Consider the following 57,311-nt stretch of genomic DNA (forward strand, 5'->3'; position numbering starts at 1 on the left):
GTATATGATCATGGCTATTTATATGGCGATGGAGTGTTTGAAGGAATTAGAGTTTATAGCGGTAATGTTTTCCGTTTGAGAGAGCATCTTGTCCGGCTGTATGAATCAGCAAAATCAATCCTTTTAGAAATTCCATATTCATTAGATGAAGTAACAAATATTGTTGTTGAGACGATTCGACAAAATAAATTATCTAATGGATACATTCGCCTTGTTGTATCAAGAGGAGCAGGAAATCTTGGATTGGATCCCGATTCATGTAAGAAGCCGAATGTAGTAGTAATTGCAGAACAATTATCTTTATTCCCACAAGAATATTATGAGAAAGGGATTCCAGTTGTAACAGTTGCAACGCGCCGAAATCGTCCCGATGTTTTATCCCCTCAAGTAAAATCTTTAAATTACTTAAACAATATTTTAGTTCGTATTGAAGCGAAATTAGCTGGAGTACAAGAAGCACTTATGTTAAATGATCAAGGATATGTAGCTGAAGGATCAGGAGATAACGTGTTTATTGTTAAAGGAAATAAATTAATTACACCACCAAGTTCTGCTGGAGCGTTAGAAGGTATTACACGAAACGCCATTTTAGAAATCGGCGAAAAACTTGGGTATGACGTAAGAGAAGAGTTATTTACAAGACATGATGTATATGTAGCTGATGAAGTGTTTTTAACAGGAACAGCTGCTGAAGTGATTGCTGTTACGACAGTAGATGGTAGAACGATTGGCTTAGGGCAAACAGGTCCACATACGAACCGTTTATTAAAAGAGTTTCGTAAGTTAGTTGTAGAAGATGGAGAGAAAATTTACGAAGAAAATAAAGTTGGATAACAACTTTTTTAACATAAGAAAGCGTTGATAGGGAGGAGTAGTTGATTGTGAAGCCTCACAGAGAGTCGGTGGTTGCTGAAAACCGATGGTTCACGTCGACGAACATCGCCCTTGAGTGCTAAGCTAAAGCATTTGTCTAGGCTTAGACGGTAGCTCCGTTATTAGCTAGATCCATTTATGGATCACTGAGGCAAGAGTATTCTTGCGAAGAAGGGTGGTACCGCGAAATCTTTCGTCCCTTCAGCACATAGCTGGAGTGTGGACGTAGGATTTTTTTATTGTATAAAAGTTTGAAAAAGGGGGCTTATAAGAACAATGTCTTCAAAAACGGAAGAGAAACTGGCAACTGGTGCACAGCTATTGTTAGAAGCGCTAGAAAAGGAAGGCGTAGAAGTGATTTTCGGTTATCCGGGTGGTGCCGTTTTACCTCTCTATGATGCATTGTATGATTGTGAAATTCCGCATATTTTAACAAGGCATGAGCAAGGGGCAATTCACGCTGCTGAAGGGTATGCCAGAATTACAGGGCATCCAGGGGTTGTAATTGCAACGAGTGGGCCAGGTGCTACAAATGTAATTACGGGTCTAGCTGATGCGATGATTGATTCATTGCCACTTGTAGTATTTACAGGCCAAGTAGCAACAACGTTAATTGGGAGCGATGCTTTTCAAGAGGCAGATATTATGGGACTTACGATGCCAGTGACAAAACATAACTATCAAGTACGAAAGGCCTCAGATTTACCTCGAATTATTAAAGAAGCATTTCATATTGCTAAAACTGGAAGACCAGGACCAGTCGTTATTGACCTTCCGAAAGATATGGTAGTCGAGAAAGGTGAGCAATGTAGCAATGTACAAATGGATTTACCGGGATATAACCCTAATTATGAACCGAATCTACTTCAAATAAACAAATTACTCAAAGTAATTGAAACTGCAAAAAAACCGTTAATTTTAGCTGGAGCGGGTATATTGCATGCGAAAGCTTCGAAAGAATTGACAAATTTTGCTCGTAAATATGAAATCCCTGTTGTGCATACATTACTTGGTCTTGGTGGTTTTCCACCAGATGATGAACTATTTCTAGGGATGGGAGGAATGCATGGTTCTTATACAGCCAATATGGCGTTATATGAATGTGACTTACTCATTAATATAGGCGCGAGATTTGATGATCGGCTTACAGGGAATTTAGCTTATTTTGCTAAAGGGGCTACTGTTGCGCATATCGATATCGATCCAGCAGAAATCGGGAAAAATGTGCCAACTGAAATTCCTATTGTTGCAAGTGCTAAGCGGGCATTGGAAGTATTACTTGAACCAGAAGGGGGAAAAGAAAATCATCATGAATGGATCACTTTATTAAAGGGGAGAAAAGAACAATATCCATTCTCTTATAAAAGAAATTCTGAAAGTATTAAGCCCCAATACGCAATTGATATGTTATATGAAATTACGAAGGGAGAAGCGATTGTAACAACAGACGTTGGGCAACACCAAATGTGGGCAGCCCAATATTATCCGCTGAAAAATCCAGATAAATGGGTAACTTCTGGTGGATTAGGAACGATGGGGTTTGGATTTCCAGCAGCAATCGGTGCGCAAATTGCAAAGCCTGAAGAATTAGTTATTGCAATTGTTGGTGATGCTGGGTTTCAAATGACTCTACAAGAATTAAGTGTATTAAAAGAACACGCTTTACCCGTTAAAGTATTTATTTTAAATAATGAAGCTTTAGGAATGGTAAGACAATGGCAAGATGAATTTTACAATCAAAGATATTCACATTCTTTATTACCATGCCAACCAGATTTCGTCGCTCTTGCGAATGCATATGGCATAAAAGGTGTTCGTATTGACGATCCACTTCTTGCAAAGAAGCAAATCCAGCATGCTATTGAATTACAAGAGCCAGTCGTAATTGATTGTCGTGTACTTCAATCAGAGAAGGTTATGCCGATGGTTGCGCCAGGAAAAGGTGTTCACCAAATGGAGGGAGTGGAAAAAGGGTGAAGAGAATTGTTACAGCGACAGTTCGAAATCAAAGTGGTGTTTTAAACAGAATTACAGGGGTTATGACACGAAGACATTTTAATATTGAAAGTATTTCAGTAGGTCATACAGAATCATCAGATATATCGCGAATGACGATTGTTGTACACGTTGAAAGTGAACAGCAAGTGGAGCAGTTAATTAAACAACTGCATAAGCAAATTGATGTACTGAAAGTATCAGATATTACAGAAGAAGCGATGATTGCTAGAGAGCTTGCTCTTATTAAAGTAGCAACTTCTGTAGCGAGGGCAGAATTATATAGTTTAATTGAACCGTTTCGAGCCGCTGTAATAGATGTTGGGAAGGATTCCATAGTTGTGCAAGTAACAGGTACGCAAGATAAAGTAGAAGCGTTAATTGAATTACTTCGTCCATACGGTTTGAAAGAAATTGCTAGAACAGGTGTAACAGCATTTACACGTAGTATGAAAAAACAAGATAAGCAAGTTATGTTAATTCAATAATCATTTAAATATAGGGGGAAATGAAAATGGCAAAAGTTTATTATGAGAAAGATGTAACAGTAAATGTATTAAAGGAAAAGAAAGTAGCAATCATCGGATATGGCTCGCAAGGTCATGCACATGCGCAAAATTTACGTGATAACGGATTTGATGTAGTAGTAGGTTTAAGAAAAGGTAAGTCTTGGAATAAAGCGAATGAAGATGGATTTTCTGTATATACAGTAGCAGAAGCAGCGAAAAAAGCTGATGTAGTAATGATTCTACTGCCTGATGAATTACAACCAGAAGTATATGAAGCTGAAATTGCACCAAATTTACAGGCTGGAAACTCTCTCGTGTTCGCACATGGATTTAATGTTCACTTTGATCAAGTAAAACCACCAGCTAATGTAGATGTATTTCTAGTAGCGCCAAAAGGACCGGGGCATCTCGTACGCCGTACGTTCGCCGAGGGCGGGGCTGTTCCTGCATTATTTGCAGTATATCAAGATGCAACAGGAGTTGCGACTGAAAAAGCACTTTCTTATGCTGACGGAATTGGAGCAACGAGAGCTGGTGTACTAGAAACGACGTTTAAAGAAGAAACAGAAACAGATTTATTTGGAGAGCAAGCTGTACTCTGCGGCGGAGTGACTGCACTTGTAAAAGCAGGGTTTGAAACGTTAGTTGATGCAGGATATCAGCCTGAACTTGCATATTTTGAATGTTTACATGAACTGAAGCTAATCGTTGACCTTATGTACGAAGGTGGACTTGAAAATATGAGATATTCAGTTTCAGATACAGCGCAGTGGGGAGACTTCGTATCAGGACCACGCGTTGTTACTGAAGATACGAAGAAAGCGATGGGGGCAGTATTAGCAGAAATTCAAGATGGTACATTTGCAAGAGACTGGATTGCAGAGCATAAAGCAGGAAGACCAAATTTCCATGCGACAAATGAGAAAGAGAATAAACATGAAATCGAAGTAGTTGGACGTAAATTACGTGAAATGATGCCTTTCGTACAGCCGCGAGTAAAGGTAGGGGTTAAATAATATGAAGCAGGTTTTGTTCATGGATACAACGCTTCGTGATGGCGAACAATCACCAGGAGTAAATTTAAATGAACAAGAGAAATTACAAATTGCTAGGCAATTAGAGAGACTAGGGGTTAATGTCATGGAAGCTGGCTTTGCAGCAGCTTCCGAAGGTGACTTTCAATCGGTAAAACGTATTGCGAATACAATTCAAAATGCTACGGTTATGAGTTTAGCTAGAGCGAAAGAAAGTGACATTCGAAGAGCATATGAAGCTGTGAAAGGTGCTGTATCTCCTCGTCTACACGTATTTTTAGCTACGAGTGATATTCATATGAAATATAAACTTTGTATGTCAAAAGAAGATGTGTTAAATAGTATTCATCGCTCGGTTACGCTTGGAAAATCATTATTTCCGACAGTACAATTTTCTGCAGAAGATGCGACAAGAACATCGAGAGCATTTTTAGCTGAAGCAGTAGAAATTGCAATTCGAGCAGGAGCGAATGTAATTAATATTCCGGATACAGTTGGATATACGAATCCAGAAGAGTATTATTCTCTTTTTAAATACTTACAAGAATCCGTTCCATCATATGAAAAAGCGATTTTTTCTTGTCATTGTCACGATGATCTTGGTATGGCAGTAGCAAATTCGTTAGCTGCGGTTGAAGGAGGAGCATTGCAAGTAGAAGGAACGATTAATGGCATTGGAGAAAGAGCAGGGAATGCAGCGTTAGAAGAAGTTGCGGTAGCTCTTCATATTAGAAAAGATTTTTATAAAGCAGAGCCTTCAATGACTTTAAAAGAAATTAAGGCGACGAGTATATTAGTAAGCAGGTTAACGGGTATGGTTGTACCGAAAAATAAAGCAATCGTTGGAGCGAATGCATTTGCTCATGAATCGGGCATTCACCAAGACGGGGTTTTAAAAGAAGTAACAACTTATGAAATTATCGAACCAGCGCTTATAGGAGAATCTCAAAATCTCTTTGTACTTGGGAAACATTCTGGCCGTCATGCGTTTACGGAAAAAATGAAAGAGCTTGGTTATGAATTTACAAATGAAGAGCGAGATGCGGCATTCGAAGCATTTAAAAAATTGGCTGATCGTAAAAAGGAAATTACTGAAGAAGATTTACGCGCACTTATGCTTGGTGAAGCAGCATTTGCAGCTCAGCAATATAACATTACGCAATTACAAGTGCATTTCGTATCAAATAGTACACAATGCGCAACAGTTGTGCTGAAGGATGAGGAAGGAAATGTATATGAAGATGCAGCCACTGGTTCTGGTAGTATTGAAGCGATATACAATGCGATTCAAAGAATTTTAGGATTAGAATGTGAATTGGCAGATTATCGCATACAATCTATTACACAAGGTCAAGATGCACTTGCTCACGTTCATGTTGAATTAAAAGAAGGTAGTCACCAAATATCAGGTTTCGGAGTTGCGCAAGACGTATTGGAAGCGTCGGCGAGAGCTTATGTCCATGCAGCAGGGAAATTAAAATCTCTTATAGCGCTTGTGAAATAAATATTTGATAGGTGAGAGAAGCTTTCCTCACCTATTAAATTAAAGTTCTGAAAATTCAGTTAAAAGGAGTGTTAAAAATGGAAAAACGTATCGTTTGTTTAGCTGGTGATGGTGTTGGTCCAGAAGTAATGGAAAGTGCGAAGGAAGTATTGCATATGGTAGAAAGGCTATATGGACATCATTTTCATTTGCAAGATGAGTACTTTGGTGGTGTTGCTATCGATTTAACTGGGCAACCATTACCACAGCGAACACTTGCCGCCTGTTTAGCGAGTGATGCGGTTTTACTTGGAGCAGTAGGTGGACCAAGGTGGGATAGTGCGAAAGAAAGGCCTGAGAAAGGATTATTAGCATTAAGAAAAGGACTTGGTGTATTTGCGAATGTTCGCCCTGTAACGGTAGAAAGTGCAACTGCACATTTATCACCATTAAAAAACGCTGATGAAATTGATTTCGTTGTCGTTCGTGAATTAACAGGCGGAATTTATTTTTCTTATCCGAAAGAGCGAACGGAAGAAGTGGCGACAGATACACTTACGTATCATCGCCATGAAATTGAACGTATCGTTTCGTATGCTTTTCAATTAGCGAATAAGCGGAAGAAAAAAGTAACATCTATTGATAAAGCGAATGTTTTAGAGTCTAGTAAATTATGGAGAACTGTGACAGAAGAAGTAGCACTTCGCTACCCAAATGTGGAAGTAGAACACATTTTAGTAGATGCAGCAGCTATGGAATTAATTCGGAATCCAGGAAGATTTGACGTTATTGTAACGGAAAATTTATTTGGTGATATTTTAAGTGATGAGGCCTCAGTATTAGCTGGATCATTAGGAATGCTTCCATCAGCAAGTCACGCTGAAAAGGGGCCTTCATTATACGAGCCTATTCACGGATCAGCACCGGATATTGCGGGGAAAAATAAGGCGAATCCAATTGCGATGATGCGTTCTGTTGCAATGATGCTTGGGCAATCGTTCGGATTAACGAGAGAAGGATATTCAATTGAAGAAGCAGTTTCTGCAGTCCTTAAATCAGGAAAATGTACAGCAGATATCGGGGGGACTGAAACGACAACTTCATTTACAAAGGCAGTTATTCAAGAAATGGAAGAGCAAGCGTTAGTAGGGAGAGGAAGATAATGGGGAAAAGGTTACTAGATAAGCTTTGGGAAAGACATGTAGTTGCGACTAATGAAAATGGATTGGATTTATTATATATCGATCTACATCTTGTTCATGAAGTAACGTCACCGCAAGCCTTTGAAGGCTTGCGGCTTACAAATCGAACAGTCCGCAGACCAGATTTAACATTTGCAACGATGGATCATAATATTCCAACGAAAGATGTTTGGAATATTACCGACCGCATTGCGAAGCAGCAACTAGATACACTTCGGGAAAACTGTAAACAATTTCAGGTGCCATTAGCGGATATCGGGGATGAAGAGCAAGGGATCGTTCATGTAATAGGACCAGAACTTGGACTCACACAGCCAGGAAAAATGATTGTTTGTGGTGATAGTCATACAGCAACACACGGTGCTTTTGGCGCACTAGCGTTTGGTATTGGTACGAGTGAAGTGGAACATGTATTGGCGACGCAAACGTTATGGCAACGAAAGCCGAAAGCAATGGGCATTGAGTTAAAAGGAAAGTTACCGCAAGGTGTTTATGCGAAAGATATTATTTTACACCTTCTTTCAAAGTACGGAGTAGCAGTTGGAACAGGTTACGTAATGGAATTTTACGGAGAGGCCATTCATGCTATGGATATGGAAGAGAGGATGACGCTTTGCAATATGGCAATTGAAGGGGGAGCAAAGGCTGGCATTATTGCACCAGATGAAAAAACGGTTGCTTACGTAAAAGGGCGTAAATATGCACCGAAAGACTATGAATCTATTAAGAAAAAATGGTCAGAACTTTATACAGATTTAGATGCAGTTTATGATTTACATATTCTAGTAGATGTTACGGATTTAGCGCCGTACGTTACGTGGGGAACAAATCCTAGTATGGGCGTTCGGATCGATGAGAAATTGCCAGAAAAGCATGATGCAAATGACGAAAGAGCGTTTTCTTATATGGGATTGAGTCCCGGACAAAGTACGTATGACATTCCAGTTCAACATGTTTTCATTGGATCTTGTACAAATTCCAGGCTTTCTGACTTAGAAATTGCTGCATCTGTCGTGAAAGGTAAAAAAGTAAAAGAAGGTGTGCGAGCACTTGTTGTACCTGGATCTCAAAGGGTAAGAGAAGCAGCGATGCATAAAGGATTACATCGCATATTTGAAGAAGCTGGATTTGAATGGAGAGAGCCCGGATGCTCAATGTGTCTAGGTATGAATCCAGATCAAGTGCCTGAAGGGGAACATTGTGCCTCTACGTCAAATCGCAATTTTGAAGGAAGACAAGGAAAGGGAGCACGAACGCATTTAGTTAGCCCGGCAATGGCGGCAGCGGCTGCGTTATATGGTCATTTTGTTGATATTAGAAAGGAGAGTTATGATGGAGCCATTTCGTATTCATAAAGGTACTGCCGCAGTACTGATGAATGATAACATTGATACAGATCAAATTATTCCGAAGCAATATTTAAAGAGAATTGAAAGAACTGGGTTTGGGAAGTTTTTATTTGATGAGTGGCGATATGATAATAATCGCCAAGAAAACCCTAATTTCCCGCTTAATGCACAAGAAAGAAAAGGAGCCAGTATATTAATCACAGGTGATAATTTTGGATGTGGCTCGTCAAGAGAACATGCTCCATGGGCGCTTGCTGATTATGGTTTCCGCGTTATTATCGCTGGAGGATTTGCCGATATCTTTTATATGAATTGTATGAAGAATGGCATGTTACCGATTGTAATGGATAAAGATATGCGTGAACAACTTGCTAAAACAGATGCGAGGGAACAAATTACAGTTGATTTAGAAAATGAAATAATGACAACGAATACGCATAGATTCCATTTTACAATCGAGAAAATGTGGAAAGAGAAGTTATTAAATGGTTTAGATGAAATTAGTATTACAATGCAATATGAACAAGAAATAAAAGAGTATGAAAGAAAAGTGGCTTTACATTAAAAAAGTGACGGAATATTAAAAATGTATTTACATTCAAAATTAACTGTTATATACTATGTGAAAATCAGAGGAGAAAGGGAGTAAGTATTATGAATATCGTGCAATCTATTACAATGCTTACACAACTACATCATCATACATGAAACCCTTGAACCTAGCGTGAAAACGTGTAGGTACAAGGGTTATTCCCGTTGTACCTACACTCTACTGAAGAGCCTTGTAGGTATTTTGTCTACAAGGCTCTTTTTATTTTCGGCTTAGGGGAATGAAATAGGCATACATTAGAAGGGGAAAGGTGTGAAAATTTAGATGACAAAATGGAAACGAGCAAACCCGAATGGAACGAGAGATTATTTATTCGAAGAATGTACGTTAATTGAAGAAGTAGAACAGAAATTAAGGCTTACTTTTTTAGAGAGAGGTTATGAGGAAATAAGAACACCTACAATTGAATTTTATGATGTTTTTGCATTTCAAAATAGACCGATAGATGAAGAGAAGATGTATAAATTTTTTGATGAAAAGGGAAGGATTATCGTTTTACGTCCAGATATGACAATTCCTTTAGCGAGAGTTATTGGAACACAGAGATGGGATACGCCACTTAAAGTGACGTATAGCGGGAATGTATTTCGAGCGAATGAATCCCATTCTGGAAAATATAATGAAATCGTACAAAGTGGTATTGAAGTTATCGGGATTGATAATGTAAGAGCTGAAATTGAATGTGTAATAAGTGTCATTCAAGCACTTCAAAAGTTGAAGGTGCAATCTTTTACAATTGAGATTGGGCAAGTACAGTTATATAAATGTATTGTAAAAAAACTCTCCATCCATGATGAAGAAGAAAGGGTACTTAGAACGTATATAGAAAGTAAAAATTATGCAGCCCTCTCAAATTTTATCGGAGAAAAGAAATTAAATCGATGCGATGAGACAGTAAGGTTACTTGAGAAATTGCCAAGGCTATTTGGAAATTTAGAAGTTATTGAGGAAGCAGAAAAGCTTGCTTCAAGTAATGAAATGAAAATGGCAATTGCAAGAATAAAAGAAATGTATGAAACAATTGAAACGTTAGGATATGGTTCTTACATATCAATTGATTTGGGCATGATTCAACACTTAGATTACTATACGGGTGTTATTTTCAAAGGATATATATATGAAATTGGAGAAGAAATCGTTAGTGGCGGAAGATACGATGAGCTAATTGGCAATTTTGGAGAAATGCTGCCAGCTGTTGGACTCGCGGTACAAGTAAATCAAATTGTGAAGGCGCTGCAAGAGCAGCAAGAACCATATGAACGAAATCAAATTGATATTGTGATTCATTATGAGTTAAATAGATTAGCGGAAGCAGAAAGGTTACGAAATTTACTTCGAAAGGATGGGAAGAATGCTTGGTTATCTCTATTCTCTAATTTAAGCGATACCTTTCAATTTGCAAGAAAAAATAAAATAGGAACGGTTGTTGAGGCAAAGAATGAATATTTAGTGGAATATGTATGGAATGAGAAATGGGTAGTCCAGAAAGAAGGAGAGGCTTCATGCGTAACATTCAAATTGCGTTAACGAAAGGAAGATTAGAAAAACATGTCATTCCACTTTTTGAGCAGATTGGAATTGATTGTTCCGAGCTCAAAAATAAAGGTCGGAAGCTTGTATTTCAAAGTAAAAATACAAATATTTCATTTATTTTAGTAAAAGCGGTTGATGTTGCTACTTATGTAGAACATGGGGTAGCTGATATTGGCATCGTTGGAAAAGATATTTTAATGGAAAACGAGAAAGATATTTATGAAATGCTGGATTTAGGAGTGGGGATTTGTAAGTTTTGTGTTGCTTCTATTCCTACGTATAATCCGAAGAGTTACCGGAAGAAAAGAATCGCTACGAAATACCCACATATTACTTCTACTTATTTTCATGATAAGGGAGAGGATGTAGAAATTATTAAAATAGAAGGTTCTGTAGAAATCGCTCCTCTTCTTGGATTGGCAGATGCGATTGTAGATATTGTTGAAACAGGAAAAACATTACAAGAGAATGGACTCATTGTATTTGAGGAAATGTACTTTATATCGGCTCGGATGATTGTAAATAAGGCAGCCTTAAAAACTAAAAAAGACGAAATATTCAGCATTATAAATATGATGGAGCAAGAAATCTTATCAGGGAAATAGGAGGATTTAAAATGGAAATCATTTATGAAGACTTTAAGGAGGCATTATCTAAAATAAAAGTGCTAAGAGAAAACGCTAATATAATAGAAGAAACTGTTCAAAGAAGTGTAAGAGAAATCATTAGACATGTAAGGGAAGGAAATGATGAGGCTTTATCTTTCTATACAAAAAAGTTTGATGGTGTAGAGATGAAAGATTTTCGTGTAAGTGAAGAAGAAATACAGCAAGCGAGTATGTTTGTAGAGAATTCATTTTTAGAAGCTTTAAAAGAGGCGAAGAAAAACATTGTTTCGTATCACGAAAAACAAAAGAAGTATTCAATCTTCGATTGTGAAAGTAAAGGCATAATTAGAGGGCAGCTTATTCGGCCATTAGAAAATGTAGGTGTATATGTACCAGGTGGGACAGCTTCATATCCTTCTTCAGTATTAATGAATGTATTGCCGGCGAAACTTGCAGGTGTGAAAAAAATTGTAATGGTAACACCGCCGAGGAAAGGGGGAATTGATCCTCATATAGTAGCTGCTGCAAATCTTGCGGGAGTAGATGAAATTTATACGATAGGTGGCGCACAAGCAATTGCTGCTTTAGCATACGGGACGGAATCGATTCCGAAAGTGGATAAAATAGTTGGACCGGGAAATTTGTACGTCGCTCTAGCGAAACGAGAAGTATACGGGATAGTAAATATCGATATGATTGCTGGTCCATCAGAAATTGTAGTTGTCGCGGATGAAACAGGTAATGCAAAATATATCGCAGCGGATTTATTATCGCAAGCAGAGCATGATGAGAGAGCAACGGCGATTTGTATTACAACGAATATGGAACTAGCTAAAGAAGTAGAAAAAGAGGTAGAAAGACAGTTAGAAACGTTACCAAGAAGTGAAATTGCACGTGAATCAATAAATAGAAATGGAGCCATCTTTATCGTTGCTTCTTTAGAGGAGGCACTAAAGTTATCAAATGAAATTGCTCCAGAACATTTAGAGTTACATATAAAAGAACCGATGAATGCTCTAGATTATGTGAAACATGCAGGCTCTATTTTCCTTGGACCATATGCACCTGAACCGCTCGGGGATTATTTGGCGGGACCGAATCATGTATTACCAACGAGCGGAACGGCAAGATTTTTTTCTCCGTTATCAGTCGATGATTTCGTGAAAAAATCAAGTTTTATTTCTTATACAGAGGAAGCATTAAAAAATGTACAGCATCATATTGTAGAGCTTGCAAATAAAGAAGGGTTACATGCACATGCGAGAGCAATCCAAATAAGGTTTGAGGAGGAAAAATAATGCGTCAGTCCAGTCAAGCACGTGAGACGACAGAAACAAAAATTAAATTAAGTTTGCAGCTTGATGAAAGTACGAGTGTATCTATTCAAACGGGGGTTGGTTTTTTCGATCATATGCTGACTTTATTTGCTAGACATGGAAGATTTGGATTGCAAGTTGAGGCAGAAGGTGATGTATTTGTCGATGCACATCACACCGTTGAAGATGTTGGAATTGTACTCGGAAATTGCTTGAAAGAAGCATTGCAAAATAAAGAAGGAATTAATCGTTACGGTTCCGCGTATGTACCGATGGATGAATCTTTAGGATTTGTTGCAATTGATATAAGTGGACGCTCATATTGTGTATTTCAAGGGGAATTAACAAATCCGAAGCTCGGGGATTTTGATACAGAATTGACGGAAGAATTTTTTAGAGCAGTTGCACATGCTGCCAATATTACATTACATGCGCGCGTTCTATACGGAAGTAATACACATCACAAAATTGAAGCATTATTTAAAGCTTTTGGTAGAGCGCTTAGAGAAGCGGTCGAAAAAAATGCCAACATTACTGGTGTAAATTCAACGAAAGGGATGTTGTAATTGATTGCCATTATAGATTATGGAATGGGGAATATTCGCAGTGTAGAGCAAGCATTAAAATATACTGGCGCAGAGTACATTGTAACGAGTGATAAAGAAGAGATATTGAGAAGCGATGGCGTGATTCTACCGGGAGTAGGTGCATTTCCGAAAGCGATGGAAGTATTAAAAGAAAGAGATTTAGTGTGTGTACTAAAAGAAGTTTGTGACATAGGAAAACCACTCCTCGGTATATGTTTGGGCATGCAACTTTTATTTGAACGAAGTGAGGAACTAAAAGATTGTAGCGGGTTAGGTTTACTACCAGGTGAAATTCGGAAGTTAAAAGTTTCGTATAAAATTCCTCATATGGGATGGAATGAATTAAGGAAGGAAAGAGAATTTCCGCTTTGGAATGGATTAGTGGATGGTTCTTTCGTGTATTATGTTCACTCATATTACGCGGATTGTCCAGATGAAATTGTATGCGGAGTAAGTGATTATGGAATGCAAATACCAGGGTTTGTCGCGAAAGGAAATGTATTTGGTGCACAGTTTCATCCAGAAAAAAGTGGCGAAATTGGCATGCAAATATTAAAAAATTTTCAAGGAGTGGTAGAAGCATGGAAATCTTCCCAGCTATCGATTTAAAAGAAGGGCGATGCGTTAGACTTTATCAAGGAGAGTTTAGTAAAGAAACGGTGATGAATGAAGATCCGGTAGCGCAGGCGATCATATTTGAAAAGCTTGGAGCGGAAATACTACACATTGTTGATTTAGACGGTGCAATTGCTGGCGAGTCGTTAAATTTGCCCGTCATTGAAAAAATCTGCAAGGCGGTACGTATTCCTGTGCAAGTGGGAGGAGGAATTCGTTCACTTGTAACGGTGGAGAAGTTATTGTCAGCAGGTGTAGAAAAAGTGATTTTAGGAACAGCAGCTCTTTATGATAAGTCATTTTTAGAGGAAGCAGTTCGTCTATATAAAGAGAAAATCATTGTTGGAATTGATGCGAAAAATGGTTTCGTAGCAACGAGAGGTTGGCTTGATCTGTCTGAAATTTCTTACGTTAGTTTAGCGAAACAAATGGAAAGTTTAGGTGTTCAAACGATTGTGTTTACAGACATTTCGAAAGACGGGACGCTTGCAGGTCCAAATTTTGAACAATTAGCGATACTTCAAAAAAGTGTGGGCATTCGTCTCATCGCCTCTGGAGGAGTGGCATCTATTCAAGATGTGAAAAAGTTAAATGATATGAATATATATGGTGTCATAATTGGAAAGGCGCTTTACGAGAAAACGATTGATTTAGAAGAAGTGTTACAGGTAACGAAGTTATGTTAGCGAAACGAATCATTCCATGTCTAGATGTGAAAGAAGGGCGAGTCGTAAAGGGTGTAAATTTTATAGGATTACAAGATGTCGGTGATCCGGTTGAAATAGCTGAAGCATATAACGAGGCAGGGGCAGATGAAATCGTATTTTTAGATATTACAGCGACTCATGAAGGAAGAAAAACGATTATAGATGTTGTAGAAAAAACAGCAGCTAAAGTATTTATTCCTCTTACGGTTGGCGGGGGGATTTCAAGTGTGAAAGATATGTACAATTTACTAAGAGCTGGAGCAGACAAAGTTTCAATAAACTCAGCGGCAGTGCGAAACCCGAAGCTTATAGAAGAAGGGACAGAACACTTTGGATCACAATGTATTGTCGTGGCAATTGATGCTAGAAAAGTAGCAGAAGGTAAATGGAACGTATACGTCAACGGCGGAAGAGTTGACACAGGAATGGATGCCATAGAATGGGCGAAGCGTGTTGTTAAACTTGGGGCAGGTGAAATTTTGTTAACGAGTATGGATGCAGATGGAACGAAAAGCGGATATGACCTTCGTTTAACAGAAGAAATTTCAAAAAGTGTTTCCATTCCAGTCATCGCATCAGGGGGCTGTGGTCATACGGATCACATTATAGAAGTTTTTCAAAAGACAACAGTTGATGCAGCGTTAGCGGCATCCATCTTTCATTATGGTGAGGCGACAGTGCAGAGTGTAAAGCGAAAATTAAGAGATGCAAATGTTGAGGTGCGGTTATGAAACCTAATTTTTCAAAAGGATTAATACCAGCAATTGTCATCGAAGAAGGTACGAAAGAAGTTTTAATGCTAGCTTATATGAATGAAGAAGCATATGAAAAAACGTTAGAGACGAAAAGAACATGGTTTTATTCTCGTTCTAGGCAGTCGTTATGGAATAAGGGGGAAACATCAGGGAATCTTCAATATGTGCAATCTTTATATTTAGATTGTGATCAAGATTCAATTGTTGTGAATGTGAAACAAGTAGGACCTGCTTGTCATACGGGAGAGAAGACATGTTTTCACTATCAAATTATATAGGGGGATACATATGGAAAATGCCTTTAAGTTGCTGTATAAAACAATTGAAGAACGAAAGGAAAGCCCACTTCCTGAATCGTATACAAATTATTTATTTTCAAAAGGAGAAGATAAAATTTTAAAGAAAATTGGTGAAGAGTGTGCTGAAGTAATTATCGCATGTAAAAATAATGATAAAGAAGAAGTAGTGAAAGAAATGGTTGATGTATTTTATCACTGTTTCGTTTTATTAGCTGAAAAAAATATTACATTGGAAGATGTCATGCGGGAGGTGAAAGAACGAAATGGAAAGCTTTCGAGAGTTGGGGATAGAAGGGAAATAGATACATTATAAGGGGGAATGTATATGAAAGTAGATTATCATCTTCACTTAGAAGAAGGACCGTATTCAATAGGATGGCTTGCTAAAATAAATGAAGCGCTGGAACGTTATGAACCGCTTCAAGAAAGGCATTCTATTGATTGGCTTATGAAAACACAAGAGCGTTTGCAAAAGCGTGTGAAGGAAGGGCCATTTACAACAGAATGGATGGACCTCTATTTAGAAGAAGCTGTGCGAAAAGGTATAACAGAAGTTGGGATTGTTGATCATTTATATCGTTTTCATGAAGCGAAAGGATATTATGAAAAATATGTAGATATTAGTGATTCTAAGCTCGGTCGTATACAGAGGGAATGGTTAGATCAAGTAAGGGTAGTTTCACTGTATGATTTTACAAAGGTCATTGAAGAGGCGAAAGAACGATGGAGTAAAAGAGGTGTCACACTTAAACTTGGAATTGAAGCGGATTATTTTATTGGTTGTGAAGGAGAGTTAAAAGAATTATTAGCGCTAGGAGACTTTGATTATATAATTGGTTCCGTTCATTTTCTAAATGGCTGGGGATTTGATAATCCAGATACGAAAGAATATTTTGAGAAGCATGACCTACGCGCATTATATGATATGTTTTTTAAAACAGTTGAGAGTGCGATTCGTACCGAGTTATTTGATATTATCGCTCATCTTGATAATATAAAGGTATTTAATTATCGATTGGATGAGAATGAACAGCTTTCTTATTATGAGGAAATTGCCTGTGCGTTAGTAGAAACGAATACGGCAACAGAAATAAATGCAGGATTATACTATCGTTATCCTGTTCGTGAAATGTGCCCAAGTCCACTATATTTACAAGTATTAGCTAAGTATGGTGTTCCAATTACGATTTCTTCGGATGCCCATTATCCAAATGATTTAGGGAATTATGTACAAGAAAATGTACAAACATTACTAGCTCACGGTGTTACTCAGGTTGCAACATTTACGAAGCGAGCAAGAGTAATGAGGTCGCTTGAAGAAGAAGTAACAAATTCAAAATGAAACGCAATTTTTTGATGAAAACCGTCCTTTTTGTTCAAAATAAGAAAGAATGAAAAGGAGGGTAAGAAATGGCGAAACAACAAAATAAACAAAATGTACAAGGTGCACAGCAACAAGCTTATACTTCTGAAACGAATGCTGAATCTCAATCGGTTATTGAGGAGCAAATTAGCGATACGGTTGCAGAAGGAACGATTGATGTGAAGCTTGGAAAAGAATCGCAGGAAAAAGCGTAAGAAAAGGGGAGAGTTGCATCTCCTCTTTTTTCATGGAAAAGTGTCGATTTTTAAAACTATAATCAAATTCCTTGGTTTTTATATGTGGATTTCTTACAATGAAATATAAGAGATATCTTATTTTCTATAGAAGAGGTGTTAGTAGTGGCAAAAATATTAGTAGCGGGAAAAATTCCGGAAATTGGATTAGAACTATTAAAAGATCATGATGTAGAAATGTACGATAAAGAGGAGTTAATTTCTATAGATGAATTAACAGAGCGTGTAAAAGATAAAGATGCATTGTTAAGTTTACTTTCGACAAAGGTGCCAAAAGAAGTTATTGATGCAGCGTCTCATTTAAAGATTGTTGCAAACTATGGTGCTGGTTACGACAATATTGATTACAAGTATGCGGGCGAAAAAGGAATTGCAGTTACGAATACACCGAAAGTATCAACGGAAGCGACTGCAGAATTAACATTTGCACTTCTTTTAGCAGCGGCGCGTAGAATTCCTGAAGGGGATACGTTATGTCGTACGACTGGATTTAACGGATGGGCACCGTTATTTTTCTTAGGACGAGAAGTTCATGGTAAGACAATCGGAATTATAGGTCTTGGAGAAATCGGGAAGGCTGTTGCAAAACGTGCGAAAGCATTTGGAATGGATGTTTTATATACAGGGCCAAATCGTAAGCTTGAAGCTGAAAGTGAGCTGGGGGCAACGTATGTGATGTTGGAAGAATTATTACAAACAGCAGACTTTATTACAATTAACTGTGCTTATAATCCAAATTTACATCATATGATTGATGAAGAGCAGTTTAAAATGATGAAGAAAACAGCGTATATTGTAAATGCTTCACGTGGACCAATTATGAATGAAGCAGCACTTGCTCATGCATTAAAAACGAATGAAATTGAAGGAGCAGCTCTTGACGTGTTTGAATTTGAACCGAAAATTACAGAAGAGTTAAAAGAATTAAAGAATGTAGTACTTGCTCCACACGTAGGGAATGCAACATTTGAAACTCGTGATGCGATGGCTGAAATGGCTGTCAGAAATATTTTAGCTGTATTAAACGGCGAAGAGCCAGTAACACCTGTAAATCAAAAGGTATTAGTTACAAAATAAAAAGAAACCTTCCGGACTCGGAAGGTTTTCTTATTTTTCTTTATTCGCTTTTTTAGACGGTCTTTGTCTAATGAATTGAGATAACATGTACAAAATATATAGTGGAATGGCAATAAATAAGAAAACAGAAAAATTTCCAAATCCTGTTTGATACATTGTAATAATGATTCCAACTAAAAATAGTGTAATAATGATGCTATATCGTGGAATTGGTACATCTTTTAAACTTGGGATACGAATGCGGCTCACCATTAAAAATGCGAACGTTACAAATACGGTAATAAGAACGATTTTTGGAATGGTATGTGAAAATAATGTTAAGAAAGCAACAAGCCCTCCCGCTGCTGTAATCGGTACTCCAGTGAAATATTTCATTGAAGTAGAAGATGGTGTTACATTAAATCGTGCTAAACGATATGCTCCGAAAAGAGGGAATAATCCCGCTATGTATAATCCGATGATTCCGTAGTTTGAGAAAGATGTGTAATACATTAAAACAGCTGGTGCTGCACCAAATGTTACGACATCTGCAAGCGAGTCGAGCTCTTTTCCCATTTGTGAATCAACACGTAATAAACGAGCAACACGACCATCAAGACTATCTAACATCATCCCGATAAGTACTAAAATAGCAGCTGATTTATAATATCCTAAAGATGCATAGCCGATTGATAAAAATCCGCTATATAAATTTCCGAGCGTAAATAAGTTTGGAATAGCTGCTCTATACAAAATCTGATCCCTTGCTTTCTGTAATAAATTCTTAATTAGTGTATGAAAGTTTACTTATTTTATCATACCATAAATTTATTCCTCATACGAAAGAAATTACCAATTTGTGAAAGATTTCATAGAAGGATGGTTTGAAAATTAAGTGAAAATAAAAAGAGGAAGCAACTTGTATAAAGTTGCTTCCTTTACTATTCAAATTTCGTTGTCATCGTTCCAGTTTTATATCGATTATTAGGATCGAAGCGTAATAAATCTCCATAAATTAATTTATCGGAGAGTTTTAATTCTGTTTTTGCTTTTTCAATATACGGCTGACATAGCGTCATGTCAGCTTCTTCACCCGTACTTCTTTTGTAGCACATATTTTTTGTATAAACATACTCTTCAGAAACAAAGCTACCATCACGCATTACCATAAGCGGGTCTTTCTCTTTAATAAATAAGTCAGTTCCAAATTCAACGGATTTATTTGTTTTAATACCAAGTAAATGAAGGAGCGTTGGCTTAATATCAATTTGACCGGATACTTTAGAAACAACTTTTCCTTCTTGGCCAGGCACATGAATAATAAGAGGGACTCGTTGTAATTGCATAGAATCGAATGGTGTAATAGTATCTTTTCCTAGGAACTGTGCCATAGCTGCGTTATGGTTTTCGGAAATACCGTAATGATCACCATAGATGACAATAACGGAATTATCATACAATCCTTCTTCTTTTAATTGTTTAATAAATAATTTAAGAGCTTCATCTGTGTAACGAACAGTTGGGAAGTAGCGGTTTACAACACCACTTTCCGAGTTGAATTCATCAACATATTGATCTTCCGGATTTAGAAGAAATGGAAAATGATTTGTTAATGTAATAAATTTTGTATAGAACGGTTGCGGTAAAGATTTTAACTTTGGAATAGATTGTTCAAAGAACTCTTTATCTTTTAATCCCCAACCGACAGACATTTGCTCCGTTCCTGCGTAATCATTTAAATTAAAGTAACGATCATATCCAAGCGCAGGATACATTACATCCCGATTCCAAAACGTTTTATCATTTGAATGGAAGACGGCAGAAGAATATCCGTATTTCTTTAATTGTTCTGGTGTCGCTGTGTATTCATTTGTCGCATGAGTAAAGAATACAGAACCACGATCTAGCGGATAAAGTGAGTTTTCAACGATAAATTCAGCATCAGAAGTTTTACCTTGTCCAGTTTGATGATAGAAGTTATCGAAATAGAAACTATCCTTAATAAATTCATTTAAAAATGGTGTAATTTCTTTTCCATTTATTTTTTTATTAATAACAAAGCTTTGTGTAGATTCCATTGAAATTAAAATTACATTTTTACCTTTTGCAGCTCCAAATAAGTTTTTATCAACTTGTTTGTCTTTTGAGTCTGTATAGTTTTTAATTTCAGAAAACCCATCCCCACTTGCAAATACACGCTCAGCTGAAGACTTGGATTGAAGCGTAATATCAAATAGATGATATGTGTATAAACCTAAATTCTTCACGACAGTTTGACGGTCAAATGAGCGTGAGAACATTTGTGGTTTATAAATAACTGATACAACAATTTGTAGTGCTAATAAAGCTGTTACACCGCTAAAGAAAGTTCGCTTCTCTGAGCGGGAAAGTGGTGTTTTATCGCCAAATGATGGGAATTTACGCGAAATAAACATTAAAATAATTGCATCTGCAAATAAAAGTAATGTTTTGTACGTAAAGAGTTCTTTTATACTTGTCCCTAAATCAGCCATATTGTTTGTTTGGAATAAAACCGGGAAAGTAACGAAATCGTTATAGAACCCATAAAACATTGCGTTTCCAAATAAAATAAATGACAGTATAAAACTGATTCCAATTATAATTCGGTTTCGGTGCTTAGATGCAAGTAAAGCTAAGCCGAAAAATAAAAGTAACGCAGCTAGTGGATTGATAAAAAGCATGAATTCTTCAAAGAAATTATCAATTTTAATATCAAATGCTAGCTTGTACACAATATATGTTTTAATCCATAGTAAAACGACTGCAACGAGTGCAAATCGCAGTTTTGGAAACAGATGTTGTAGCATAATATACTCCTCTCCTAAAAAGCATGACAGTTCTTGAGAGTCAGTTTGCTTAACGACTCATTTTATATATACGAACAGTCCTTTGTTATTATGATTATTATACTATGAGTATCATTATACGAAAATAAAAGAAGGTTGTGGGCTTTTTTATAATAATCGAGTAGAAAAAGAGTGATGGGAGACAATAAAACAGAATTTCTATGTATGATAATTATCGTACGCAGAAAGAATCGCGTGATAATACGGAGGTTATAATGCGAAAATTATTATATTTTATAGCATGCAGTAGTGTTATACTTTTTACTTCACCGAGTGTGTCAGTAGCCCAATATGATGCACCTCTTATGGAAGATGCACTTTATTCTGTTTTATTTCCAAAAATAAATAAAGCAATTGAAAAACAATATGGAAGTTTGAAACCTTATCAATGTCCTAAAATTATTAGTTTAAAAAAAGTGTATAGCGGTACATATTTATTTCAAGCAAGTATTGAAGTGACAAAGTATGAACGTGTTGCTGGGAAAATTGCTCCACCATTTGAGAAGGTAACGATTACATTTAATAACGAAGAAGGCGAATGGGAAGTGACAAAGATTTCAGTAAAGCGCTTACCAAACGATACAAAACTAAACTGTAAAAAAACAATATAAAAAATTGTTTGACAAATAAAATGGTCCTTTGGTATTGTTAATAGCAACAATTAGATGTTTGAAAATTAAATAGACTTACCTCATCTACTCTCAAAGGTAGAGGCCGCGATAGGAAAGAGTAAGCTATGGGAGATTTAATGGAATCTGTGATCATAGGTTGAAAGGGACTATTGCCGAAATATAAGAATAACCATCTTATTCATATATTGGGACTGCATTGAATAAATGTAGTACTGTCATAAGATTTATTTTATGGAGAGCTATTTGGAGATGTTGATGCGGTTTCTTATTTTGAGGAGATAACAACTCGTTTATTTTTTCAATATATATTTTTCCTAATAAGAAACGCGTGTGAACATTGTTCCGCGCGTTTTTTGTCTATCTAAAAGCGTGCTGCAATGAATAGAAGATTGGGGTTATGAGTTTTAGAGGAAATAAGGGAGGAATTTAAATGTATTTACACGGCACAAGCCGAATTAATGGGCAAGGACACTTAGAAATTGGAGGGTGCGATACGACGCAGCTAGCAAAGCAATACGGAACACCACTTTATGTATACGATGAAGAGTCTATCCGAGGAAAATGCCGAGCATTTCATCGTGCTTTTAAAGAAAGTGGTTTCTCTTATCAAGTAGCATATGCAAGCAAGGCGTTCTTGTGCATGGAGATGTGCCGAGTAGCTCGTGAAGAGAATATGTCATTAGACGTTGTCTCTGGGGGAGAATTATATACTGCGCTCCAAGCAGGATTTCCGGCATCACGTATTCATTTTCATGGAAATAATAAAACAGAAGAAGAAATAGTGATGGCTTTTCAGGCGAATATCGGTTGTTTTGTCGTAGATAACTTCTTTGAATTAGAAGTTTTACACGATTTAGCGATGCAACATGGGAAATTTGTGAACATATTAATTCGTGTAACGCCTGGAGTAGAGGCGCACACACATGAATATATTACGACAGGTCAAGATGATTCGAAATTTGGATTTGGCGTTTCAAACGGTCAAGCAATGCAGGCAATTGGATTTGCTTTACAAAAATCAAATTATAATGTGCTAGGGATCCATTCACATATTGGATCGCAAATATTTGAAACAGCTGGTTTTGTTCGAGCGATTGAAGTTCTTCGCCAATTTTTAGTAGAAGTGAGAGAGCAAACAAACTATGTAGTAAAAGTGTTAAATGTAGGCGGAGGATTTGGAATACGTTACACAGAGTCAGATACACCATTAACTCTTGAGACATATGTGCGAGCTGTAACAAGTGCAGTGAGAGAACAATTTACTGTATGTGAATATCCATTGCCAGAAATATGGGTTGAACCAGGCCGTAGCATTGTAGGTGATGCTGGGACAACACTTTATACAGTTGGATCTGTGAAAGATATTCCTGGTATTCGGAAATATGTATCAGTCGATGGTGGAATGACAGATAATTTAAGACCAGCTTTATATAGCGCGCGTTATGAAGCGATGTTAGCGAATCGAGGGAATGATGAGAATGAGGAACTCGTTTCGATTGCCGGGAAATGCTGTGAGAGTGGAGACATGTTGATTTGGGATATTCATTTACCGAAAGTCGTTGCTTCTGATTTACTAGCAGTTTCCTGTACAGGAGCATACGGGTACTCGATGGCGAATAATTACAATCGGATTCGAAGACCAGCCGTTGTCTTTGCAAAAGGCGGAACATCGCAAGTAGTTGTGGAACGCGAAACATATGAAAATATTATTGGGAACGATCGCATACGTATTAAAGAACTTGTCTAAATAGGAAAAGGAGTTGTTCGTATGGGCAATTCCTTTTTTATAAAATAAAATAATTAAAATATATCGGAAAACTAGGATTGAAAAAAATCAGAATTGTGATAAAATACAAATACAAAGCTTATCAAGAGAAGCGGAGGGAACTGGCCCGAAGAAGCTCGGCAACCTGCTTATAGAAAGCAAGGTGCTAAATCCAGCAAAATGGGATCCATTTTGAAAGATAAGGTAAAATATATTACCGAACAGTCTTTTCGAAATGGGAAAGATTTTTTTTATGAATAAAAAGGGGGGGCTGTTCGCGTGAGTGTACGGGAACATTTTGATGAAGTATCCGAGAAGATTGAAGCGATGCTTGCTGATATGAAATATGGTTCAATTACAATTGTTGTGCAAGATGGAAAAGTAATTCAGTTAGAGAAAAGTGAAAAAGTACGTTTAAAGTGAAAAGCGCTGACTAGAAAAACTAGAGGCGGTTTTAACCTATTTTCATTAGGTTAAAACCGTCTTTTTGCTTTTACAGGGGGAAAAAACATGTTGACGTATGAAACGTGGGAAGAAAATGTTGTTTCATTCTCGGAAGAAGACGAAACAAAAGGCGCGCTATCAGTATTAAAGTGGGCTTATGGAGAGTATAAAGATGAAATTGTCTACGCATGTAGCTTTGGGGTGGAAGGTATGGTATTGCTGCACCTTATAAACCAAGTAAATCCATATGCTAAAGTCGTATTTTTGGATACAAATGTTCATTTTCAAGAAACGTATGAATTAATTCGGAAAGTGCGGGAAAGATTTCCTTCATTGAATATTATAGAAAAACAGCCAGAACTTACACTTGATGAACAGGCGAAGTTGCATGGTGAAAAACTGTGGGAGAGCAATCCGAATCTTTGTTGTAAGATTAGAAAAATTTTACCTTTAGAAAAATCATTAGTAGTGGAAAAAGCATGGATATCAGGCTTAAGAAGGGAACAATCAGAAACACGTAAGCATACAAAGTTTATAAATCAAGATCATCGTTTTCAATCTATTAAAGTTTGTCCACTCATTCATTGGACGTGGAAAGAAGTTTGGCGATATGTATACAAACATAGCTTGCCGTATAACCCGTTGCATGATATTGGTTATCCAAGTATTGGGTGTGAGAAATGTACGTTACCTGTTGGGGATGGTGGCGATTCAAGAGATGGTAGATGGGCTGGAAAAGTGAAAACTGAATGTGGTCTTCATTACCAATAAGATGAATCTTGAAATAAAGCTAAGAGAGGATATAGAAAAATGAGCATAGTAAACGAATTAGTAAACCGTATAGATGAGGCATATGACGTATCACAAATTGAAAAAGAAATTAAGTTAGACAATATTGCGTTAAGTGATTTAGAACTATTGGCGACAGGTGGATATAGCCCCCTTACTGGTTTTTTAGGGAAGGAAGATTATGATTCAGTCGTAGAAACGCTTCGTTTAGCAAATGGTAGTGTGTGGAGTATACCAATTACATTACCTGTAACAGAAAAAGTCGCAGAAAGCCTGAAAGCTGGAGAGGAAGTAAAGCTTGTCAACAATGGAAATATATACGGTGTCATTCAAATAGAAGATATTTTTGTACCAGATAAAGAAAAAGAAGCGTTACTTGTATATAAAACAACGGATGAGGCTCACCCAGGAGTGGAAAAATTATATGAACGACCAAACGTTTACGTTGGAGGAACTATTATTCTAACAAAACGCTTTGAAAATAATCAATTTCCTTCTTATCATTTAGACCCAATTGAAACGAGGGAAGAATTTAAAAAACGTGGGTGGAAAACAGTGGTCGGGTTTCAAACGAGAAACCCGGTACATCGTGCCCATGAGTATATCCAAAAGTCTGCTCTTGAAATTGTAGATGGTCTCTTTTTAAATCCGCTCGTTGGAGAAACGAAATCGGATGATATTCCTGCTGATGTAAGAATGGAAAGCTATGAAGTACTCCTTCAAAACTATTATCCGAAAAATCGTGTCTTTTTAAGTGTATTTCCTGCTGCCATGCGTTACGCAGGACCAAGGGAAGCGATATTTCATGCGTTAGTAAGAAAGAATTTTGGATGTACCCACTTTATAGTAGGGCGTGATCATGCTGGAGTAGGAGATTATTACGGAACATACGAAGCGCAAGAAATTTTTACGAACTTTACAGTGGAAGAGTTAGGAATTACACCACTATTCTTTGAACATAGTTTTTACTGCACGAAATGTGAAGCGATGGCTTCAACGAAAACATGTCCGCACGGAAAAGAAGATCATGTTATTTTATCGGGTACGAAAGTAAGAGAATTATTAAGAAACGGTGAGATTCCGCCAAGTACATTTAGTCGTAAAGAAGTAGTGGAAGTGCTAATTAAAGGCTTGAAAAAAGAAGTAGTAACAGAATAGGGAGAGAACGAGATGGATACGAATATTACTTGGCATACAGCTTCGGTTTCAAAAGATGAGAGAAGAGTGAAGAATGGACATCATAGTTTTGTAATTTGGTTTACTGGTTTATCAGCTTCGGGTAAATCTACAGTAGCGAATGCGATCGCTCGTAAACTGTTTGAAAAGAATATTGGAAATTATGTGCTGGATGGGGATAACATTCGCCACGGTTTAAATAAAGACTTAGGATTTTCTGAAAGTGATCGCATGGAAAATATAAGACGTATTGGCGAAGTGGCAAAGTTATTTGTAGATCAAGGAGCAGTTGTCCTTACAGCATTTATTTCACCATTTCGAGTAGACCGCAAACAAGTACGAGATTTATTAGCGGCAGATGAATTTATTGAAATTTTTGTGAAGTGTCCGATTGAAGAGTGTGAGAAACGTGATCCGAAAGGACTTTATAAAAAGGCAAGGAAAGGTGACATTAAGGATTTCACAGGTATTGATTCGCCTTATGAAGAGCCAGAGCAAGCGGAATTAATTGTAGAAACGCACAAATATTCTATTGAAGAATGTGCAGAACAAATCGTGAAGTACTTACAAGAGCGTAGTTTTATATAGGGGGATAAACAATGAGTTATGAAAAAGTATGGGCTAACAATGAAAAATTAAATCAGACCGAGAAAAATAAATTAGAAAAAGATGGCTTAGAAATTTTTAATGATATTCCTTACTATGCGGAAAATGGTTTCGAATCTATTCCGAAAGAAGAGTGGGATGCCTTTAAATGGGCAGGATTGTATTTACAACGTCCAAAAGAAGCTGGTTATTTTATGATGCGGGTAAATATTCCGTCAGGGATTATTACAAATGCACAGGCAGAAGTACTTGCTTCTATCGCTGAAGATTATGGACGTGATGTAATAGATATTACGACGAGACAGGCGATTCAGTTTCACTGGTTAGAAATTCAGCAAATTCCAGATATTTTTAAAAGATTAGCAAGAGTTGGATTGTCTTCAGCTGGAGCGTGTGGTGATATAACGCGGAATATTACAGGTAATCCGCTTGCTGGCATTGATGCAAATGAATTATTTGATACAACGCATATTGTAAAAGAAGTATACGATTACTTCCAGCATAATGAAGAGTTTTCTAATTTACCACGTAAATTTAAAATGTCTATTAGTTCTAATATTTATAACTCAGCAAACGCAGAGATTAACTGTGTTGCATTTACACCTGCTACGAAAGAAATAGATGGTGAGAAAAAAGTTGGTTTTCATATAAAAGTAGGTGGAGGATTATCAGCCCGTCCGTATTTAGCTGATGAATTAGATGTATTCGTTTTACCAGAAGAAGTGAAGGCGGTGGCGATTGCGATTGCTACTATATTCCGTGATTTTGGATATCGTGAAAAACGTCATTTAGCTCGGTTGAAATTTCTTGTTGCGGACTGGGGAGCAGAGAAATTTAAAGATAAACTAATAGAGTATACAGGGCCTTTACAAAGTAAAGGGGAAAGTGCACTCAAAGGATGGAATGCAGGCTATTTTTATGGTGTTCAAGACCAAAAACAAGAGGGATTAAAATATGTAGGTTTTAATGTACCGGTAGGTCGTTTACATGCAGAAGAAATGTTTGAGATTGCAAGAATCGCAAAGCAATATGGAAATGGACAAATTCGTACATGTAACTCGCAAAACTTCATTATTCCGAACGTTCCTCCGGAAAATGTAAAAGGATTACTTAGTGAACCGCTGTTTGAAGCGATATCTGCTAGCCCGAAATCATTTATTGGTCATGCGGTTTCATGTACCGGTATTGAATATTGTAATCTTGCACTAGTAGAAACGAAAGAAAGATTACGGAAAATTGCAGAATACTTAGATACACAAATTGCACTCGATGTTCCAGTTCGAATTCATATGGTAGGCTGCCCGAATTCATGTGGTCAACGTCAAATTGCTGACATTGGGTTACAAGGTGTGAAAATGAAAACGAAGGAAAAAGGCATTGTTGAAGCGTTTGAAATATACGTAGGTGGAACATTATTAGATGGCGGTGCCTACAATCAAAAGTTAAAAGGAAAAATAGATGGCGAGGATCTACCTGATGTACTTGCATCATTTATAAGTTATTTCAAAGAGAATAAATTACCAGCCGAGACATTTTATGATTTTGTAGGTCGTGTTGGTGTAGATACATTACAAATAGCGTTAAATAACGTGTTAGAAGAAGTCATAGCGTCTTAGGAGGGACGATATGGATTTATATCGATTTGAAGCTGTGTTAGTAAATAGTATTGTTCCGATTGTTGTTGTTGCTCAAAGTGAAGAACAGGCATTTAAGCTTGCGGAGATTGAGCTTGAAAAGCATTTTTTACCGTTGCCAGAGGTAAAAGAGATTTCTTTGTTTGAAAAAAAGAAGATTCGAAAAGGTGCGGCATTTGTTATCCATGAGTAGAGATCAGTAATACGAAAAAATAAAAACTTCCATTCTTATATACGAATGGAAGTTTCATTTTAATAGAAGAAATGAGGAGAGATGATGGGAAAGGTTTATATTGTTGGAGCGGGTCCTGGCGATCCAGATTTAATTACTGTTAAAGGGTTGAAATGTATTGAGAAGGCAGATGTTATTTTATACGACCGACTTGTGAATAAAGAGCTGCTTTCACACGCAAAGCCTGACGCGGATTTAATTTATTGCGGAAAACTCCCGAATTATCACACGATGAAGCAAGAGACAATTAACACGTTTCTTATTAAGTATGCGAAAAAAGGAAAAGTTGTAACGAGGCTTAAGGGCGGCGATCCATTTGTGTTTGGTAGAGGGGGAGAAGAAGCTGAAGCATTAGCAAAGCAAGGTGTACCATTTGAAATCATTCCTGGTATTTCAGCTGGAATAGCTGCTCCTGCTTATGCGGGCATTCCAGTGACGCACCGTGATGCAAGTGCAAGTTTTGCTATTGTGACTGGGCATAGGAAAGAAGGTGCTGAAGAAGAAGTGAAATGGGAGAGTTTAGCGAAAGGTGTAGAGACTTTAGCGGTATATATGGGGGTTAGTAATTTGCCCTACATATGTGAGCAACTTATGAAGCATGGAAAAGATAAAAGTACGCCAGCTGCTATTATTGAGCAGGGGACGACGTCTATGCAACGCACAGTTGTTGGAACGTTAGGGACAATTGTAGATGTTGCGAAAAAAGAGCAAATTCAAAATCCGAGTATGATTGTAATTGGAGAGGTTGTCCGTTTTAGAGAAAAAATTCATTGGTTTGAGAAGCAGACAGAAAATGCTTATCAAGTAAGTGGAGTGTTGTAAAATGAAAGCCGTCTTATATATATGTCATGGAAGTCGTTTGAAGACAGCGAAAGAAGAGGCGATTCAATTTATTACATCGTGTATGAGCCGTATAGAAGCGACTATTCAAGAAGTTTGTTTTTTAGAGTTAGCGAATCCTTCTATTGAAGATGGTTTTCGTACATGTGTGAAGCGTGGGGCCACTGAGATTATTGCTATCCCTGTTTTTTTATTAGCGGCAGGGCATGTAAAAAAAGATATCCCTTTTGAATTAGAAAAATTAACCAATCAATTTTCGGATGTTAAAGTCACCTATGGTAATCCGTTTGGTGTATCAGAAACACTTGTTAAATCGGTGTATAGCGGAAGTGGCATCGAACAGGAAGATAAAAATGAAGTGACGTTACTTCTTGTTGCAAGAGGGAGCAGTGATCCTGAAGTATTAAGAGATATAAACTGGATTGCTTCTTTATTTCAAACAAAAGAGAAGGTTAAAAAAGTAGAAGTTTGTTATTTAGCGGCTGCAGAGCCAAAATTTGAGGAGAAATTAAAGGAAGTTGTAGAACAAAAAGAAAAGAACATCGTTGTACTGCCTTACTTGTTATTTACAGGTTTACTTATGAAACATATTGAGAAAGAAGTGCGCCAATATGAATTGGGAGAGATAAAAATCAGTCCATATTTAGGGAAGAATGAAGCGTTTCAAGATATGTTAATTCAGAAAACGACGGAGTTATTGAAAGGAGATCAGTATGTATCCACTTACAGTGCGAGTTAATGAGAAACGCGTTGTTGTTATTGGTGGGGGAAAAGTTGCAGGATTTAAAATTATTCCTTTACTCAAACAGGGTGCGGATATAGTTGTGATAAGTCCAGAATTAGATGCGAATTTAGTAAAACTTGTGGAAGAAAAGAAAATTCGTTGGTATCAAAGAGAATATGAGAAAAGTGATATTAAAAGTGCTTTTTTAGTTGTTGCAGCGAGTAGTGATTCAATATTAAATGAACAAGTTGCTGAAGATGCCGCCGAGAATCAATTAGTAAATGTTATTACAAATCCGGAAAGTGGTAATGTTCATTTTCCGGCAGCGATTCATCGTGGTTTACTTAATATAGCAGTTTCTACTGGGGGAGCGAGCCCTAAGCTCGCAAAAAAAATTCGAGATGAGATTGCAAATAAATATGATGAGACATATGAATCGTATTTAGATTTTTTATATGAAGTAAGGGTGAAGTTAAAAGATTTACAGTTAGAAAAGAGAGAGCGAAATATATTGCTCCAAGAAGTGTTGAAATCAGTATATGTGCAAAACGAGGGGAAAAGAGAAAGTTTTTTACGAGAATTAGAGGAAAAGGTTTTAAAATAATAAAAGATAAAGTGAGCTTTACAAATATAAAAATATAATTTATAATCACAAGTAACTTCAATAGATAAAATCGATGAGCAAGAAGAGTACGTATATTTGATGCGTTCAGAGAGCTGGGGTTAGGTGGGAGCCCGGTACGATAAAATATACAGAATGGGCTTGCGAGAGGTATGTTGAACATTGTAGTAGGCAACCCGGGTTCCGCCGTTAAAAGGATAGAGTATCGGAATTATTCCTGTACTTGAACAAGTGGGATTTATCAATCCAATTGAGGTGGTACCACGGTATTTATATTACATATATCGTCCTCTACATGCATATTTGCGTGTAGGGGACTTTTTTATTTTCTAAAGGAGGTGTGCGAGTATGAAATGAAAGTGTATAATTAACAAAAGTTTAAATATTCAGAAAAGGAGAATTTATGATGAAAGAAACACAGCAATGGACGTCGAAAATAGGCTTTGTACTCGCAGCAGCCGGAGCCGCAGTAGGTCTTGGTGCGATATGGAAATTTCCATATGTTGCAGGTAATGGCGGGGGAGGCGCATTCTTCCTTGTATTTTTACTATTAACTTTATTTATAGGTATGCCTCTTTTAATAGCGGAGTTTGTTATTGGACGTAGCACGCAAAAAGAGGCCGTTACAGCTTATAAAGTACTAGTGCCAAATAGCAAAGTATATCCTTGGATTGGTCGTATGGGAGTTGTTACTTGTTTTAGTGTACTATCTTTTTATAGTGTTGTAGGTGGATGGATTTTACTTTATTTATATTATAGTGTGACAGGAAGTTTCTGGAATAGAGCAGCTGATTATGGACAATTGTTCGGTGAAACGATTTCAAATCCGTTAAGTGCGATTGGAGCACAATTTATCTTTATGCTTTGTACAATTTTTGTCGTAAGTAAAGGTGTAGAGAAAGGTATAGAAAAGGCAAGTAAGTACATGATGCCGCTATTATTTATTTTATTTATTGCGATTATTGTTCGTGCGTTAACACTCGATGGTGCTTTTGCTGGAGTAGAGTTCTTCTTAAAGCCAGATTTTTCAAAGCTTACAGCAGATACGATTTTATACGCGATGGGACAATCTTTCTTCTCACTAACAGTAGGTGCCTCAGTAATGGTCACGTATAGTTCGTATTTAAAGAAAGAGGAACATTTAGCGAAATCAGCAACATCTATTGTAAGTTTAACTGTTTTTGTTACAGTACTTGCAGGATTAGCAATTTTCCCAGCGATTTTCGCATTAGGAGTTAAACCAACTGAAGGACCAGGATTACTGTTTATCGTCCTTCCAGCAGTATTTGCAAAAATACCATTTGGTCAATTTTTCTTTATTATGTTTTTAATTTTATTCTTCTTTGCGACTTTAACATCAGCAATTTCAATGCTTGAAATTGTAGTAGCATCTGTTGCGAAAGGTAATGAGAAGAAGCGTCCGTCAGCATCATTATTAATCGGTATTCTTATTTTTGCAGTCGGTATTCCATCAGCTTTATCATTTGGGATTATGAGTGACGTGAAAATATTCGGGAAAACATTCTTTGATTTAGTTGACTTTTCGGTAAGTAACGTATTGCTGCCGTTAGGAGTACTAGCTATTTCATTATTTGTACCAAATAAAATGAGTAAAGAGTTATTGATGAAAGAATTAGAAGTGACGGAAACGAAGGGGAAAACGTTATTTAACATTTGGTTCTTCTTACTTCGTTATGTTATTCCGGTAACTGTAATAATTGTATTTTTAAATGCGATAGGTGTATTTAAAATGTTTGCATAAAAAAAGGCGGGGATCTCCCGTCTTTTTTTATGTGGATGTTGATGAGTGTAATAAACGATTATATGCTTTATAGGCTGTAGTGACTGCAAGGAATGAACCGATTAAAAATAATACTGAGCCGCCAAATGTAAATATCCGGCCAATATACGTCTCTCTAGCTTCTTCTATTTTTTGTTGTAATTGCGTATTCATATTGATCACCCCGTAAACTATAGGCATTTAGTTATAGTCTATGTAGAATGCCTATATTGTGTGAAGTGTAAATAAAAAACCTCGGTAGGCACCGAGGTTTTTTATAATCCGATATAAGGAGATGGGTCAACTGCGTTTGTCTTGCCGACATTCCATTCTCCAAGATGAAGTTCGAAGTGTAAATGTTGTCCGTATGATTGGCCCGTGTTCCCCATAAATCCAAGCTGATCGCCTTGTTTTACAGTTTGTCCATTCGATACAGAACGGCTATTCATATGAGCATATACTGTCGTATATGTTTTTCCGTTTATACGGTGAGATAAATACACTACGTTTCCGTAACTAGATGATAATTCTGAACGAATAACAACGCCATCTGCAGCGGCGATAATTGGAACCGTTCCCGAAGCAGCGATGTCAATTCCTTTATGATTATCTAAAGAACGTACACCAAATCCGGAAGTTTTTGATCCAGCTGCTGGTTTGATAAAGCCACCGATATTTGTATCATGTGGTGTTGGGGCCGCTTGAGTTGCTTGAGCAGATTTAGTAGCTTGTTGTTTGCGAGCCTCTTCTGCCTGGCGAGCTTCTTCCGCTTTACGAGCTTCTTCGGCACGTTTTTCTTCTTCAATTGCTTTTTGAACAGCTTGACGTTGATTTTCTAAAATGCCTTTGGATTCTTCTAATCCTTCAATCTCTGAATCTACTTTTGCTACTTTCGTATGTAGATCGTTAATAAGAGTTTGTTGCTGTTGTTGGTTATTTTGTAATTCTTGCTGTTTTTGTTCTAGTTTTTGCTCAGATTCTTTCAGTTGTTGTTCTTTTTTCTCAACAGCCTCTTTTTCTGACGTTACAGCATTTTGATCAGATGTTTGTTTTTTTACAATATCTGTATCGTTGTTTAATATTAAACTTACGGAGTACATATTATCAACAAGATCAGCAATGTTTGTAGAGTTTGTTAATACTTCTGTAATGATATTGGTACGCGGTTTTTCTTGCATAGATTGTAACCGTTGTTTAATAACTTCCTGACGTGTATCTATGTTTGTTTGTAATTGTTCTATATGTTTCTTTTTGTCAGTAATTACTTGTTGTGTTTTGCTAATTTCTTTTTTTGTATCATTTAATTCAGTCTCGTTTTTATTAATAGAAGTAGTTAATTCATCGATTTTCTTCTGTAATTCTTGAATTTCTTTTTCTATTTGTTCTTTCTCGACTGATTTATTTTGTAAGTCACTTTGTTTGCCTTCTAATTCAGATTGAATGTTAGATAATTTATCTTGATTCGTTTCAGCGTATGCAGGTGAAAGTAACGGGGAAGCAAAAATCGTTCCTGCTGCTAAAACACTAAACGCTGCAAATTTCTTTTTCATTGTTGTCTGACTCCTTTCCCTATGAATGTTATATATCATAAGAAGAGGGGTGTCTATCGTTGTAATCATAATGTAAAGAAAATTTTATAAAATTGCTAAGTTTTGTCGGAATTTATCATTTTTCAACTGTAATTGTCATAGTGCTTACATTTTATTCATATGTGTAACAAAGGTATATTTTGGGATTTTTCTGTAAAATAAAGAAGGAAAGTAATCGTTTTTATGAGGTGAAATATTACTTGGAAAGCTAATAAAACACTAGTGAGGAATCGTTCTCATGTGAGGTTTTCTGACATGTGTCTGCTTTTTGTCAAGAAAATTATTTGTGTTCAGGCAAAGTTATTTTGTTGTCAGATTTAAATTTTTGATTTATGATTTTTAACAGGGACAAAATGTAGTGAATTGTCGAATAATATGTAATACTCTTAATTTCTTAGTTTTATAGAGATAGAATGAGAGATAGAGTGACACATCGAAGAGGGGGTTACAACAAATATGAAAAGAATAGGACTTGCATGGCAAATATTAATAGGACTTGCGCTTGGTATTGCGGTTGGGGCGATTTTCTTTGATAATCCAGCTGTTGTGAAGTACTTACAACCAATTGGTGATATTTTCATCCGATTAATTAAAATGATCGTTGTACCGATTGTTGTAGCAAGTATTGTTGTTGGGGTTGCTGGTGTTGGCGATGTTAAAAAACTAGGTCGACTAGGCGGAAAAACAATTCTTTACTTTGAAATTATTACAACAATTGCAATTATTGTTGGTCTATTAATAGCGAATATTTTCCAACCAGGAAAAGGCGTAAATATGGAGCAGTTAACAAAGACAGATATTTCGAAATATACACATACGACAGAGCAAGTACAAAGTCATTCATTTGCAGATACATTTGTAAATATTGTTCCAACGAACATTATGAAGTCGTTAGCTGACGGAGATATGCTTGCTATTATCTTCTTCTCTGTACTATTTGGTTTAGGTGTAGCAGCAATTGGTGAAAGAGGAAGACCAGTTCTTCAATTTTTCCAAGGTGTAGCTGACGCAATGTTTTACGTAACAAACCAAGTTATGAAATTTGCACCATTTGGTGTGTTTGCACTAATTGGTGTTACAGTTTCTACATTTGGTCTTGCTTCATTAATTCCATTAGGGAAATTACTAATTGTCGTATATGGGGCAATGATTTTCTTCGTCGTAGTTGTCTTAGGCCTTACAGCGAAAATATTTGGAATTAACATTTTCCAATTCTTTAAGATTTTAAAAGACGAGCTGATCTTAGCGTATTCTACAGCAAGCTCAGAAACAGTTTTACCAAAAATCATGGAGAAAATGGAGAAATTCGGTTGTCCGAAAGCAATTACATCTTTCGTTATTCCGACAGGTTATTCATTTAACTTAGATGGATCAACTTTATATCAAGCAATTGCGGCTATTTTCTTAGCGCAAATGTACGGTATTGATTTATCTATTACACAACAAATTACATTATTGCTTGTATTAATGGTTACATCAAAAGGTATCGCAGGTGTACCGGGCGTATCATTCGTTGTATTATTAGCGACACTTGGTACAGTAGGTATTCCACCTGAAGGCTTAGCGTTCATTGCTGGTATTGACCGTATTTTAGATATGGCTCGTACAGCAGTTAACGTTGTAGGAAACTCTTTAGCAGCTGTAGTTATGTCTAAGTGGGAAGGTCAATATGACGCTGAAAAAGGACAAGCTTATTTAAAAGAGATTTCTGAAAAGGGTCAAGCGGCTTAATTATAATATGAAAAAGCTCTCACATAATATGTGGGAGCTTTTCTGTATATAGAAGAGGAGCAGACATAATGAAACGTAAATATGGTGACGGTTCTTCGTGGAAGAGACTAATAGAAAAGAGTTATACGGTTAAGCAAGTGGAAGAGGGAATGCTCGGAATACTGGATATAAAAAAGGTGAGAGAGCCTAGTTGTAAAGAATATGATGGTGAAGAACTTTGTATTGCAGCGGATCAGTATACGTGGATTCAATATTTCATAGACGGGAAAAACTTTGCGATTACCGCTATGTTAGATGATCAGAAAAAATTAGTGCAATATTATATCGATGTGGCGAAAGAATATAAAATAGACGATCGTGGTTTACCTTATTTTGATGATTTATATTTAGATGTAGTATTATTACCTAGCGGTAAGGTGTATGTATTAGATGAAGAGGAGCTAGAGGATGCTTATAAAAGTGGCGATGTCACGAAGGAAGAGTATGAGTTAGCTTGGTACACTACGAAATGGATATTAGCAACAATAAAAAATAGTGAATTTTATTGGATTTCAATATTAAAAGAAGAAATAGAAAAGTTAAAATGATTGTTGTATTCAAATTTTTGTATAATTACCAAAAAAATCTATACAAAAAATAATTGACTTTTGTTTTGTAAGCGAGTAAAGTTAGGGAAGAAATTATTATTAAAAAATAAATATGAAACCTTCTTATAAAGAGAGGCGGAGGGACTGGCCCTACGATGCCTCGGCAGCGGACTCGATTTCAGAGTGCTGTGCCAAATCCAGCAAGCGTGTGCTTGAAAGATGAGAAGAGCGTTTCTTATAGATGTATAAGACCTCTTCTCATCGGAAGAGGTCTTTTGTTATTCATTAGAAAAAGGTTGAAACTAGGGAGAGATGGTACTTTGAAAGAAACGAGAGGAAATGGTTTAGCTTTATTACCACTTGGGATATTTTTGGCGCTATTTATTGGTTCTGGGATTATTACAGGTGATTTCTATAAATTGCCGATACTTGTAGCGATTTCAATTGCTGTAGGAGTCGCTTTAGTGATGAATCGTAAAGAAAGTTTTAATGTGAAAGTAGAGCGGTTCGCTAAAGGTGCAGGAAATCCGGATATTATGATTATGGTATTAATTTTTGTGCTTGCAGGTGCATTTTCTGAAACTGCTAAAGGAATGGGTGGAGTAGACTCAACTGTTAATTTAGCGTTAACTATTTTACCGCCAGGATTTATCGTAGTTGGAATCTTTGTTATTGGTGCATTTATTTCATTAGCGATGGGAACTTCAATGGGAACAATTGCAGCATTAGCGCCGATTGCTGTAGGTATTAGTGGTCAAACTGATATCTCAATTGCGCTTGCAATGGCTACTGTTGTTGGCGGAGCGATGTTTGGTGATAATTTATCATTTATTTCAGATACAACAATCGCAGCTGTTCGTTCACAAGGAACAGAAATGAAAGATAAGTTTAAAACGAACTTTTTAATTGTGTTACCAGCAGCTATTATTACAATTGTACTATTAGTAATAGTTACTTCAGGGAGTGACACGCAGATTAAAGCACATAGCTTTGATTGGATAAAGATTTTACCGTACGCAGGAGTACTGATTACAGCGCTACTTGGCTGGAATGTACTTATTGTATTAACTGGTGGAACTGTACTATCTGGTGTTATCGGTCTTATAGATGGAAGTTACACGTTAGAAAGTTTCTTTAAAAGTGTAACGACTGGAATGGGCGGTATGATGGAGTTAGTATTACTTGCTATATTAATTGGCGGTATGGTTGAATTAATCCAATATAATGGTGGTATTCAATATTTAATGAATATATTAACACGTAATATTCGTTCGAAAAAAGGAGCGGAATTTGGTATTGCTGGTTTAGTGAGTATGACGAATATGTGTACAGCGAATAATACGATTTCAATTATCTTTACAGGCCCGCTTGCAAAAAATATTGCAGATCAATATGAAATAGACCCTCGTAAATCAGCGAGTGTATTAGATCTTTTCTCATGTTGTGTGCAAGGATTAATTCCGTACGGTGCCCAAATGTTAACGGCAGCAGGATTTGCAGCGTTATCTCCGGTTGAATTGTTGCCATATGCATTTTATCCAATCTTAGTTGGAGTATGTGGGATTGCTTCTATTTTAATTGGGTTTCCAAGGTTTTCGAAAGTAGCTGAGAAAAAAGAGTATCATAAAACAGCTTAATTTAATATGAATGTTAGTAATTAAAAAACGTGCAGAGGATAGACTCTGCACGTTTTTTTGCGTAAAGGGCTGAATATGACTCGGTCTTAAGTCTGAGTTAAAAACGGTTCTTAAGCTCGTTATGGAAAGATGAAAAAATAGTTAAGATAAGAGTATCAAATCGAAGGGAGGCAAGCACAAGATGAAACAATTTCTAGCGTTTATCGCAGCCGGTATTTTGGCTTTAATTGCTCTTGGTAGTCTTGCTGGTATTGTAGGATTTGCAATCGGAGCAGGAGTTGTATATTGGAGCTATAAATCATTTGTGCGAGCTAAATCATTTTTTGGAAAGTTAGCTTGGGGGATTGTTGGTTTAATCGGTTTATCCATTGCACTTTCTCATTCGCCAGCATTAATCGGTATCGCTGCTTTAGTGGTTTTATACTACGGATACCGTGAGTGGAAAAAAGAAAAAGATGTAGTTGTTGAATCTGCTCCAGAAAGTTCTAAACCATATAGCAACTTTGAAGATGAGTGGAACAAATTAATGAAAAACTAAAACAATAAATCAAATTATAAAAAAAGTAGAAGAGAGGAAGATTTATAATGAAACAATCTTTATTCGGACGTGTACGCGATGCAATTTTAGCTGATTTTCATAACGTGTTAGATGAGAAGGAAAGAAAAAATCCAATTGCGATGTTAAACCAATATTTACGTGATAGTGAGCGTGAAATAACAAAAATTGAGAAGTTAATTGAGCGTCATAAAACATTAAAATCTAACTTTGCTCGTGAGCTTGAGCAAGCACGTTATTTCGTTAATAAAAGATCAAAGCAAGCTATCATTGCTCAAGAAGCAGGCGAATTGCAATTGCACGAACGTGCGTTAGAAGAGGTAGCTTATTATGAAGGTCAAGTAACTCGATTAGAAGAAATGTATGCAGGTGTTGTAGAGCAAATTGATGAGTTAGAGCGTCGTCTTTCTGAAATGAAAAATAAATTAAAAGAAATGCACGCAAAGCGTATGGAACTAATGGCACGTGAAAATATGGCACATGCAAATCGTCGTATGAATACTGCGATGCATAAAATGGATGAAAATAATCCGTTCTTACGATTTGAAGAAATTGAAGATCACATTCGTGACTTAGAAACTCGTATGAATGAAGAGCATGAGCGTGATACATTTGATATGAAAATTGCAAAACTTGAGCGTGAAATGAAAGAAAAGAATGATGTATCGTTAACGAAAGAGTTAACAAAATAATAGTAGTATATTATAAAACAGGCTTATGATATAGTGATAGGAGAAAAGGTGTTGGAAAGCAATGCCTTTTCTTCTATGTATATGTGACAAGAAGGGGGGAGCTGAAATGAAGAAACATTTTTCAAAGACACAATTAATGGGGATGCTCCTCATCATATTTGGATTCGGTCTTTTTCTTGATATGATACTTGGACATTTTGAACCAGGTGGTCTCATTTTTGCATTTATTATGCTTATGTTTGGAAGGCATTATCGTAAAAAGAATCGTTATGTACGGGGAAATGTATTTTTATTTGTTGGTGGTATCGTATTTTTATTTTTCTTATTTTCATCAGCAGCATTTGTTCTTGTCGTATTTGCTTGTTTAGCTTTAATTGGTTATCAATTGATTCAACAAGGGCATCAGCAAAAAGCAATGAAGGTTGAAATTAAAGAAAAAGGGATTATAGACGAAGAGAAGCAAATATATCGTACAGAAACATATTTGAAAAATATGTTTGTAGGCAATGTGCGAATGATGGATCATATTTATGAACTTGAGGATATTAATGTTCAATATGGTGCTTGTGATGTGGAAATAGATTTAACAACTGCTATGATTCCAGAAGGGGAAACGGTAATTGTTATTCGGGGTGTCGTTGGTAATATTCGTTTATATGTGCCGTATGATATTGAACTTTCTTTAAATCATTCTGTTATTGTCGGACGTGTGCTCTTGCCAGGTCATGAAGAGACAGGGTTTAACCGCAATGTTACATTTAGAACAGAGCAGTATAAAGAGGCTCCTCGACGTATTAAAATTATTTCTTCGCTTGTCGTAGGCGACACGGAAGTGAGGAAAGTATAATGAAGAAACAAAAAAATATTTCGTGGATGTATATTCGTTATTCTATGTTGTCCTCTGTTAGTATCGCACTCATTTGTACAATTGTATATGTATGGAAAAGCGAGCAACAAGTGTATGATTTATTATGGAAGGAATCCATCGCTTCTGTTCCAATTGGCTTGTTTATTATGACTACAAGTTTACTTATCGGGGGAATTGTAGGATATGCAATCGGTTATTATATAGAGCAGCGTATACAAGGATTAAATACTTTTCTATTTGAAGTAGAGCGAGGGAATTTTCCGAGCGATGTTTCGTTTACTGCAGATGATGAATTTCATGAAGTGGAACGAAAAGTAATCGTTCTGGCTCGTCGATTAGAGGAGCAAGCTGGACTCTTTCAAAAAGTAACGAATGAACGAGCTCATTGGAATGAAGAGATGAGACAAGAAGCGATTTCTCAAGAAAGGCATCGTTTAGCAAGGGAGTTGCATGATTCAGTAAGTCAGCAGCTTTTCGCAATGTCGATGATGATGTCAGCGATTAATGAACAAATAACTGAATTTCCAGATGTGACAAAAAAACAATTGCAACTTGTTGAAAATATGGTTGTAAATGCTCAATCAGAAATGAGAGCATTGCTCCTTCATTTACGTCCTGTACAATTGGAAGGTAAGAAACTGACAGAAGGTATAGAGGAATTATTAACGGAATTATCACGAAAACAACATATGAAAATTGAATGGCTTATTGAGCCAATAGAATTAAAAAAAGGTGTAGAAGATCATTTATTCCGTATTGTGCAAGAAGCGCTATCAAACACGTTGCGACACGCGAAGGCAAAGAAAACAGAAGTGCGCCTTCGAAAAATTGATCAATATGCGATTTTAAAAATCATTGATGACGGCGTTGGGTTTGAAGTAGGGGTTAATAAGGCTGGTTCATATGGCCTAAGATCGATGCAAGAGCGTGTTCATGAAATTGGTGGGACACTTAAGGTACTTAGTTTCCCGGCCAAAGGTACACAAATAGAAGTAAAAGTACCGATTATGATTGAGAGAGGGGGAGAAGTATGATAAAAGTATTGCTTGTCGATGATCATGAAATGGTTCGTATGGGTGTATCGGCATATTTATCGACACAGCCAGATATTGAAGTAGTAGGGGAAGCTGAGAATGGAAGAAAAGGATCAGAATTAGCATTGCAATTAAGGCCGGATATTATTTTAATGGACCTTGTTATGGATGAGATGGATGGTGTCGAAGCAACACGTGCTATTATTCAAGAATGGCCAGAAGCAAAAATTGTAGTTGTAACAAGCTTTTTAGATGACGAAAAATTGTATCCTGTTATTGAGGCTGGGGCGACCAGTTACTTATTAAAAACATCAAGAGCAAGTGATATTGCTGATGCTGTACGAGCTACTTATGATGGAGAAACAGTATTAGAGCCGAAAGTTACCGGGAAAATGATGTCCCGTATGCGTCAAAAGAAAGAGCAACCTTTGCATGATGATTTAACGGAAAGAGAGTTTGAGATTTTGTTATTAATCGCAGAGGGAAAAAGTAATCAAGAGATTGCGGACGAGTTATTTATTGCACTGAAAACGGTAAAGACACATGTGAGTAATATATTAAATAAATTGAATGTAAGTGACCGTACTCAGGCGGTTATTTATGCATTTAGGCATCAATTAACGAAGTGATAAAGTGAAACTTTAATTGGCGGGGAATTCCTCGCTGATTATTGGCTCGATACAATATAGATTTGGCGTTAAAACTATTGAATGTTTTTATTGACGATAAATAATGTAAGCGTTATCGTTGAGGTGTTAACAGTACATATAAAGGGGAGAATGTATATGTTAGTTCAAACTATATTCGGAATGGATAAGTCTAAAAAATTAGGGGATTATGTGAACGCATTACAAGCGCTTTGTGAACAATATAATGTTGAAACAGATAAAATTGCGATTATTGAGGCTACAGAGGAATACTATTTATTTTTAGTAAAGCAAGAAGAGCACTATGATGTTGTCAAGGTAGAAACAGTTGATACGAATATTGAATATTATACGAAGGCTTATAAAATAAGCAGTTTTAATCATACTGCGTATCAAATGTAAAAAAACTCCCTTTTGGGAGTTTTTTTTAGGAGGCTTTTACTTCGTGAGATTCGGTTACTAATGGAACTTTTTTCGTACCGCTTAACTTAGCCATTGCAAGACCAATAAGAGCTCCTACTAATGCTGGTATTAGCCAGCCGATTCCTTCATTATATAAAGGGATAAATTCAAAATATGGTGTGATAAATGAAACTGAAATACCACCTTGTTTTAATCCATCAAATACGCTCACTACAGCTGCTCCAATTAAAGCACCTACATAAACAGAGCGATATCCACCGAAGTATTTATGAAGTAATGATAGTAGTACGAGTACAATCGCAATTGGATACACAACAAGTAGAATTGGAACAGAGATTGCGATAATTTTCGTTAAACCTAAGTTGGCAACTAGTAATCCTAATGCGCAAATGATACTCGCGAACGTTTTGTATGAAAATGTAGTCAATAATGTTGAAAAATATTGGCTGCACGCAGATACGAGTCCAACGCATGTCGTTAAACAAGCGAGTGTAACGATAAGAGATAATAGGAGCAAACCGTATGGACCGAATAATTGTTGTACGATAACAGTAAGTAGCTGTCCGCCATTTTTTGCATATCCGAGCGAGACGCTAGTTGCCCCAAGCCAGCCGAGTGCACCGTATACAAGTACGAGCCCTGTAGCGGCAATAAGCCCTGCTTTTGCTGTGGCGATGGCAATGGACTTACGATCATTCACACCTTTAGAGCGAATTGCATTTACAACGATAATTCCGAATGCAAGTGCTGAAATAGTGTCCATTGTTAAGTAGCCTTCCATAAAGCCTTTGAAGATTGGAGAAGTTTGATACTCTTGCATTGCTGGTCCTGATTGCCCAAGTGGTGTAAATACACTTTTAACAAACAATAAGAAAATAGAGAGTAATAAAATAGGTGTTAATACATTTCCAATACGATCAACAAGTTTAGATGGATTCAAACTCAGCCAAAATACGATAGTAAAGAAGATGATTGTATATACAAATAGCACTAGGCTGCTAGAGCGGATTGTTTCTGGTAAGAAAGAACTAACCCCCATTTCATAAGCGACATTTGCAACACGTGGGATGCCCATAGATGGACCGATAGCAATGTATACAATTACTGTAAAGAAAATTCCGAATAATGGATGAACATGACTTGCAAGTTGCTGCATTCCATTTCCAGATAGAGAAATTGCGATAACAGTTAGTAGTGGTAAGCCAACTCCTGTTAGTAAAAATCCAATCATTGCTGGCCAAAAGTTTTCACCTGCATTTTGGCCAAGCATGGGAGGGAAAATTAAATTACCTGCCCCAAAAAATAAAGAAAATAGCATAAGACCCGTGAAAAAAATATGTTTTTTTGATACAGTGTTCATTGTTTTTCCTCCTTTTTTATTCATTTGTAAGAACACAAAAAACTCGTCCCTAAAGAAAGGGACGAGTTATATTTACCCGCGATACCACCCTAATTTACACATGTAGAAATAAATCTATATGTATACGGCTTTGCAACGTACAACATGATACGTGTTCCTTGTAACGGGGGACGGCCGGTAAGAACTTACTGTAACATTCGGTTCTACTTCTCGGAGATGATTTTCGGTTACGCGCTGAACGTTGGCTTTCAGCAAATCGCCAACTCTCTGGGGAACAGTTCTATAACGTACTCGTTCTCGTCAATGAATTTTTATTCAAGTATTCTGACAGTATTGTTGCATGTTTTTTTTAGAAAGTCAATATGTTTTTTGAAAGATATATTTATATACGGAAATATCGAAAGTGATATTCGTTGTTGTAAAGGAAATGATGAATTGTAAAATGGTAGTGAAAATTTGCGGAGAATTGTAAATTTTATAGAGAAAATTGATATTTATAGGAGTGAAGAAGGGATTGTTTGAATTTATAGAGAATAATACAACAATCCACTTGCTGGAAAGAACAAACCAAAAGAGGTGACTGAAATGCTTGCGATGGGAGTATTATTTGGCATTATTGCTATAATTGGTTTTATGTGGTTATATTATTCGCGTTCGTTTAAACAAGCAGAAGTTTTACTCTTTCAAAAAGGTAGTTTGTTGACAAATCAGTCTAGATATTTAGTATGTCCGAAGTGTGGAAGTGCACAGGCCAGAAGTGGAGGATATCAAGAGTGTTGCAAAATTAGATTATGAAAGAAAGGAAGCCTCACATTATTTTGTGAGGCTTCCTTCCTTACAACTTCATGGCGCTCCAAATTGTCCATCGATCTCTTTCAATAATAGGAGAGACGTTTTGTAATGCGGTCTGTATATGTTGTAGAAGTTGAGAAAGTTCATCATCTGTTAACTCATATAGAATAGATCGACCTGTTCGAGGAGATAAATCTTGCAATAATGCTTCTACAGAATCATGTATTTTTCGTATTTCCCATTGTGTTTGTGCGGGAAGTACATGAAGAGAATGTTTTTGTAATTCTGTCTGTATAGTGTTGGTTTTTGGACGTCTTTTTGACTCTATTTCAATAAGTTTTGGAAATAGAGAGAAAAAATATCCGCGAATGTGTTCGGGACTTCCTGGAATTGTACAATCTTCAATTGTTCGATCTTGTAAAATAAGTAAACCGTTTTTATTTAATATACGAGAAGCTTCACGTAAAAATGTAGGAATGTCTTGTAAATGATGAATAACTGCACGCGAAATAACTATGTCGAATGTTTCATTAGGGTATGGGATATTATGTGCATCACCGTGGATGAATGAAATGTTTGAAAAGTTGTTACAATTTTCTTTTGCAGCTTGTAATATTTCTTTTGAAAAATCAAGTCCCACAACATTTTTGGCTCCCATAAGAGCGAGTTCTTTCGTATAAATCCCACCACCACAGCCGATATCAATTATTTGCTTGTTTTGTATTTCTGTAATGTTTTTTACCATTTCAGCCCAAGAAATATGAGCGTTTCTTGTTGCATATGTGTACTTATTATTTTCATCATGAAAATTAATGGACATGATAAAGACCTCCTTTCAATGATTAGTATAGCGTATTTAATAGGATGTCACGTTTTTGTTTTGTGTATGAAGATTATAAGGATTTCTTATCGTAAGAGGAGGATTAATTTGAAAGGGAAATATGTATTGGTGTTGTTGTTTGTTATGTTACTAGCAGCTTGTGGTCAAGTTGAGCCGAAAAAAGAAACAAAAAAAGTAGAAGAGACGGTGAATGAAGTGAAAGAAACAATAGGGGTAACCGTTATACAAAAAAAACATAAAGAGAAAAAGTTGCAGGAATCAGAAGCGAAGTTAGTAATAGACATTTTGAATAAAGCTGAGAAACAAGAAATAACAGGAAGCTTCGGTGAACCTGAATATGAAATACAAATTAGTAGAGATGGGAAAAAAGAAACTTATTATGCATGGTTAAGGGGAGAAGATAGACGAGGATGGGTGCAATATAAGAAAGCTATGTATATGTTGAATGAAAAAGATACGGAAAAGCTTTTGGATATATTTCCAAATGTCTCAGAACAAAAAGAAGATGAGATGCAGGTAAGCCCTTTAACGGAAGTAACAAAAAAAGATTTGCAGATTACCGCGTTTCATATTAAAACAGGCGATCAAAACGTGAATTATACGGTACGGTATACGATTTCACAATCACTATACAATAAGTTAGTGAAGGAGCAAGAATATTATTTGCAACTCAATTTTCCAGAAAAAGTTCAAAAATTAATTGGAGCAAAAGAGAGTGAAATGATTTTAGGTGAAAAAGTAAAGGAAGGGTATAAGCAATATGAATTACATGCTACTGTTCCGATAAAAAGCGCTTCAGAATCACAATTAAAATCATTAGAAACATATTACGAAAATTATGATTTGAAAATATTAAACAGTGAAAAAGAAAAAATAGGTGTGTTTCAAAATATAATTCAGATTGTTAAAGATTATGGTGAAAAAATGAATTTTCAAAGATAAAGTGAGACTTTAATTAGCCCTTACGGATTGAAATGAATGTAAACTCGTCAAATCTATATGACCTTTCCTAGGAAATGATAATAGAGAGGGGAAAGCACCCCTCTCTATTACTTTGCTTTTGTAGATGGCTCATTCATTGATTTTCGTGTAATAAGAAAAGAAATCATAAGAGCGGAAAGGATGACAAGGGCAATAAATACGTGATTGGGCAACAAATCTAATAATAGTACGTAACTAACGGTATAAAAAATAAGAGTTGAAGCTAAAAACGATAGAGCACCTATTATAAGAGATTGTAAATTCATTTGTGTACACCTCCTTTTATTTATATTTTTGGCTGAAAATGGATTATATAAACATTATTTCTAACAATAGAAAAAAATATGTCATAATAGAGAAAAGAACAAGCTTTGATGAATGATATGATTCATTAATGAGAGATAAAGGAGAGGAATATGAAAAATAATAAAAAAGGATTATGGGGAATTATTGTTGCGATAGGTCTATTTTTACTGTCTAAGTTAAAGTGGGTATTTGCAATTTTTAAATTAGCAAAGTTTTCAACGGTATTTAGTATGTTTCTATCGCTTGGCGCATACGCAGTTCTATATGGTTGGAAATTTGGAGTGGCGCTCATTTATTTGTTGTTTGTTCATGAAATGGGCCATTTATGGGCTGCGAAAAGAAAGGGGATCCCAACATCGCCAGCAATCTTTATTCCATTTATGGGGGCCCTTATTGGAATGAAAGAGATGCCGAAAAATGCGAAAGATGAAGCTTACATTGCCTATATGGGTCCGTTTTTCGGACTTCTGTCATTTTTACCAGCGATACCGCTTTATATAATGACGAAAGAGCCATTTTGGGCGCTTGTTATTTTGCTTGGAAGTATGATTAATTTCTTTAATTTAATTCCCGTTTCGCCGCTAGATGGTGGGCGAATTATTTCAGTTGTCAGTACTAAAATTTGGGGAGCAGGCCTTATTTTATTACTTGGCTATTCAATTTACTTTAAAAGTATTTTGGGAGGATTTATTGTTATTATCGGTTGTATGGAGTTATATAGAGTAATAAAGAGAGATGAGCCGATTAAGGAATTAGGGCATAAAATTGATGGGATGAAAGAATATGTTACTAGGCTTGAAGAGGAATTAAAAGAAACGGGTGCTGTACATCGGACTATATACGTGATGCATCATGAGATGAATGCATTAAGACAAAGAGAACGGGAAAAAGAGTTACAAATAGGTGAACTTCAAAAAATGGAAGTGTTAGAGTATCTTTTACCGAAGTTCGAACCGTTAGATTATGTTCCATATGAAGATGAAAAAGATGAGTATACAATTCACATAAGGGAAGCATTTGAAGCGTCAGAAAGAAAATTAAATGAATGGAAAACAGAAAAGGAACAACAAGAAAACTATTATAAAGTGGATGCGAAAACGAAATGGACAGTATTTGCTTGTTATATCGGATTAATGGCTATACTCGGTTACACAGCTTATGAAGGATATATTGTTTTACAAGAACATTTGCCAACGAGAAATGTATAGAAAAATATTGTCGAAATGATAGGAAGAATTTATACAGGAATTATATTTCTACGAGAGAAAGTTACAAGTATAGTCATACATTGTAATATTTTTAGTAGAGAAGGAGTTCTGTATATGAAGAAATTGTTAAGTGTATTCGGGATTATTATCGTGATGATCATTGCAAGCTATAGTCTTATGAAAGTGCTGTTACATTATGCGAATAAGCCTGCTGAGGTAAATACAATAGCTCAAATAGAAGATGTGCAAGAAGAGACAAAAGTGCTAAATTTTATTCGAATGACACATGAAAGCTATAATAATTTCTTAAATTACGGTAAAGCAGAGAATTATACAGACGGGGATTGGAATCAATTTAAGCAATGGTTTCAACAGCAAGAACAATCTTTAAAAAATATACACATGGAAATAAAGAATGAAAAAATAAAACGCGATGTAAATAGAAGCTATGAAATTGTAAAAAAAGGTGTGGAACTTCAAAATATTGAGTATGTAGTGTATGCCCACCGTGTATATCATGACTTGGATATTATCGTAAATAAATATAGAGGTGAAACGAATATCTGGGGATATACGGAGTTTGGCGATGGGAAAGATATAAAAGTAATTGAACAAGCTATACAAACAAAATAATAAGCTAGCTAGAATTCTAGTTAGCTTATTTTCTTTTGTAAATACAATGTTCATATATTATTCACAAAAACACCGTGTTAATAGTGATTAAAATCACAATCTGCATTATAAGATTCAGTTAAACTAAAAACAGTTAAGGAAATAGAGGAGTGGGATACAATGTTAAGTGCAAAAACAATTGAAATCGTAAAGTCAACAGTACCATTATTACAAGAAAAAGGCGTTGAAATTACAACGAGATTTTACGAAATTTTATTTTCGGAACATCCGGAGTTATTGAATATTTTCAACCATACAAATCAGAAAAAGGGAAGACAACAACAAGCGTTAGCGAATGCTGTTTATGCAGCTGCAACGTACATTGATAATTTAGAAGCTATTATTCCAGTTGTAAAACAAATTGGTCATAAGCATAGAAGTTTAGGTATTAAAGCAGAGCATTACCCGATTGTAGGTACATGTTTACTACGTGCCATTAAAGAGGTCGCAGGTGCACCTGATGAAGTTTTAAATGCATGGGGAGAAGCATATGGTGTCATTGCTGATGCATTCATTAGCATTGAAGCAGAGATGTATGAAGAAGCTGCACATAAAGAAGGTGGATGGAAAGACTTCCGCAACTTTGTGATTGTTAAAAAAGTGAAGGAAAGCGATGTTATTACGTCATTTTATTTGAAACCTGAAGATGGAGGGAAAGTTTCTTCATTCATCCCAGGTCAATATGTAACGGTTCAAATCAATATTGAAGGTGAGACATATACACATAATCGTCAATATAGTTTATCCGATGCTCCTGGGAAAGAATATTATCGTATTAGTGTAAAAAAAGAAAAAGGTGTAGATACACCAGACGGTAAAGTGTCTAATTACTTACATGAACATGTAAAAGAAGGAGATGTTTTACCAGTAAGTGCACCAGCGGGAGATTTCGTGTTAAATATGGATTCAACATTACCAGTTGTACTAATTAGTGGTGGAGTAGGGATTACACCGATGATGAGTATGTTAAATACGTTAATTGAGCAAGATTCAAAACGTAATGTATATTTTGTTCATGCAGCAATAAATAGTAATACACATGCAATGAAAGAAGACGTTAAGGCAGTAGAAAATGAATATGAACAAGTTAAAGCATATACTTGTTATTCTGCACCGACTGAAAAAGATTTAGAAATGAAGAACTTTGATAAAGAAGGTTTCATTGAAAGTGAATGGTTAAAAACTATTATTCCGACAACTGAAGCAGAGTTTTATTTCTGTGGTCCAGTAGCATTTATGAAGCATATAAATGCTGCACTAACTGATTTAGGTGTGAAACAAGAGCATATTCATTATGAATTTTTCGGCCCAGCAACAAGCTTACAATAAGCAAAAAAACGAGGTATTTATTTTACCTCGTTTTTTATTTGTTCTCGTAATAAACGGTTTACTGTTTCACGACGTATACCTATCAGTTGACCAATTTCGGTTTGTGTTAATATTTCATATATAGGAATGTCACCTAAATATAGGGTGAACCATTCTTGTAAACGATGAAGACGTTCTTTCGGAGAGACGGTTGTCAATTGATCAATTCGTTGTTGCATCATTCTTAATTTAGATTGCAATTGCATAGCGATGTTAGCATACGATTCGGGATTTGCTTGAAGTCTCTCGTACCATTCACTACTAGTGATCGGTTCCACTTCTGTTTTTATTAAAGCGATAGCTGTACCGTGATATTCTTTCGGTGAAATTAAAGAATGATGAGGTATCGTTTCACCTGGAACAATAATGTTGAATAAAAATGGTGTTCCGTCTTCTTCTAGCCGAACTACTTTTAATAAGCCTGTTTTTATAAAGTATAAAGGACCGTCCTCGCCTTGACGGAATAGTACATCTCCTTTGTGTAGAATCAATGTTAGCCCCCCATTAATATGTTTCTATTTCTTCTATTTTAGCGTATATGTATATAGACAATATGCTATTTCAACAGCAATTTCATTGACGAAATGTATGCTATTACAGTAGTATACTATTTAGTGTGTAATAGTACTAGCAATGAATACGCTGTAGGGGGTTTAGTATATTGTTAGATGCGATGAGAATGACGGATATGAGAATTCCGGCGAATGCTATCATTCATGTAGAAGAGATGAAAGGTGGAGTCGTTTTATCCGTTGAAGTAGACGGCCAAATTATTTATACGATGGCTTATGATGAAGAAACAGATAGCTATGCTGAATTATATGATCGAAACGATAAGAGGGCGTGCCAAGTACATGAAGACTTCATGGGGTGGTCACTTCTTCATTAAAAAAGATGTCAATATGACATCTTTTTTTATTAAATCGATAGAATATACAAAGAAATGAAATATAAGGATAAAATTTGTAATAATTGATTTTGCATTGTTAGCACTCTGTAACTGCAAGTGAACTATTTTTTCGCTATCATAAAGATAACAGTCGCAGTTATAGGAGTGGTCAACTTGAAGAAAGTACATATTTCAAATTATATGTTATTATGTGTTTGTTTAATTTTATTTGTTCTCCTCGGAGGATTTTTATATTCATGTGTATAAGAAAAACGCATTCTAAAAAGAATACGTTATAAAAGGGAAATAATGATTAATCTAGTTCCAAGAATAATCAACGTAATACGTAATAAATTAATTACGGCGTTACCACTTAGTTTTGTATTAATGTAAGCCCCGATTTTTCCGCCAATCCATGCACCCGGAATCAGGATTAATGCATAAATCCAGCTGACATTTCCAAGTGAGATGTGAGTTGCAGAACTTACAATTGCTGATAGAAATACGATGAACATTGAAGTTGCTACTGCAATATGTGCTGGGAATGCAAAAAGAAGCATCATTGCTGGAACAAGTAAGGCACCGCCACCAATTCCAAATAATCCAGATATAAACCCAACTATAAAGGCGATAAAGATAGCAAGAAACGGTGGGAATTGGTAGTGTACAGTATTTCCATCATTATCTGTAAAAGAACGCTTAATTACAGACGTATTTGAGAGGGAAAGAGGTTTTAATTTGTCTCGAAGCATAAGTAGAATTGAGACGAATATAAGGAAAATCCCAAAGTATAAAGAAAATGTGTCTTGGTTTAAAAATTTATTTGCCCATGATCCGATAATACCACCAGGGCCGCTTCCGATAAATAAAATAAGTCCACTTTTATAATCTACTCGCTTATGCTTCATGTAAGTAAGGGTGGAAGATAGTCCTGTGAAAACGACTGTTACCATGGAAGTCCCTACTGCAAGTTGTGGTGATAAACTGTGTAATCCAATTAATAACGGAACAATAATAATTCCGCCTCCAAGCCCAACTAGGCTGCCGACTGTTCCGGCGATTAGTCCGATGAAAAGTAACATGATGTATTCCAAAATTGCCAACTCCTCTAAATAACTTATCCACCAATTATTATACACGCTTTTTAATGAGAAATAGGCTTGTTCACAAAAAAGTCGTCTTCCTAGAAAAATAAGGAAGACGACTTTTGATTAGAAAACAAAATGTAATAGGTAGTAAAACAGAGCAGCTAAAGAAGCTGAAATAGGAAGTGTAATAACCCATGTAATTAACATACGTTTTGCAGTTCCCCATTTTACCCCTTTCACACGGTGAGAAGCACCAACCCCTAAAATAGAAGAAGAGATAACGTGCGTCGTACTAACCGGTAAGTGAATGAATGTTGCACCGAAAATAACAAGTGATGATGATAAATCGGCAGCTACACCATTTACAGGACGAATTTTCATAATTTGTCCACCGACAGTTTTAATAATTTTCCATCCGCCGACAGAAGTACCAAGCCCCATTGCGATAGCACAAGATAATTGTACCCAGAACGGGATATCGCTAGAAGTATGATAGTTATTAGCCATAAGTGCCATCGTAATGATTCCCATTGCTTTTTGTGCATCATTCGTACCGTGTGTGTAGGCTTGTAATGCTGCAGTGAAAATCTGGAATATACGGAAGTTCTTATTCGTTTTTGTTAAGTTAAAGTTTTTAAATACTACTTTAAAAATACTGTATACGGTATAACCAATAACGAAAGCGATAATCGGTGAAATGATTAAAGCTTCAATAATTTTAATAAATCCTTTAAGATTTAGCGAGCTAATCCCAGCGGCCGCAATTGCTGCACCTGCGATTGAGCCGATAATTGCATGCGAAGAACTACTTGGAATACCGTAGTACCAAGTAATTAAGTTCCAAGCTATCGCCGCAAGCAAAGCAGCTAAAATTACAAGAGAACCATTTTGTAAGGCGAATGGATCAACGATATCTTTTGTAATCGTTTTTGCTACACCTGTAAATGTCATTGCGCCCAAAAAGTTCATAATAGCCGCCATAATAATGGCATGTCTAGGCTTTAGAGCTTTCGTTGAAACAGCCGTTGCAATAGCGTTTGCTGTATCGTGAAATCCATTGATAAAGTCAAAAGCTAAAGCGCAAATGACTACTAAAACGGTCAGTATCAAGAGTGTATCCATGATCAAACTCCTTACGCGTTCTTCATAATAATTGTTTCTAATACGTTTGCAACGCTTTGACAGCTATCAGCTACTTCTTCAAGCTCTTCGTAAATCTCTTTAAATTGAATAATCTTAATCGGATCTTTTTCACGAGAGAATAAGTTCTTAATCGCATGACGGCGAATATCATCACACTGTGATTCATAATCCTTAATCTTAATCGCATTTGTACGAATGTCGACTAATTTTTTGTTAGACATTAATTCAACAGAGTTTGCAATCTCAATCGCACATTGATTAATTGCTTCTACGAATTTAATCATGTATTCATCAGCTTCTGTAATAGAATACATTTCGAACAGACCAGCACTGTGATCTAATCCGTCTAATACATCATCCATACTCATTGCAAGTTGTAGGATGTCCTCACGCTCAATCGGAGTGATAAACGCTTTGTTTAACTCCATAATGATTTCGTGAATAAATGAGTCACCTTTTGACTCATACTCTTTCATGCGCATAGAAAACTCTTTTAAATCGCTAGCATTTTTAATTTTATACTCCACGAAAAACTGCGCGCCTTCTTTTAAATTTTCGGAAACATTCATTAACATTTCAGAAAATTTATCTTTTTTTGATTTAAAGACCATTATTGTTACCCCCACAAAAGTAATATATGTAAAATATATTGGCTAATCAATTCTAACAAAAAACTGTCGTTTTTTAAAACATTTTATCGAAAAGTTTACAAAAACTTAACATAACTCTCGTTGTTCTATTAATAATATTAATATCCAATAGTGAATATCTTACTTGTAGAATGTCCTTTTCTTGCAAAAAGTATGAATGTAAAAGAAAAGCTTTACACTATAGGAATGACTACGTTATTATAATAAATTTAAAAGGCGGTATATTCTTCCTTTTAAAAAGAAGAGTGTAAATAAATGAAGGAAGTGAACGAATGAAATTGAAGAACACTCATTTTAAAAAAATGCTTGAGTGGTTCAATAAGAGGAAGAAACTTCGTAATTCATTAATTGTATTGGGAAGTGTATTCGTTACTCTATTTATTGCTGTAAATATAATTATTTCCATTCAAGACATATCTGAACTAAAACAAGCTGTTCCACAACCGACTTTAATTTATGATGCAAATAATGAGGTCGCAACTAAATTAGCTTCTTCGAAAACAGAAGGCGTTAAAAGAAAAGATATTCCTGATATTATGGTTCAGGCAATTGTTGCAGTAGAAGATAAGGAATTTTTTAACCATCATGGTATTTATTATAGTGGAATTATAAGTGCGGTTTTTAAAAATATTACAGCAGGAGAAGTTGTAGCTGGGGGAAGTACAATTACACAGCAGCTTGCGAAGAATGTATTTCTGACACAAGATCGTACATTTTCTCGTAAAATAAAGGAATACTTTTTAACAAAAAAAATAGAACGTACTTATACAAAAGATGAAATTATTGAAATGTATATGAATCAAATTTATTTTGGGGAAGGTGCTTGGGGTATAAAAAGGGCAGCAAAATCTTATTTTGATAAAGATGTAAAAGATTTAACAATTTCAGAAGCTGCAACGATTGCAGGCTTAATTAAAGCACCATCTGCATATTCACCTTATAAAAACTTTAACAAGTCAATTGAAAGACGTAATGTCGTATTAAGCTTAATGAAAGAGCAAGGGTATATTTCTGACGAACAGTATAATAAAGAAAAAGAGAGCGGTCTTGTATTAAAACGTGGTGTGGATGATAAATACAAGGGAAAATATTCTCAATATGTAGACTATATTGTTAGAGAAGCAATGGACAAGTACGAATTGACACAAAATGAAATTTTAGCGGGTGGTTATCGTATTTATACAGAGCTTGACCCGAAAAAACAACAGGCTGTAGAAGACGTTGTGAATAATGATAGTTATTTCAAAGATAATGGCTCAGACCAACTGATGCAAACGGGTGTAGTTCTTATGAATCCAAAAACAGGTGGTGTACCAGCTTTAGTTGGAGGGAGAGGACCGTATCAGTTTTTACAGTTTAATCATGCAACCCAATTAAAAAGACAACCTGGCTCAACGTTAAAGCCTTTAGCTGTATATGTACCCGCGTTAGAGCAAGGGTATGAAGTATACGATATATTGAAAGATGAACCATTTAATATTAAAGAATATAAACCACAAAATAGCGATCATACTTTTCACGGTGATGTGACAATGTATGAAGCTGTGGCAAAGTCGTACAATGTTTCGGCTGTTTGGCTATTGGAACAGATTGGATTAGATAAAGGATTGAAATCTTTAGAGCGATTTGGTATTCCATTAGTGCCAGAAGATCGTACGTATCCAATCGCTTTAGGCGGTATGCATGTAGGAACATCCCCATTTGTAATGGCTCAAGCGTATAGTACATTTGCAAATGATGGTGTTCAAGTGGAAGCTCATGCGATTAGAGAGATACAAAATGCGGAAGGTGAAACGATTGGAAAGTGGTATAAGAAAGAGACACGAGTGACAAGCGAGAAAATTTCTCAAAAGATGACATATTTATTAAAAGGCGTTGTCGAAAAGGGAACGGGCGAAAAGGCGAAAGTTAATAATGTTGATACGGCCGGTAAGACAGGAACTACTCAAATTGTAAATGGCCCAAGCACCGGCGCAAAGGATTCATGGTTTGTTGGATACACACCAGATTTGGTAGGTGCGATTTGGGTAGGATATGATAAAACAGATAGCGATCATTATGTTCCGGGTGGTAGTCAAATTACGACGACAATGTTCCGGGATATTATGAAAAAAGCGAACGCAAATCCAGCTCAAAAAGCATTTCAGTTATCGCTCATATCTGAGGCTGATTATAAAAAACAATTGACTACAATAGAAGAAGAAAAACGAAGAAAAGAAGAAGAGAAGAGAAGGAAAGAAGAGGAACAACAAAGAAAAAAAGAGCAACAAGAGTGGCTTGATAAAGTGAAAGAATGGATTCCTTCATTTTGGTAAAAGAAAGAGGCGAATAAAAAAATTCGCCTCTTTCTTTGTATGAAAACAAAATAAAATTTTAATCGGTAGAGATTTTTGTCTATCTTAATTAGCTATTAATCTATATCCGTTGAGATACATGATATTACTCATTAAGTACAATATTCGTACTGCCAAAGGATTCGGAATCGTATGTGACGATTATTTTGCCTTTACTAATAGGTTCGTAAGGCAATTCTTCTTCGTAATTACCATTATTTTCATTGTGGATAGAAAGTGTAATTTCATCGATTTTTTTATTTGTATACTGATCTTTAATCGTTTCAGCGATTTGGAGTAACGCCTCGGAACTAGAAGCTTTCGTAATAAGCATTCCTTTTATAACTTTTTTTTCATTATTTGTTGCATTGGAATAAGGGATGTTGCTTTGTTTTGTATACAAAAGTTTGTATGGAACAGTTTTTCTCTCTGCTTTTGATATAGTGGAATATTTTAGAGTTAAAAAAAATCCTACACATAAAATAATGCATACCATAAGAGCAAACCAAATGCGTATTAGTGACATAACTCTCATTTTCATCCCTCTTTCATATCTTTGACTTCATTATTTATCATACAAAAAGAGGATTAAGATAGAGTAAATTTGAGGTAAAGAAACGTAAAGAAGGAGCACTTATCCTCCCAAACAAGTGCTCCTTTTTATTAAAAGAGAGATTTAATAGACAATCAAAATCACATCTATTACTTATAAATGTGCTTAGTCCTCCCAAAATATTTTCGGAAATTGTGGTTAGTAAATTCGGAAGGCAGATAGTGTCGCAGTTGTATCGCCCGCAGGTCCTTGAGCGCCTTGAGGCCCTTGAGCACCAGTAGTCCCCGTAGTTCCTCCGCCTAGGCAATCAGATCCATATTGAACTAGAATAGCTTGACCAAGAGCTTGAAGAAGTCTAACAAATTCTGTAAGTTCGGACTTAGGGATGTTAATATGGCTATATGCTCTTACTTCGCAACAATCATTACCATAAAATACTTTTCCTTTATTTTTATTGTTCATCTTTTCATTCTTTTCTTTCATAGAATCATTAGTCATTACTATATATTAAAATGAAATTTATACTAAATTCGTGATGGACAAACTACCATTTCTAAAAAAATAAGAAATTGGCCCACCTAGAAAGAAATAAGTAAGATATAGAGAAAGGTTTATATAATGTAAAGAAGAAAAGTGCAACATAAAAAACTACATGCTAATTGTTGGGAGTGTTTAACAATTGGCATGTAGTTCGTGGATTAGTCCTTTATTTACATTGATTTAATTTTTCAAGGGTTGTTTTAGGTAAGATTGGAATTGAAATAGTGAAAGTTGTACCATCTTCATTACTAGTCATTTTTAATGTGCCGTTATGATTTTGGATGATTTTTTTGGTTACTGACAAGCCTAGTCCTGTTCCCGAATCCTTCGTTGAGAAGAATGGATCAAAGATATATTCTTGAATAGCTGGAGGAATACCAATTCCATTATCTGTGAAAGTAATCCGAACGAAGTTATTAAGGCGATAACTAGTAATTTGAATAGAAAGAGGTTTGTCGCCTTGAGCATCGACGGCATTTTGAAATAGATTTAAAAACACTTGAACAAGTTCATGTCGATCAATATTGACTAAAATATCATCTAATTCATTAGAGAAGTTATAAT

The 57,311-nt window shown here is 36.0% G+C and carries 62 protein-coding genes, 3 riboswitches and 3 other annotated features (1 of these 68 running past the window's edge); of the genes, 48 read left to right on the forward strand and 14 right to left on the reverse strand.

From position 1 onward, the window contains the following. The 20 genes from ilvE to GBN78_RS10580 form a co-directional block, all read left to right on the forward strand. Nucleotides 1-834 (forward strand): branched-chain-amino-acid transaminase (ilvE, locus tag GBN78_RS10485; protein WP_152127337.1); only part of this gene is annotated, 834 nt, incomplete at its 5' end. Between the two features lie 15 nt (nt 835-849). Next, nucleotides 850-1,077: a binding site (T-box leader), on the forward strand. Nucleotides 1,078-1,149: 72 nt separating this feature from the next. Then, nucleotides 1,150-2,850, forward strand: coding sequence for an acetolactate synthase large subunit (gene ilvB, locus GBN78_RS10490; protein WP_000095832.1), 1,701 nt, complete (start codon nt 1,150-1,152; stop codon nt 2,848-2,850). Then, a complete protein-coding gene (gene ilvN, locus GBN78_RS10495) occupies nt 2,847-3,356 on the forward strand; it encodes an acetolactate synthase small subunit (RefSeq protein ID WP_000822952.1) in 510 nt (169 codons plus the stop codon). Before ilvB ends, ilvN begins: the two co-directional genes overlap by 4 nt. 26 nt (nt 3,357-3,382) lie before the next feature. Beyond that, nucleotides 3,383-4,393, forward strand: a complete 1,011-nt coding sequence (ilvC, locus tag GBN78_RS10500; protein WP_152127339.1) for a ketol-acid reductoisomerase — start codon at nt 3,383-3,385, stop codon at nt 4,391-4,393. 1 nt (nt 4,394) lies between these two features. Further along, the gene (gene leuA / locus GBN78_RS10505; RefSeq protein ID WP_097918717.1) at nt 4,395-5,915 is read left to right on the forward strand and encodes a 2-isopropylmalate synthase; all 1,521 of its coding nucleotides are present in this window, start codon (nt 4,395-4,397) and stop codon (nt 5,913-5,915) included. Between the two features lie 77 nt (nt 5,916-5,992). Then, the gene (gene leuB, locus GBN78_RS10510) at nt 5,993-7,057 is read left to right on the forward strand and encodes a 3-isopropylmalate dehydrogenase (protein WP_000415386.1); all 1,065 of its coding nucleotides are present in this window, start codon (nt 5,993-5,995) and stop codon (nt 7,055-7,057) included. After that, a complete protein-coding gene (leuC, locus tag GBN78_RS10515; protein WP_098299613.1) occupies nt 7,057-8,451 on the forward strand; it encodes a 3-isopropylmalate dehydratase large subunit in 1,395 nt (464 codons plus the stop codon). The genes leuB and leuC overlap by 1 nt, the downstream gene beginning before the upstream one ends. Beyond that, nucleotides 8,429-9,010: a 3-isopropylmalate dehydratase small subunit gene (gene leuD / locus GBN78_RS10520; protein ID WP_000433189.1), complete on the forward strand. Its 582-nt coding sequence runs from the start codon at nt 8,429-8,431 to the stop codon at nt 9,008-9,010. Before leuC ends, leuD begins: the two co-directional genes overlap by 23 nt. Before the next feature lie 309 nt (nt 9,011-9,319). After that, nucleotides 9,320-10,582 (forward strand): ATP phosphoribosyltransferase regulatory subunit, encoded by a 1,263-nt coding sequence (locus tag GBN78_RS10525; protein ID WP_000170293.1) that lies wholly within the window; start codon nt 9,320-9,322, stop codon nt 10,580-10,582. Then, entirely contained in the window at nt 10,558-11,193 is a 636-nt protein-coding gene (hisG, locus tag GBN78_RS10530) for an ATP phosphoribosyltransferase (protein WP_001244487.1), read from the forward strand. The genes GBN78_RS10525 and hisG overlap by 25 nt, the downstream gene beginning before the upstream one ends. An 11-nt stretch (nt 11,194-11,204) precedes the next feature. Continuing rightward, nucleotides 11,205-12,494 (forward strand): histidinol dehydrogenase, encoded by a 1,290-nt coding sequence (hisD, locus tag GBN78_RS10535; protein WP_000402914.1) that lies wholly within the window; start codon nt 11,205-11,207, stop codon nt 12,492-12,494. Beyond that, a complete protein-coding gene (gene hisB, locus GBN78_RS10540; RefSeq protein ID WP_001249951.1) occupies nt 12,494-13,078 on the forward strand; it encodes an imidazoleglycerol-phosphate dehydratase HisB in 585 nt (194 codons plus the stop codon). Before hisD ends, hisB begins: the two co-directional genes overlap by 1 nt. After that, nucleotides 13,079-13,708: an imidazole glycerol phosphate synthase subunit HisH gene (gene hisH, locus GBN78_RS10545; protein ID WP_000560362.1), complete on the forward strand. Its 630-nt coding sequence runs from the start codon at nt 13,079-13,081 to the stop codon at nt 13,706-13,708. It abuts the gene before it with no gap. After that, on the forward strand, nt 13,681-14,400 hold the full coding sequence (gene hisA / locus GBN78_RS10550; protein WP_000402298.1) for a 1-(5-phosphoribosyl)-5-[(5-phosphoribosylamino)methylideneamino]imidazole-4-carboxamide isomerase: 720 nt from the start codon (nt 13,681-13,683) through the stop codon (nt 14,398-14,400). Before hisH ends, hisA begins: the two co-directional genes overlap by 28 nt. Then, nucleotides 14,394-15,152, forward strand: a complete 759-nt coding sequence (gene hisF / locus GBN78_RS10555; protein WP_000880110.1) for an imidazoleglycerol phosphate synthase cyclase subunit — start codon at nt 14,394-14,396, stop codon at nt 15,150-15,152. The genes hisA and hisF overlap by 7 nt, the downstream gene beginning before the upstream one ends. After that, nucleotides 15,149-15,454: a phosphoribosyl-AMP cyclohydrolase gene (gene hisI, locus GBN78_RS10560; RefSeq protein WP_000803961.1), complete on the forward strand. Its 306-nt coding sequence runs from the start codon at nt 15,149-15,151 to the stop codon at nt 15,452-15,454. The genes hisF and hisI overlap by 4 nt, the downstream gene beginning before the upstream one ends. Nucleotides 15,455-15,464: 10 nt before the next feature. Then, nucleotides 15,465-15,788 carry a phosphoribosyl-ATP diphosphatase gene (hisE, locus tag GBN78_RS10565; protein ID WP_000426357.1) on the forward strand — a complete coding sequence of 108 codons (324 nt, stop codon included), beginning with the start codon at nt 15,465-15,467 and terminating at the stop codon, nt 15,786-15,788. A gap of 12 nt (nt 15,789-15,800) precedes the next feature. Beyond that, entirely contained in the window at nt 15,801-16,817 is a 1,017-nt protein-coding gene (locus GBN78_RS10570) for a histidinol phosphate phosphatase domain-containing protein (RefSeq protein ID WP_152127341.1), read from the forward strand. A 68-nt stretch (nt 16,818-16,885) separates the two neighbouring features. Further along, entirely contained in the window at nt 16,886-17,053 is a 168-nt protein-coding gene (locus tag GBN78_RS10575; RefSeq protein WP_001118880.1) for a YozQ family protein, read from the forward strand. A gap of 144 nt (nt 17,054-17,197) precedes the next feature. Further along, on the forward strand, nt 17,198-18,169 hold the full coding sequence (locus GBN78_RS10580; protein WP_152127343.1) for an NAD(P)-dependent oxidoreductase: 972 nt from the start codon (nt 17,198-17,200) through the stop codon (nt 18,167-18,169). Between the two features lie 30 nt (nt 18,170-18,199). Here GBN78_RS10580 and pssA read toward each other — a convergent pair whose 3' ends face one another. Together pssA and GBN78_RS10590 are read right to left on the reverse strand one after the other, a co-directional pair. Continuing rightward, nucleotides 18,200-18,901: a CDP-diacylglycerol--serine O-phosphatidyltransferase gene (gene pssA / locus GBN78_RS10585; protein WP_000285417.1), complete on the reverse strand. Its 702-nt coding sequence runs from the start codon at nt 18,899-18,901 to the stop codon at nt 18,200-18,202. A 188-nt stretch (nt 18,902-19,089) separates the two neighbouring features. Next, nucleotides 19,090-20,976, reverse strand: a complete 1,887-nt coding sequence (locus GBN78_RS10590; protein ID WP_000939082.1) for an LTA synthase family protein — start codon at nt 20,974-20,976, stop codon at nt 19,090-19,092. A 254-nt stretch (nt 20,977-21,230) separates the two neighbouring features. Between GBN78_RS10590 and GBN78_RS10595 the strand changes: the two genes are divergently transcribed. From GBN78_RS10595 to GBN78_RS10650, 12 genes are all read left to right on the forward strand, one after another. Next, entirely contained in the window at nt 21,231-21,626 is a 396-nt protein-coding gene (locus tag GBN78_RS10595; protein WP_001228823.1) for a DUF3888 domain-containing protein, read from the forward strand. Nucleotides 21,627-21,715: 89 nt separating this feature from the next. Continuing rightward, nucleotides 21,716-21,897, forward strand: a riboswitch (Lysine riboswitch). A 180-nt stretch (nt 21,898-22,077) separates the two neighbouring features. After that, a complete protein-coding gene (gene lysA, locus GBN78_RS10600) occupies nt 22,078-23,394 on the forward strand; it encodes a diaminopimelate decarboxylase (RefSeq protein WP_097918714.1) in 1,317 nt (438 codons plus the stop codon). Between the two features lie 115 nt (nt 23,395-23,509). Next, nucleotides 23,510-23,618, forward strand: a riboswitch (SAM riboswitch). A 73-nt stretch (nt 23,619-23,691) separates the two neighbouring features. Continuing rightward, nucleotides 23,692-23,835 (forward strand): YezD family protein, encoded by a 144-nt coding sequence (locus GBN78_RS10605; RefSeq protein ID WP_000116158.1) that lies wholly within the window; start codon nt 23,692-23,694, stop codon nt 23,833-23,835. Between the two features lie 87 nt (nt 23,836-23,922). Further along, nucleotides 23,923-24,627: a phosphoadenylyl-sulfate reductase gene (locus tag GBN78_RS10610; protein ID WP_000959010.1), complete on the forward strand. Its 705-nt coding sequence runs from the start codon at nt 23,923-23,925 to the stop codon at nt 24,625-24,627. 39 nt (nt 24,628-24,666) lie between these two features. Continuing rightward, complete coding sequence (gene sat / locus GBN78_RS10615; RefSeq protein ID WP_065845467.1) at nt 24,667-25,803, forward strand: sulfate adenylyltransferase; 1,137 nt, start codon at nt 24,667-24,669, stop codon at nt 25,801-25,803. Between the two features lie 12 nt (nt 25,804-25,815). Next, the gene (gene cysC / locus GBN78_RS10620) at nt 25,816-26,409 is read left to right on the forward strand and encodes an adenylyl-sulfate kinase (RefSeq protein ID WP_152127345.1); all 594 of its coding nucleotides are present in this window, start codon (nt 25,816-25,818) and stop codon (nt 26,407-26,409) included. Nucleotides 26,410-26,420: 11 nt separating this feature from the next. Continuing rightward, nucleotides 26,421-28,043: a nitrite/sulfite reductase gene (locus GBN78_RS10625; RefSeq protein ID WP_098299616.1), complete on the forward strand. Its 1,623-nt coding sequence runs from the start codon at nt 26,421-26,423 to the stop codon at nt 28,041-28,043. 10 nt (nt 28,044-28,053) lie between these two features. After that, complete coding sequence (locus tag GBN78_RS10630; protein ID WP_000366913.1) at nt 28,054-28,254, forward strand: DUF3906 family protein; 201 nt, start codon at nt 28,054-28,056, stop codon at nt 28,252-28,254. 84 nt (nt 28,255-28,338) lie between these two features. After that, the gene (gene cobA, locus GBN78_RS10635; protein WP_000521255.1) at nt 28,339-29,115 is read left to right on the forward strand and encodes a uroporphyrinogen-III C-methyltransferase; all 777 of its coding nucleotides are present in this window, start codon (nt 28,339-28,341) and stop codon (nt 29,113-29,115) included. A gap of 1 nt (nt 29,116) precedes the next feature. Further along, nucleotides 29,117-29,872, forward strand: a complete 756-nt coding sequence (locus GBN78_RS10640) for a sirohydrochlorin chelatase (RefSeq protein ID WP_000648885.1) — start codon at nt 29,117-29,119, stop codon at nt 29,870-29,872. After that, nucleotides 29,847-30,461, forward strand: a complete 615-nt coding sequence (locus tag GBN78_RS10645; protein ID WP_000283363.1) for an NAD(P)-binding protein — start codon at nt 29,847-29,849, stop codon at nt 30,459-30,461. Before GBN78_RS10640 ends, GBN78_RS10645 begins: the two co-directional genes overlap by 26 nt. A gap of 64 nt (nt 30,462-30,525) precedes the next feature. Next, nucleotides 30,526-30,774 (forward strand) — a binding site (T-box leader). Nucleotides 30,775-30,885: 111 nt separating this feature from the next. Next, nucleotides 30,886-32,241, forward strand: coding sequence for a sodium-dependent transporter (locus tag GBN78_RS10650; RefSeq protein ID WP_000665441.1), 1,356 nt, complete (start codon nt 30,886-30,888; stop codon nt 32,239-32,241). 27 nt (nt 32,242-32,268) lie between these two features. On the opposite strand, the gene GBN78_RS30155 is transcribed toward GBN78_RS10650, so the two are convergent. Both GBN78_RS30155 and GBN78_RS10655 read right to left on the reverse strand, forming a co-directional pair. Next, nucleotides 32,269-32,433 (reverse strand): hypothetical protein, encoded by a 165-nt coding sequence (locus tag GBN78_RS30155; protein WP_001096002.1) that lies wholly within the window; start codon nt 32,431-32,433, stop codon nt 32,269-32,271. Nucleotides 32,434-32,534: 101 nt separating this feature from the next. Next, nucleotides 32,535-33,809 carry a murein hydrolase activator EnvC family protein gene (locus tag GBN78_RS10655; protein ID WP_000726071.1) on the reverse strand — a complete coding sequence of 425 codons (1,275 nt, stop codon included), beginning with the start codon at nt 33,807-33,809 and terminating at the stop codon, nt 32,535-32,537. Nucleotides 33,810-34,304: 495 nt separating this feature from the next. Between GBN78_RS10655 and gltP the strand changes: the two genes are divergently transcribed. The 9 genes from gltP to GBN78_RS10700 all read left to right on the forward strand — a co-directional run bounded on the left by gltP (nt 34,305) and on the right by GBN78_RS10700 (nt 42,002). Continuing rightward, nucleotides 34,305-35,579 (forward strand): glutamate/aspartate:proton symporter GltP, encoded by a 1,275-nt coding sequence (gene gltP, locus GBN78_RS10660; RefSeq protein ID WP_000821130.1) that lies wholly within the window; start codon nt 34,305-34,307, stop codon nt 35,577-35,579. A 68-nt stretch (nt 35,580-35,647) separates the two neighbouring features. After that, complete coding sequence (locus tag GBN78_RS10665) at nt 35,648-36,166, forward strand: ribonuclease FAU-1 family protein (protein WP_000824662.1); 519 nt, start codon at nt 35,648-35,650, stop codon at nt 36,164-36,166. Between the two features lie 120 nt (nt 36,167-36,286). After that, a riboswitch (SAM riboswitch) is annotated at nt 36,287-36,392 on the forward strand. Nucleotides 36,393-36,486: 94 nt separating this feature from the next. Then, complete coding sequence (locus GBN78_RS10670) at nt 36,487-37,803, forward strand: Na+/H+ antiporter NhaC family protein (protein WP_098299617.1); 1,317 nt, start codon at nt 36,487-36,489, stop codon at nt 37,801-37,803. Nucleotides 37,804-37,984: 181 nt separating this feature from the next. Further along, entirely contained in the window at nt 37,985-38,341 is a 357-nt protein-coding gene (locus GBN78_RS10675; protein ID WP_000808640.1) for a lmo0954 family membrane protein, read from the forward strand. 47 nt (nt 38,342-38,388) lie between these two features. Beyond that, on the forward strand, nt 38,389-39,051 hold the full coding sequence (locus GBN78_RS10680; protein ID WP_000814127.1) for a PspA/IM30 family protein: 663 nt from the start codon (nt 38,389-38,391) through the stop codon (nt 39,049-39,051). 106 nt (nt 39,052-39,157) lie between these two features. After that, entirely contained in the window at nt 39,158-39,898 is a 741-nt protein-coding gene (liaF, locus tag GBN78_RS10685) for a cell wall-active antibiotics response protein LiaF (RefSeq protein WP_000716095.1), read from the forward strand. Continuing rightward, nucleotides 39,898-40,953, forward strand: coding sequence for a sensor histidine kinase (locus GBN78_RS10690; protein WP_000744326.1), 1,056 nt, complete (start codon nt 39,898-39,900; stop codon nt 40,951-40,953). Before liaF ends, GBN78_RS10690 begins: the two co-directional genes overlap by 1 nt. Further along, nucleotides 40,950-41,582: a response regulator gene (locus GBN78_RS10695; protein ID WP_000598707.1), complete on the forward strand. Its 633-nt coding sequence runs from the start codon at nt 40,950-40,952 to the stop codon at nt 41,580-41,582. The genes GBN78_RS10690 and GBN78_RS10695 overlap by 4 nt, the downstream gene beginning before the upstream one ends. Nucleotides 41,583-41,663: 81 nt before the next feature. Next, nucleotides 41,664-42,002 (forward strand): DUF3922 domain-containing protein, encoded by a 339-nt coding sequence (locus GBN78_RS10700; protein WP_152127347.1) that lies wholly within the window; start codon nt 41,664-41,666, stop codon nt 42,000-42,002. 25 nt (nt 42,003-42,027) lie between these two features. On the opposite strand, the gene brnQ3 is transcribed toward GBN78_RS10700, so the two are convergent. Beyond that, nucleotides 42,028-43,383: a branched-chain amino acid transport system II carrier protein BrnQ3 gene (gene brnQ3, locus GBN78_RS10705; RefSeq protein WP_001099143.1), complete on the reverse strand. Its 1,356-nt coding sequence runs from the start codon at nt 43,381-43,383 to the stop codon at nt 42,028-42,030. Between the two features lie 54 nt (nt 43,384-43,437). Beyond that, nucleotides 43,438-43,696, reverse strand: a binding site (T-box leader). Between the two features lie 272 nt (nt 43,697-43,968). Between brnQ3 and GBN78_RS10710 the strand changes: the two genes are divergently transcribed. After that, nucleotides 43,969-44,178: a hypothetical protein gene (locus tag GBN78_RS10710; RefSeq protein WP_000880630.1), complete on the forward strand. Its 210-nt coding sequence runs from the start codon at nt 43,969-43,971 to the stop codon at nt 44,176-44,178. 40 nt (nt 44,179-44,218) lie between these two features. Here the strand turns inward: GBN78_RS10710 and GBN78_RS10715 are convergent, their stop codons facing one another. Further along, nucleotides 44,219-44,995 carry a class I SAM-dependent methyltransferase gene (locus GBN78_RS10715; protein ID WP_000026279.1) on the reverse strand — a complete coding sequence of 259 codons (777 nt, stop codon included), beginning with the start codon at nt 44,993-44,995 and terminating at the stop codon, nt 44,219-44,221. Between the two features lie 108 nt (nt 44,996-45,103). On the opposite strand from GBN78_RS10715, the gene GBN78_RS10720 reads away from it, so the two are divergent. Next, complete coding sequence (locus GBN78_RS10720) at nt 45,104-45,958, forward strand: YhfM domain-containing protein (protein ID WP_000677063.1); 855 nt, start codon at nt 45,104-45,106, stop codon at nt 45,956-45,958. A gap of 107 nt (nt 45,959-46,065) precedes the next feature. Here the strand turns inward: GBN78_RS10720 and GBN78_RS10725 are convergent, their stop codons facing one another. Further along, nucleotides 46,066-46,263, reverse strand: coding sequence for a hypothetical protein (locus GBN78_RS10725; protein WP_001053357.1), 198 nt, complete (start codon nt 46,261-46,263; stop codon nt 46,066-46,068). A 150-nt stretch (nt 46,264-46,413) separates the two neighbouring features. Between GBN78_RS10725 and GBN78_RS10730 the strand changes: the two genes are divergently transcribed. The 3 genes from GBN78_RS10730 (at nt 46,414) to hmpA (ending at nt 49,512) form a co-directional block, all read left to right on the forward strand. Next, nucleotides 46,414-47,511, forward strand: coding sequence for a site-2 protease family protein (locus GBN78_RS10730; RefSeq protein ID WP_000794488.1), 1,098 nt, complete (start codon nt 46,414-46,416; stop codon nt 47,509-47,511). 114 nt (nt 47,512-47,625) lie between these two features. Further along, nucleotides 47,626-48,144: a hypothetical protein gene (locus GBN78_RS10735; RefSeq protein ID WP_000735525.1), complete on the forward strand. Its 519-nt coding sequence runs from the start codon at nt 47,626-47,628 to the stop codon at nt 48,142-48,144. A 159-nt stretch (nt 48,145-48,303) separates the two neighbouring features. Beyond that, on the forward strand, nt 48,304-49,512 hold the full coding sequence (gene hmpA / locus GBN78_RS10740; protein WP_000947320.1) for an NO-inducible flavohemoprotein: 1,209 nt from the start codon (nt 48,304-48,306) through the stop codon (nt 49,510-49,512). A gap of 17 nt (nt 49,513-49,529) precedes the next feature. Here the strand turns inward: hmpA and GBN78_RS10745 are convergent, their stop codons facing one another. Then, the gene (locus GBN78_RS10745) at nt 49,530-50,042 is read right to left on the reverse strand and encodes a Crp/Fnr family transcriptional regulator (protein WP_000600585.1); all 513 of its coding nucleotides are present in this window, start codon (nt 50,040-50,042) and stop codon (nt 49,530-49,532) included. Between the two features lie 170 nt (nt 50,043-50,212). Between GBN78_RS10745 and GBN78_RS10750 the strand changes: the two genes are divergently transcribed. Then, the gene (locus tag GBN78_RS10750; protein WP_000883009.1) at nt 50,213-50,440 is read left to right on the forward strand and encodes a hypothetical protein; all 228 of its coding nucleotides are present in this window, start codon (nt 50,213-50,215) and stop codon (nt 50,438-50,440) included. 293 nt (nt 50,441-50,733) lie between these two features. On the opposite strand, the gene GBN78_RS10755 is transcribed toward GBN78_RS10750, so the two are convergent. From GBN78_RS10755 to GBN78_RS10765, 3 genes are all read right to left on the reverse strand, one after another. Beyond that, on the reverse strand, nt 50,734-51,534 hold the full coding sequence (locus tag GBN78_RS10755; RefSeq protein ID WP_000455762.1) for a sulfite exporter TauE/SafE family protein: 801 nt from the start codon (nt 51,532-51,534) through the stop codon (nt 50,734-50,736). A gap of 117 nt (nt 51,535-51,651) precedes the next feature. Next, the gene (locus GBN78_RS10760; protein ID WP_000380273.1) at nt 51,652-52,650 is read right to left on the reverse strand and encodes an inorganic phosphate transporter; all 999 of its coding nucleotides are present in this window, start codon (nt 52,648-52,650) and stop codon (nt 51,652-51,654) included. Nucleotides 52,651-52,661: 11 nt separating this feature from the next. Then, nucleotides 52,662-53,282 carry a DUF47 domain-containing protein gene (locus GBN78_RS10765; protein ID WP_000231449.1) on the reverse strand — a complete coding sequence of 207 codons (621 nt, stop codon included), beginning with the start codon at nt 53,280-53,282 and terminating at the stop codon, nt 52,662-52,664. Nucleotides 53,283-53,593: 311 nt separating this feature from the next. Between GBN78_RS10765 and GBN78_RS10770 the strand changes: the two genes are divergently transcribed. Beyond that, nucleotides 53,594-55,636: a transglycosylase domain-containing protein gene (locus tag GBN78_RS10770; RefSeq protein WP_000769233.1), complete on the forward strand. Its 2,043-nt coding sequence runs from the start codon at nt 53,594-53,596 to the stop codon at nt 55,634-55,636. Nucleotides 55,637-55,760: 124 nt separating this feature from the next. On the opposite strand, the gene GBN78_RS10775 is transcribed toward GBN78_RS10770, so the two are convergent. From GBN78_RS10775 to GBN78_RS10785, 3 genes are all read right to left on the reverse strand, one after another. Then, the gene (locus GBN78_RS10775; RefSeq protein WP_001265569.1) at nt 55,761-56,189 is read right to left on the reverse strand and encodes a hypothetical protein; all 429 of its coding nucleotides are present in this window, start codon (nt 56,187-56,189) and stop codon (nt 55,761-55,763) included. Nucleotides 56,190-56,405: 216 nt separating this feature from the next. Continuing rightward, entirely contained in the window at nt 56,406-56,690 is a 285-nt protein-coding gene (locus GBN78_RS10780) for a hypothetical protein (protein ID WP_130067364.1), read from the reverse strand. Nucleotides 56,691-56,913: 223 nt separating this feature from the next. Continuing rightward, nucleotides 56,914-57,311, reverse strand: partial view of an ATP-binding protein gene (locus GBN78_RS10785; protein ID WP_097918709.1) — the final stretch only. 874 nt of this gene lie beyond the right edge of the window; 398 of the gene's 1,272 nt are visible here — the last part of the coding sequence; the start codon falls outside the window, past its right edge; it ends in the stop codon at nt 56,914-56,916.

The organism is Bacillus sp. B2-WWTP-C-10-Post-4 (assembly GCF_009183805.1).
In the GTDB taxonomy this organism is placed as follows: Bacteria; Bacillota; Bacilli; order Bacillales; family Bacillaceae_G; genus Bacillus_A; species Bacillus_A cereus.

What these genes read in the sequence shown, in the direction of transcription:
- GBN78_RS10770 (WP_000769233.1), top strand. Translation starts at nt 53,594, where the DNA reads ATGAAATTGAAGAACACTCATTTTAAAAAAATGCTTGAGTGGTTCAAT.
- gltP (WP_000821130.1), top strand. Translation starts at nt 34,305, where the DNA reads ATGAAAAGAATAGGACTTGCATGGCAAATATTAATAGGACTTGCGCTT.
- lysA (WP_097918714.1), top strand. Translation starts at nt 22,078, where the DNA reads ATGTATTTACACGGCACAAGCCGAATTAATGGGCAAGGACACTTAGAA.
- GBN78_RS10630 (WP_000366913.1), top strand. Translation starts at nt 28,054, where the DNA reads ATGGATTTATATCGATTTGAAGCTGTGTTAGTAAATAGTATTGTTCCG.
- hisI (WP_000803961.1), top strand. Translation starts at nt 15,149, where the DNA reads ATGAAACCTAATTTTTCAAAAGGATTAATACCAGCAATTGTCATCGAA.
- GBN78_RS10680 (WP_000814127.1), top strand. Translation starts at nt 38,389, where the DNA reads ATGAAACAATCTTTATTCGGACGTGTACGCGATGCAATTTTAGCTGAT.
- GBN78_RS10690 (WP_000744326.1), top strand. Translation starts at nt 39,898, where the DNA reads ATGAAGAAACAAAAAAATATTTCGTGGATGTATATTCGTTATTCTATG.
- hisD (WP_000402914.1), top strand. Translation starts at nt 11,205, where the DNA reads ATGGAAATCATTTATGAAGACTTTAAGGAGGCATTATCTAAAATAAAA.
- brnQ3 (WP_001099143.1), bottom strand. Translation starts at nt 43,383, where the DNA reads ATGAACACTGTATCAAAAAAACATATTTTTTTCACGGGTCTTATGCTA.
- GBN78_RS10675 (WP_000808640.1), top strand. Translation starts at nt 37,985, where the DNA reads ATGAAACAATTTCTAGCGTTTATCGCAGCCGGTATTTTGGCTTTAATT.
- GBN78_RS10695 (WP_000598707.1), top strand. Translation starts at nt 40,950, where the DNA reads ATGATAAAAGTATTGCTTGTCGATGATCATGAAATGGTTCGTATGGGT.
- GBN78_RS10595 (WP_001228823.1), top strand. Translation starts at nt 21,231, where the DNA reads ATGCGAAAATTATTATATTTTATAGCATGCAGTAGTGTTATACTTTTT.
- GBN78_RS10710 (WP_000880630.1), top strand. Translation starts at nt 43,969, where the DNA reads ATGCTTGCGATGGGAGTATTATTTGGCATTATTGCTATAATTGGTTTT.
- hisA (WP_000402298.1), top strand. Translation starts at nt 13,681, where the DNA reads ATGGAAATCTTCCCAGCTATCGATTTAAAAGAAGGGCGATGCGTTAGA.
- GBN78_RS10780 (WP_130067364.1), bottom strand. Translation starts at nt 56,690, where the DNA reads ATGAAAGAAAAGAATGAAAAGATGAACAATAAAAATAAAGGAAAAGTA.
- leuC (WP_098299613.1), top strand. Translation starts at nt 7,057, where the DNA reads ATGGGGAAAAGGTTACTAGATAAGCTTTGGGAAAGACATGTAGTTGCG.
- liaF (WP_000716095.1), top strand. Translation starts at nt 39,158, where the DNA reads ATGAAGAAACATTTTTCAAAGACACAATTAATGGGGATGCTCCTCATC.
- GBN78_RS10640 (WP_000648885.1), top strand. Translation starts at nt 29,117, where the DNA reads ATGAAAGCCGTCTTATATATATGTCATGGAAGTCGTTTGAAGACAGCG.
- GBN78_RS10765 (WP_000231449.1), bottom strand. Translation starts at nt 53,282, where the DNA reads ATGGTCTTTAAATCAAAAAAAGATAAATTTTCTGAAATGTTAATGAAT.
- GBN78_RS10610 (WP_000959010.1), top strand. Translation starts at nt 23,923, where the DNA reads ATGTTGACGTATGAAACGTGGGAAGAAAATGTTGTTTCATTCTCGGAA.
- GBN78_RS10645 (WP_000283363.1), top strand. Translation starts at nt 29,847, where the DNA reads ATGTATCCACTTACAGTGCGAGTTAATGAGAAACGCGTTGTTGTTATT.
- hisF (WP_000880110.1), top strand. Translation starts at nt 14,394, where the DNA reads ATGTTAGCGAAACGAATCATTCCATGTCTAGATGTGAAAGAAGGGCGA.
- GBN78_RS10575 (WP_001118880.1), top strand. Translation starts at nt 16,886, where the DNA reads ATGGCGAAACAACAAAATAAACAAAATGTACAAGGTGCACAGCAACAA.
- GBN78_RS10650 (WP_000665441.1), top strand. Translation starts at nt 30,886, where the DNA reads ATGAAAGAAACACAGCAATGGACGTCGAAAATAGGCTTTGTACTCGCA.
- GBN78_RS30155 (WP_001096002.1), bottom strand. Translation starts at nt 32,433, where the DNA reads ATGAATACGCAATTACAACAAAAAATAGAAGAAGCTAGAGAGACGTAT.
- GBN78_RS10760 (WP_000380273.1), bottom strand. Translation starts at nt 52,650, where the DNA reads ATGGATACACTCTTGATACTGACCGTTTTAGTAGTCATTTGCGCTTTA.
- GBN78_RS10700 (WP_152127347.1), top strand. Translation starts at nt 41,664, where the DNA reads ATGTTTTTATTGACGATAAATAATGTAAGCGTTATCGTTGAGGTGTTA.
- cysC (WP_152127345.1), top strand. Translation starts at nt 25,816, where the DNA reads ATGGATACGAATATTACTTGGCATACAGCTTCGGTTTCAAAAGATGAG.
- GBN78_RS10665 (WP_000824662.1), top strand. Translation starts at nt 35,648, where the DNA reads ATGAAACGTAAATATGGTGACGGTTCTTCGTGGAAGAGACTAATAGAA.
- leuB (WP_000415386.1), top strand. Translation starts at nt 5,993, where the DNA reads ATGGAAAAACGTATCGTTTGTTTAGCTGGTGATGGTGTTGGTCCAGAA.
- leuA (WP_097918717.1), top strand. Translation starts at nt 4,395, where the DNA reads ATGAAGCAGGTTTTGTTCATGGATACAACGCTTCGTGATGGCGAACAA.
- GBN78_RS10570 (WP_152127341.1), top strand. Translation starts at nt 15,801, where the DNA reads ATGAAAGTAGATTATCATCTTCACTTAGAAGAAGGACCGTATTCAATA.
- GBN78_RS10735 (WP_000735525.1), top strand. Translation starts at nt 47,626, where the DNA reads ATGAAGAAATTGTTAAGTGTATTCGGGATTATTATCGTGATGATCATT.
- cobA (WP_000521255.1), top strand. Translation starts at nt 28,339, where the DNA reads ATGGGAAAGGTTTATATTGTTGGAGCGGGTCCTGGCGATCCAGATTTA.
- GBN78_RS10590 (WP_000939082.1), bottom strand. Translation starts at nt 20,976, where the DNA reads ATGCTACAACATCTGTTTCCAAAACTGCGATTTGCACTCGTTGCAGTC.
- GBN78_RS10730 (WP_000794488.1), top strand. Translation starts at nt 46,414, where the DNA reads ATGAAAAATAATAAAAAAGGATTATGGGGAATTATTGTTGCGATAGGT.
- ilvC (WP_152127339.1), top strand. Translation starts at nt 3,383, where the DNA reads ATGGCAAAAGTTTATTATGAGAAAGATGTAACAGTAAATGTATTAAAG.
- GBN78_RS10655 (WP_000726071.1), bottom strand. Translation starts at nt 33,809, where the DNA reads ATGAAAAAGAAATTTGCAGCGTTTAGTGTTTTAGCAGCAGGAACGATT.
- hisB (WP_001249951.1), top strand. Translation starts at nt 12,494, where the DNA reads ATGCGTCAGTCCAGTCAAGCACGTGAGACGACAGAAACAAAAATTAAA.
- leuD (WP_000433189.1), top strand. Translation starts at nt 8,429, where the DNA reads ATGGAGCCATTTCGTATTCATAAAGGTACTGCCGCAGTACTGATGAAT.
- GBN78_RS10525 (WP_000170293.1), top strand. Translation starts at nt 9,320, where the DNA reads ATGACAAAATGGAAACGAGCAAACCCGAATGGAACGAGAGATTATTTA.
- hisG (WP_001244487.1), top strand. Translation starts at nt 10,558, where the DNA reads ATGCGTAACATTCAAATTGCGTTAACGAAAGGAAGATTAGAAAAACAT.
- GBN78_RS10775 (WP_001265569.1), bottom strand. Translation starts at nt 56,189, where the DNA reads ATGAGAGTTATGTCACTAATACGCATTTGGTTTGCTCTTATGGTATGC.
- GBN78_RS10725 (WP_001053357.1), bottom strand. Translation starts at nt 46,263, where the DNA reads ATGAATTTACAATCTCTTATAATAGGTGCTCTATCGTTTTTAGCTTCA.
- GBN78_RS10625 (WP_098299616.1), top strand. Translation starts at nt 26,421, where the DNA reads ATGAGTTATGAAAAAGTATGGGCTAACAATGAAAAATTAAATCAGACC.
- GBN78_RS10715 (WP_000026279.1), bottom strand. Translation starts at nt 44,995, where the DNA reads ATGTCCATTAATTTTCATGATGAAAATAATAAGTACACATATGCAACA.
- sat (WP_065845467.1), top strand. Translation starts at nt 24,667, where the DNA reads ATGAGCATAGTAAACGAATTAGTAAACCGTATAGATGAGGCATATGAC.
- hisE (WP_000426357.1), top strand. Translation starts at nt 15,465, where the DNA reads ATGGAAAATGCCTTTAAGTTGCTGTATAAAACAATTGAAGAACGAAAG.
- ilvB (WP_000095832.1), top strand. Translation starts at nt 1,150, where the DNA reads ATGTCTTCAAAAACGGAAGAGAAACTGGCAACTGGTGCACAGCTATTG.
- hmpA (WP_000947320.1), top strand. Translation starts at nt 48,304, where the DNA reads ATGTTAAGTGCAAAAACAATTGAAATCGTAAAGTCAACAGTACCATTA.